Origin of the sequence: Methylomonas aurea, assembly GCF_024505045.1 — a bacterium.
GTDB lineage: Bacteria > Pseudomonadota > Gammaproteobacteria > Methylococcales > Methylomonadaceae > Methylomonas > Methylomonas aurea.
In genome coordinates, this window is sequence record NZ_JANIBM010000033.1 from 1 (window position 1) to 40,900 (window position 40,900).

The 40,900-nt window shown below is 53.9% G+C and carries 32 protein-coding genes and 3 tRNA genes; 15 read left to right on the plus strand and 20 right to left on the minus strand.

Annotation, left to right across the window (positions count from 1 at the left end; translation table 11 throughout):
- Nucleotides 1-1,054, plus strand: a 1,054-nt coding sequence (locus tag NP603_RS17875; protein WP_256612241.1) for a Y-family DNA polymerase, incomplete at its 5' end; no start/stop codon positions are given.
- A gap of 9 nt (nt 1,055-1,063) precedes the next feature.
- Here the strand turns inward: NP603_RS17875 and NP603_RS17880 are convergent.
- The 4 genes from NP603_RS17880 to mobH all read right to left on the minus strand — a co-directional run bounded on the left by NP603_RS17880 (nt 1,064) and on the right by mobH (nt 7,168).
- Nucleotides 1,064-2,200 carry a hypothetical protein gene (locus NP603_RS17880; RefSeq protein WP_033155927.1) on the minus strand — a complete coding sequence of 379 codons (1,137 nt, stop codon included), beginning with the start codon at nt 2,198-2,200 and terminating at the stop codon, nt 1,064-1,066.
- A 92-nt stretch (nt 2,201-2,292) separates the two neighbouring features.
- The gene (locus tag NP603_RS17885) at nt 2,293-2,925 is read right to left on the minus strand and encodes an IncC plasmid conjugative DNA transfer DtrJ family protein (RefSeq protein WP_033155926.1); all 633 of its coding nucleotides are present in this window, start codon (nt 2,923-2,925) and stop codon (nt 2,293-2,295) included.
- On the minus strand, nt 2,922-4,766 hold the full coding sequence (traD, locus tag NP603_RS17890; RefSeq protein ID WP_033155925.1) for a conjugative transfer system coupling protein TraD: 1,845 nt from the start codon (nt 4,764-4,766) through the stop codon (nt 2,922-2,924). Before traD ends, NP603_RS17885 begins: the two co-directional genes overlap by 4 nt.
- Nucleotides 4,763-7,168 carry a MobH family relaxase gene (gene mobH, locus NP603_RS17895; protein ID WP_051669792.1) on the minus strand — a complete coding sequence of 802 codons (2,406 nt, stop codon included), beginning with the start codon at nt 7,166-7,168 and terminating at the stop codon, nt 4,763-4,765. The genes traD and mobH overlap by 4 nt, the downstream gene beginning before the upstream one ends.
- Before the next feature lie 384 nt (nt 7,169-7,552).
- Here mobH and NP603_RS17900 point away from each other — a divergent pair, with 384 nt between their 5' ends.
- Nucleotides 7,553-7,738 carry a hypothetical protein gene (locus tag NP603_RS17900; protein WP_256612242.1) on the plus strand — a complete coding sequence of 62 codons (186 nt, stop codon included), beginning with the start codon at nt 7,553-7,555 and terminating at the stop codon, nt 7,736-7,738.
- Nucleotides 7,739-7,745: 7 nt separating this feature from the next.
- Entirely contained in the window at nt 7,746-8,612 is an 867-nt protein-coding gene (gene trfA / locus NP603_RS17905) for a plasmid replication initiator TrfA (RefSeq protein ID WP_033155923.1), read from the plus strand.
- Between the two features lie 347 nt (nt 8,613-8,959).
- On the opposite strand, the gene mobI is transcribed toward trfA, so the two are convergent.
- Nucleotides 8,960-9,430, minus strand: coding sequence for a conjugative transfer protein MobI(A/C) (mobI, locus tag NP603_RS17910; protein WP_033155904.1), 471 nt, complete (start codon nt 9,428-9,430; stop codon nt 8,960-8,962).
- A gap of 504 nt (nt 9,431-9,934) precedes the next feature.
- Between mobI and traF the strand changes: the two genes are divergently transcribed.
- The 3 genes from traF (at nt 9,935) to NP603_RS17925 (ending at nt 15,664) form a co-directional block, all read left to right on the plus strand.
- Nucleotides 9,935-10,951, plus strand: a complete 1,017-nt coding sequence (gene traF / locus NP603_RS17915; RefSeq protein WP_033155903.1) for a conjugal transfer protein TraF — start codon at nt 9,935-9,937, stop codon at nt 10,949-10,951.
- Nucleotides 10,948-12,405 carry a conjugal transfer protein TraH gene (locus NP603_RS17920; protein WP_051669783.1) on the plus strand — a complete coding sequence of 486 codons (1,458 nt, stop codon included), beginning with the start codon at nt 10,948-10,950 and terminating at the stop codon, nt 12,403-12,405. Before traF ends, NP603_RS17920 begins: the two co-directional genes overlap by 4 nt.
- Nucleotides 12,406-12,466: 61 nt before the next feature.
- Nucleotides 12,467-15,664 (plus strand): conjugal transfer protein TraG N-terminal domain-containing protein, encoded by a 3,198-nt coding sequence (locus NP603_RS17925; protein ID WP_033155902.1) that lies wholly within the window; start codon nt 12,467-12,469, stop codon nt 15,662-15,664.
- Nucleotides 15,665-15,667: 3 nt separating this feature from the next.
- On the opposite strand, the gene NP603_RS17930 is transcribed toward NP603_RS17925, so the two are convergent.
- The 9 genes from NP603_RS17930 to NP603_RS17970 all read right to left on the minus strand — a co-directional run bounded on the left by NP603_RS17930 (nt 15,668) and on the right by NP603_RS17970 (nt 25,808).
- The gene (locus NP603_RS17930; protein ID WP_129871334.1) at nt 15,668-16,387 is read right to left on the minus strand and encodes a hypothetical protein; all 720 of its coding nucleotides are present in this window, start codon (nt 16,385-16,387) and stop codon (nt 15,668-15,670) included.
- A 211-nt stretch (nt 16,388-16,598) separates the two neighbouring features.
- Nucleotides 16,599-19,670, minus strand: coding sequence for an efflux RND transporter permease subunit (locus NP603_RS17935; RefSeq protein WP_256612243.1), 3,072 nt, complete (start codon nt 19,668-19,670; stop codon nt 16,599-16,601).
- Nucleotides 19,667-20,644: an efflux RND transporter periplasmic adaptor subunit gene (locus tag NP603_RS17940; RefSeq protein WP_256612244.1), complete on the minus strand. Its 978-nt coding sequence runs from the start codon at nt 20,642-20,644 to the stop codon at nt 19,667-19,669. The genes NP603_RS17935 and NP603_RS17940 overlap by 4 nt, the downstream gene beginning before the upstream one ends.
- Nucleotides 20,645-20,729: 85 nt before the next feature.
- The gene (locus NP603_RS17945; RefSeq protein ID WP_033155900.1) at nt 20,730-22,052 is read right to left on the minus strand and encodes a TolC family protein; all 1,323 of its coding nucleotides are present in this window, start codon (nt 22,050-22,052) and stop codon (nt 20,730-20,732) included.
- A complete protein-coding gene (locus tag NP603_RS17950; protein ID WP_033155899.1) occupies nt 22,049-23,374 on the minus strand; it encodes an ATP-binding protein in 1,326 nt (441 codons plus the stop codon). Before NP603_RS17950 ends, NP603_RS17945 begins: the two co-directional genes overlap by 4 nt.
- Entirely contained in the window at nt 23,371-24,036 is a 666-nt protein-coding gene (locus NP603_RS17955; protein ID WP_033155898.1) for a response regulator, read from the minus strand. The genes NP603_RS17950 and NP603_RS17955 overlap by 4 nt, the downstream gene beginning before the upstream one ends.
- Before the next feature lie 269 nt (nt 24,037-24,305).
- Nucleotides 24,306-24,863: a FlhC family transcriptional regulator gene (locus tag NP603_RS17960; RefSeq protein ID WP_051669778.1), complete on the minus strand. Its 558-nt coding sequence runs from the start codon at nt 24,861-24,863 to the stop codon at nt 24,306-24,308.
- The gene (locus tag NP603_RS17965) at nt 24,860-25,174 is read right to left on the minus strand and encodes a flagellar transcriptional regulator FlhD (RefSeq protein ID WP_033155897.1); all 315 of its coding nucleotides are present in this window, start codon (nt 25,172-25,174) and stop codon (nt 24,860-24,862) included. Before NP603_RS17965 ends, NP603_RS17960 begins: the two co-directional genes overlap by 4 nt.
- A gap of 1 nt (nt 25,175) precedes the next feature.
- A complete protein-coding gene (locus NP603_RS17970) occupies nt 25,176-25,808 on the minus strand; it encodes a transglycosylase SLT domain-containing protein (protein ID WP_084153240.1) in 633 nt (210 codons plus the stop codon).
- A 309-nt stretch (nt 25,809-26,117) separates the two neighbouring features.
- Between NP603_RS17970 and NP603_RS17975 the strand changes: the two genes are divergently transcribed.
- The 6 genes from NP603_RS17975 (at nt 26,118) to NP603_RS18000 (ending at nt 29,560) form a co-directional block, all read left to right on the plus strand.
- Nucleotides 26,118-26,402, plus strand: a complete 285-nt coding sequence (locus NP603_RS17975; RefSeq protein WP_051669776.1) for a flagellar transcriptional regulator FlhD — start codon at nt 26,118-26,120, stop codon at nt 26,400-26,402.
- Complete coding sequence (locus NP603_RS17980; protein ID WP_256612245.1) at nt 26,368-27,021, plus strand: FlhC family transcriptional regulator; 654 nt, start codon at nt 26,368-26,370, stop codon at nt 27,019-27,021. Before NP603_RS17975 ends, NP603_RS17980 begins: the two co-directional genes overlap by 35 nt.
- Nucleotides 27,022-27,039: 18 nt before the next feature.
- A complete protein-coding gene (locus tag NP603_RS17985; protein ID WP_033155895.1) occupies nt 27,040-27,642 on the plus strand; it encodes a flagellar transcriptional regulator FlhD in 603 nt (200 codons plus the stop codon).
- Nucleotides 27,632-28,132, plus strand: coding sequence for a FlhC family transcriptional regulator (locus NP603_RS17990; RefSeq protein ID WP_051669773.1), 501 nt, complete (start codon nt 27,632-27,634; stop codon nt 28,130-28,132). Before NP603_RS17985 ends, NP603_RS17990 begins: the two co-directional genes overlap by 11 nt.
- Before the next feature lie 96 nt (nt 28,133-28,228).
- A complete protein-coding gene (locus NP603_RS17995; RefSeq protein ID WP_033155894.1) occupies nt 28,229-28,441 on the plus strand; it encodes a hypothetical protein in 213 nt (70 codons plus the stop codon).
- A 6-nt stretch (nt 28,442-28,447) separates the two neighbouring features.
- The gene (locus NP603_RS18000; protein WP_033155893.1) at nt 28,448-29,560 is read left to right on the plus strand and encodes a site-specific integrase; all 1,113 of its coding nucleotides are present in this window, start codon (nt 28,448-28,450) and stop codon (nt 29,558-29,560) included.
- A gap of 72 nt (nt 29,561-29,632) precedes the next feature.
- Here the strand turns inward: NP603_RS18000 and NP603_RS18005 are convergent.
- The 6 genes from NP603_RS18005 to NP603_RS18030 all read right to left on the minus strand — a co-directional run bounded on the left by NP603_RS18005 (nt 29,633) and on the right by NP603_RS18030 (nt 35,724).
- Nucleotides 29,633-29,708, minus strand: a tRNA-His gene (locus tag NP603_RS18005).
- 20 nt (nt 29,709-29,728) lie between these two features.
- Nucleotides 29,729-29,805, minus strand: a tRNA-Arg gene (locus NP603_RS18010).
- A 6-nt stretch (nt 29,806-29,811) separates the two neighbouring features.
- A tRNA-Pro gene (locus tag NP603_RS18015) sits at nt 29,812-29,888 on the minus strand.
- 188 nt (nt 29,889-30,076) lie between these two features.
- Nucleotides 30,077-32,314, minus strand: a complete 2,238-nt coding sequence (gene parC / locus NP603_RS18020) for a DNA topoisomerase IV subunit A (RefSeq protein WP_256612246.1) — start codon at nt 32,312-32,314, stop codon at nt 30,077-30,079.
- Between the two features lie 495 nt (nt 32,315-32,809).
- A complete protein-coding gene (locus NP603_RS18025) occupies nt 32,810-34,048 on the minus strand; it encodes a glycerophosphodiester phosphodiesterase (protein ID WP_256612247.1) in 1,239 nt (412 codons plus the stop codon).
- Between the two features lie 77 nt (nt 34,049-34,125).
- Nucleotides 34,126-35,724: an alkaline phosphatase D family protein gene (locus NP603_RS18030; protein ID WP_256612248.1), complete on the minus strand. Its 1,599-nt coding sequence runs from the start codon at nt 35,722-35,724 to the stop codon at nt 34,126-34,128.
- A 376-nt stretch (nt 35,725-36,100) separates the two neighbouring features.
- On the opposite strand from NP603_RS18030, the gene NP603_RS18035 reads away from it, so the two are divergent.
- Genes NP603_RS18035 through NP603_RS18045 form a run of 3 tightly spaced genes read left to right on the plus strand, consistent with a single transcriptional unit; the run spans nt 36,101 to nt 40,865 of the window.
- Nucleotides 36,101-38,134, plus strand: coding sequence for a cytochrome P450 (locus NP603_RS18035; RefSeq protein WP_256612249.1), 2,034 nt, complete (start codon nt 36,101-36,103; stop codon nt 38,132-38,134).
- A 53-nt stretch (nt 38,135-38,187) separates the two neighbouring features.
- Nucleotides 38,188-39,510: a hypothetical protein gene (locus NP603_RS18040; protein WP_256612250.1), complete on the plus strand. Its 1,323-nt coding sequence runs from the start codon at nt 38,188-38,190 to the stop codon at nt 39,508-39,510.
- An 11-nt stretch (nt 39,511-39,521) separates the two neighbouring features.
- Nucleotides 39,522-40,865, plus strand: coding sequence for a Dyp-type peroxidase (locus NP603_RS18045; RefSeq protein ID WP_256612251.1), 1,344 nt, complete (start codon nt 39,522-39,524; stop codon nt 40,863-40,865).
- Nucleotides 40,866-40,900: the final 35 nt, after the last annotated feature.

Here is a 40,900-nt window from a genome sequence, read left to right on the forward strand (position 1 = left end):
CCACATAAACGCGGACATGTCGGCACGGGTGATGAGCTTGCTGGAAGAATTTACGCCGCGCATGGAAGTGTACTCCATTGATGAAGCGTTTTTGGATTTAACCGGCGTGTACCCTTGTTATCAAGATCCGATTGCCTATGGCCAACGCATCCGAAAGGCGATTGCTCGGCAAACCGGCATTCCGGTGTGTGTCGGTATGGGACCCACCAAGACCCTGGCCAAGCTGGCTAACTTCGCCGCCAAGAAATGGAAGCAAACCGGCGGTGTCCTCGACCTTACCGACCCCGTCCGTCGGGAAAAGCTGATGAAAGTCGTTCCGGTCGAAGAAGTCTGGGGGATTGGCCGACAAACCACGAAACGCCTTAATCAATTAGGCATTCAAACCGTCTGGGACCTGGCCAACCAGTCGCCTAAAACCATCCAGGCGCAATTCAACGTCGTGGTCGCTCGTACGTTGATGGAGCTGAACGGTACCGCCTGTCTTGATCTGGAAGACGTGGCCGCGGATAAACAACAAATCGTCTGTTCACGGTCGTTCAGTCGAAAACTGACAGAGCTGGAGGAGTTAAATCGAGCCCTGTCGGCATACTGTACCCGAGCGGCGGAAAAACTACGCCGGCAACAGTCAGTGACCGGTTGCGTCAGTGTGTTTATTCGCACTAATCCGTTTGCCGTTCAAGATCCCCAGTACCAGCGATCGGCAACCGTTAAGTTGGATGCGGCCACCCAGGATACCCGCACAATTATTCGCGTCGCACTGTCGAGTTTAAAAGCCATCTACAAACCTGGCTTTGGCTATCAGAAGTGCGGTGTCCAGCTGAGCGCGATTCGACCAGCCGCATCGCCCTCACAGTTCGATCTCTTCGACTTGATCTGTGAGAGTATGCCGCCCGATAACGCCATCCTGATGCAAACCCTGGACACCATCAATCGACGATTCCCCAAAGCGGTTACGATCGCGTCATCGGGCTTCGATAACAGTTGGAAACCCAAAGCCGAACGCATTTCACAACGCTACACCACCGATTGGCGAGAATTGGTCGTCGTTCGCTAATCCCATAACTTAATGCAAGTTGAACGGTTGAGCTTCCTCAGGCTCCAGTTGTATACACATCAATTCAAAATAGCGATCGAAGTTACCTGTGAATTCGATGATGGGGAGAAGTGCGGCGAAAACCACGCGGGGAACATTGACTTTGTTCAGCAGTTCGTTGATGTCTTCAAATATTGACTTAGCGTCATGGCCTGCCAAGACCGGCCAAACGAATACGGTTGATAGCTCTTCAGCGCTATCGAAAAATGCCACCCGAATTTCACTGGGTACGCCATCGACACCGTGTGTACTGATCAGTGCTTTTGATGTTTGATGATCTTGGGTTTCCGACGATGCCGTGTAGAAAAAACCGACGGCATGCAGCAAATAGATGCCCGGTGAAACGGCCATGCTAAGCGCACTAGGTGTTGCAATATCCCAGATGACGTGCCCGGTTTGGCCGTTCATATCCTCTTTGAAGGCTTCGGACCATTGTTCAAGCCTGGCTTGATTCAATGCCTGATCCATGTCTGAACAAAACAATTGTCGTGTCGGATCATCCCAAACCACCACCCCAACCAAAAACCGCAAAACGATGCGCCCCTCCGAACTCGGCGTGAGATGCGTTCTGAACGAATGGTTCGATTCCGCGGATGAAATGCCGGACTGAGCTTGCTGCGTTAACTGACGGTTGATGTGACGAATTTGGCTGGGTAACCAGTTAATTTCTTCGGCTGCGAATAGTTCGTCATGGATGGCGATAGCGTGTTCATCATTGATCAGTCCGAAGGTTTGGAACAATTGTTGAATACGTTGAGGATTGGCGATGCGATTTGGCAACGCCTTATCAAGATCGGTGATGATGACCATCGGAATGGCAAATACGATCGCCGCCTCATTTGGGGCTGTTGCTGACCCTAAGTGCGTTAATTCGGCAGCCGAAATAATGCGTTCGGTTAACAGTAAACGCCCATCGATGTCAGTCGATCGTTGCATGGCAGACATCAAAATATCGTCTTGACCTTGCTCGACACAGTTCTCGATCATTTCCTGCAAATGCGATTGGGACACCGACGATTCTGGATTGATGGCAAGTTGGAATGAGGTTGTCATGAGTGCCTGAACGAGTTGCTGAGAGGTGGCATCAATAACGGAATGGCTTTGCATGGCATTTCTCCTGGGTTGAGGTTGATGGGTAAACTGGAAATGAATTTTTGTGGTGCGTCCGGTGTAGGTAGCTGGTGACATCCATAATTTGCCTACACCCGCTTTTGCGTATTGGCCAACAGCACGTTGACGGCGTAAGCCACGACAAAAACGCCTACCGGGACGGCTTGCGGCGGAATCGGAAACGGCAAGGTCAAACTGACCAGCAGCAGATACATAGCCCCAAGAATCAAATAAAGGCTGTAGCGATGCGCCATGGGGCTGGGGTAATCGAAATTGGTCTGGCTGATCTTGCGCCGTACCAGTCCGTCGACGACAAACGGCAGCAAGGCGGCTGCCAGGTACGGTAACCAGATACACGCCGTGGTCAGGCGTTTGATCATTTGAAAGATCGTGTCCCACAGTACGTTGAGTCGGCTTTCGATAAAGGGAAACAAATCGTTACGCCCCACATCCTCGAAGCCTTTGGACATCTGCCGCTCGCGCTCAGTGGGGATGAAATAGCGGAACACGCTGTCGCGGATGCCGGTGGTGACAAACAGACGATCGAACCAGTGCTGCGCGGTTTTGCTGATCTGCGATTCTTTGGCGGCGCCAAAGTAGCCGATCATCATCTGATCTTCGGCGCGCTGCAGTTCGCGGGTCCAGCGATCCGACACAAAACTGGCCACCAGGATCACTTCCAGTAGCCAAAGCATCAGGCTAAACAACAGATTGCGGGTCATGAGCCGGCACCTTGGCGATTCTGTTGTCGGTCCAGTTCCGACCGCAAAATCGGCAAGCGGCCTTTGACGATGCGACCACCGGATAACTTGGCGATGTAATGCAAGTCCGGCAGTTGTCCGAGTAACTGCGGGGCAAACAAATCACCTTCTTCTTCCATCAGGCGTTCACCGACATTGCCAGAGAACACCGTAGGATTGGTCGCGCTGGTGGCGACGCCTTGGGTGCGCATGATGTATTTCAAACGGGTTTTGGGCAGATTGTCGGTGATGTACTGCTGGGTCTCGCTGTCCATGATCCTGAGCGCGATCAGGTTGTTGACGTTGCCCAGCACTTGCCGGGCTTTGTCCTGAGAACCGGTGCGGGCGGCAAAGTCGGCAAAGGTCTGGGTGGCGATGAACAGTCGAATCTTGGCGCCGCGGCCTTTGTTCAGCACTTGAATGAAGGGATCGTTGATGACTTCCGCTGCCTCGTCGACGAACACATTCACCGGTCGGTCCGAGACACCATAGTTATAACGATCGCCGGCAACGGCGGCCAAATCCGCCAACAGAATCGAGCCAATCGCACTGCCCACCATGCCATCCGATAACGAGTCCAAGCCAATGTAAGCCACCTGGGCTTTTTCGATGATATGGCCGGTATTGGTGATGGGACGCAAGTCATCTACGTCGTGCGGATTCGGTGACAGCAAAGGCCCCAAGGAACCTGAGGTCAGCATGTTCATGATCGGAATCAAGGAAGCAACCATCTTGCTGAAATGTGCCCGGTCGTGTTCGAACAAGGACAACAGGCCTTCCAAATCCAGATTCGGTAATTGATACTGCACGACCTCCCGATAAAACCGCACCAATCCCACCGCTTTGGAATCGATGTCCTTGGCATTCTTCAGGTAAGGCCGCGCCTCTTGCCGCCAATGGCCCAGGTTGTTGTCGAAATAGCGTTCCAAAGCTTGAATCACCAACGTCGAAGGACCGCCTTCCAAGTAACGCCGTAATTTCACCAAAGTCGGACGTTCCTCGATCACCATCAAGCCCTGAATCACGTTATCCAGCGATTTTTGGCCAAAGGCCTTGAACGGATCGTTGCTGCTTTCGCTGGGCGAAATGGCACTGATGCGGCTGGCGATTTCCGAAGGTCGGTTGAAATTGTGCAAGGGATCGAGTCGTACACTGTCTTCCGGAAACGCGGGGTGGAAATACACGAATCGATCCGGGCGCTTGGCCAAGGCACAAGCCCGTTTGGCGCAGGTCATCAAATCCTTGTCGCCCTTGGGATCGATAATGATCACCGCTTCGCCGCGCAACACGGCTTGTGTCACCAACACGTCAAAGGCGCGCGTTTTACCGGCACCGGTGGTACCAACCAGCAGCGTATGGCCGGCGGTATGCTGCAAGGGCTGACGAATATCGCTTTCGGACACTTCCAAACCGTGAATCCACGCCGAGCCCATACGTTGATGATCGCTCGGAATCAGCGTCGATACATCCCGTTTCAAGATCTCATAGGCCAATTGCGCATGCTTTTGCACCCAATCGAATCCCCAGCCGAACCACAAGGCCTCGGGATGCTGTTTCACCATCGCTACCAGCTTTTCGGCATCCAGGTATTGAAAACGAAACTGCCGCAACCGGCGTTTGCGGTACCAAAGACTCAGCGCCGGCGACAACCGCCAACACGCCATCACGCCGCACGCCGTCATCAACCAGTCGAAGGGTTCGCGCGGCAATCCTGACCAGCGGCTGGTGAAATGCGCCAAACCAGCACCGCCCAACCAACCCGAGATGGCATACACCTCGAAGATCGGCCGCCAGGGAAACTGATAGTCGTAATCGGATTTCATGGCGTACGCCGCAGTTGTAAACAGGTACCGACACTTCGGAAATCACCATGACTGGCAAGTTCTCGCATTAACTGGGTGCGGGTCAAGCCAGGTGTGTTATTCAGAAAATTCGCTATGGCTTGTTCGTCCACTTCAAGCCATGTCGCGTCATCTCCAGCCACTGCCGTTCGCGCGGGTGCTTGTTGCAATTCGTCCATCCAGTGTCTGATGGCTTGCCGGTAGTGCTGCTTTTTGTGGGCGCCCGTGTCCGATTTCGCTTTGGAATACTTAGTTTTCACGTGCTCGGGGTTGTCGGGTACCAGTGAAGCAGACTTGGGTGTGGCGTTATCCGGCAAGGGTTTGGCATCGAGAGGCGTTTCCGGATTGGTTGCGGGTGTGCTGGACGATACCGTTGAGGGCTTTAGGGTATTTTCTGACGTGGGTTCGGACTTCTGTTCCCGTGTCTGACCTGACAATTCCGATTCAGTCAGTTGAGGCCGATGGGCATTGGGCATAGTCGTGTTGGCTAAAAGCTGTTTGAACATGCCGCTTGGTTCACTGGCGAGAAGTACGCCACGGACTTGCTGGATCTCTCTAACCTTACGCATAGGCGAAAGCACATCGGTCACCAACCAGCCTTTTTCCTCCAGGACGCGAATAAACTGATTGGCTTCCAGCTTGAGTGCATCCGGCGTCTTGGGAAAACTCAGCAAGCACTGTTGCTGCACCTCCAAAATATCCGTGCCCCAGCGCCAGTGTTCAGCCGTGACTATACTGGCCATTTGAATCAGCCAGCGTCCTGCTTGACCTTGCGATGCCAGCCAGTGTCGGGCCACGTCACTTTGATCTTGCTGAGTATTGTTCGGTGCAAGGGAGTCTGACTCGACTTCAATCACGCCTGTCGAGTCGCTGCTTGGCGATTTTGGCGTGGTGTCGTTTTGATGAGGATCGACCATTTCTCCCACCTCGAGACCCGCATGATCGCTTAACCCACTGCCACTGTCTGCTAGCGCATCCATAGCCAAAATTGCCGCTAAATCGGCGGGTAAGATCGGTTCAGCGACGTGTTCACTTTTGGGCTCGTCCGCGGTGATTTTGACCGGGTTATCATGCGCCTTCACTTTTCGCCGCTTGCCAACATTGGTTTTAGGTTCGCTCGTAGACTGGGAAATTGACGGGGTTTGATCAGCAACAGGTGACTCGGTCTCGTCCTTCACTTCGGCACCAATCACAGCGACCGGCGGTTCACCGCTATACACCAGCTCGATCGAGGCCAAGCGCAACATGAACAAGCTGCCATTCAGACTCTCGGTTTGCATGTGCCAATAACGAAACCGTCCGCCGTTGGCTAGAGATTTTGGAATCGCGAGCCCGCGTTCGATCAAAATATCCGCCAGGGTATCTTCATCGCGCGGGATGCCGGGGATATGATCCTTATCCAACAGGCTCAGGATTTCTTTAACGGCGGTACGCCAGACGATATACAGACCGTCTTCGAATCGCCAAATCCTGGCACCCTTTTCGTTGGCTAGCCATTGACCGGATTTAATCAAACGGCGCATGGCATCGCACAGGTAGCGTTCAACCGGCATGCCCATCGCGGATTCCAAACCGTGGTAGTGGGCCTTCAAATCCCGTTCCACACTCATGCAATCGGCGGCCATCACCAGCGCATAGCATTTGGAGCCCCGATCCAGACCATGGATGGTTTCCAACAAAGCTTGCATGATCTCAGGGCCTGGCTCCAGAATGAAGGCACGCGATTCGCGGGTCAAAACCCGCTCGATGACCAGGGCAGAAAACTGTTCATGGCGTTTATGCCGATTCTCACGCCAGCGTAAAAAATAGCGCTCGATGTGATGCTGGTTAGCCCAATCCGTCAGGTTTTCATCGCAAGGATTCCAAGTGTGTTCACCCTGTTGGTCGATCACGGCCATGTCGGATACCGGTTTGCCGATGTCATGCAGCAACCCGGCAAAACACACAGCCAGTCGCCAGCGCAGTTCCAGGGATTTTCGGACTTTAGGGGTGGCATCGGTGGCAAACAGACAGTCTTTGGAAGCCAACGTGGCCCAGTGCGCGACCTCCAACCCATGTCGAAACAAGCCGCCAGCCCCTCGATGATGATGCGACTCCGATGCCGGCAGCAGATGACTGAAGGCGGCATAACGCGCGATCACCGGCAATACGATGCTTTGAAACAGTGCCTCCGGTAGCGCTAAGGTCTGTTCGATGGTCTGAATCAGTTCGGCTTGGGTACCGAGAACGCGTGCCACCGGCGCGGCCGGCAGCCCCTTCATGAAGGGCGGGTAACGGGGAATCTCGTCTTCCTGGATGGCCGGGCAAGGCACAGGTACGGGTTGACTCGCGCCAAACCAACGTTGCAGCCAAGGAATCCGAAATGAAGATTGATGGGTTTTCATGGCGACCCATCATGCCTAACTTTTTTTCGAGATCATCTTCGAAATCGCAATAATTATCGCGATTTCGAAGATGAGCCCTAAAAAATAATGCTTACTGTGTTGAGTCTTCAAAAATCGACTGGAGACGACATGAGTATCCGAAACACCCCCGTTAGCACACTAATTCCCATCCTGATCTGTATGGGCTGTAGTACCTTACCCGCGCCGTCTGACCTGGTCAGCGAAACCGTCATTGAATCGCTGGTTCCACCGGCCGAGTTAGCCTGGCGCCTCGACCACGCTAGACAGCCCACTCGTTTGGGCGGTTCGGTATGGTGTACCTCATCCATCGAACATGTGGTCAGACGCGATGATCCGGTAGGGTCAACCATAACGGATTCCTCCTTGGATGAACCCGTCAGAAATGAAAGCGCCGAAGTTCCCGATCCCATGACCCTGGAACGGGCTTGGCGCAAATACTGTCATCATCAACTGGACCTGACCGACGTAGAGCGCGAGATGCTCCAGCAAAACCCACCTCCGGTGACTTCGTCATCCACGCACTGCGATCCCCGCAGTTTGAAAAAGTGAGGTGGGTATGACTCAAAATACCGTCACGTCACTGACCAATTTGACCGAACGCTTCCAGTCATTGACTGAACGCAAGAAAGCCCAGCCCCGACGCGTGGAGTCGCTAGCGACACTTCCCAGTTGGCCAGCCGGTATGCGCGGCACCCCGAATGCCTGTTTGCGCAGTGCGTTGTTTGCTGGTGTGCAGGGCAATGAGCGGATAGCGTACAAAAAGCGCACCTTACTGGCAGCTGTCGAGGGCATCGAAGTCCGTTATCTGGGCGTTCAGCTCAATCAGTCCGATCTGGACGTCTGGATGCAGATCGTGCACCTGTCCAGAATGCAATTGCCGGGCTTTAGCGTCACCTTCAGTGCGCACGCGCTGCTGATGGCGTTAGGCCGATCGACCGGCAAAAGTCAGCACGAATGGTTGAAGGAATCCATGGCGCGTTTAGGCGGCGCCTTCGTCGAAATCACCTACCACGGTCGGCAGACGTTTGGTGAAAAAGGGTTTCTGCGCTACCACCGCGACGAAATCACTCAGCGCTATGTGGTGGAACTGACCGAGTCGATGTTACGACTGTTCGAAGACGGTTACACCCATATCGAATTCGAACAGCGACAGCAATTGCGTAAACATCCCCTGGCGTTATGGCTGCATGGCTTCCTGTCGTCGCATGCCGCACCGTATCCGTTGAAACTGCAAACGCTTTACCAACTCAGTGGCAGTAGCACCCAAAATCCCCGCGACTTCAAACTGCGGATGCGTAAAGCCTTGCAGGCCTTGGTCACTATCGGCGCTATTGAGCACTTTGAAATCGATGAGGATGTCGTCAAGGTCCAAAAACAACCCACACCCACGCAAAAACGGCATCTCGAACTCAGGCAACATTAACCAAAATGGCACGGCATTCGACTGACGCACTTTTAGCCCGGTCGATGCCGCCCCGACACGGCATTCGGCTGACGGGCACACGGCATTCGACTGACAGAGGCACGGCATTCGGCTAACAAGGTAACGGCATTCGACTGACACCCCACGGCATTCGGCTAACGCAAAGCACGGCATTCGGCTGACAAAACACACGGCATTCGACTAACGCTTGGTCAATTTTTTGAAATCGCTGTAAGCCATGTTAGGCGTGGCCTACAGCGATTTTCAACGACTCGAAAAATCGGGTGCTAATCTATTTATAATCTTTTTTTAATCTTAATAAGGGGCTACGCCCCTGTGGATAACTTTCAGTCCAGAGCGTCGCGTAAACTTTGCCGACAGCGATGAAATGCATCGCGGAACTTGCCCAATAAATCGATTTGTTTGCGCAGATCGACAAACTCGTTTTCAAATTCCTCCACTAGCGAGACTTCCCAATCCGGTTCTTTTTTCAGAATGTGCTGCAAGGGATAGCGATAGCCTTTGCCTTTTTTGATGTGCTGGGTGACCGGTTTGGTTTTGCCGTCGATCGATAGCGAGGCGATCAGAAACCACTCGATGGTGAACGAATAAGCGCTTTCCCGCCGACGAATGCGCACCCCCATTCTGCCGCGTAGCGATGCAGGATGCTTTTTGCGTTCCAGATTAACGCGTCGCCAATAATCATCGACCAGCATGCGGGCTTGGCTATGCAAACTCTCAACTTGGGCTTCCAGCCACTCAATCACGCGTTCATCGGCTAATGCCGATTCATCGTGCTCTGCATTTAACGAATTCATGTAAAAAACCTATCCTTAACCACAGGTTTTTCGCGGCAAAAAACCTAGTGAGCTTGATGATGACTATTCAATGCCTCCGGCACCGTCAAAAATCGAGGGTACGACCTAATACCAACACGCCGCGCCTTAACCCATGAAGGCCATGGGCTTGCCGGTTCGTGATTACACGACATTTTCGGTGGTGTTTACCTATACAGGCTTTTGGACAACAATCCTGAATAGGATTTTCCGTGTTTAGTCATGGCCAGGGCCTAACCCTTAAAGCCCGATTGCGCATGGCGTTCAGCCTTCCAGGCGTTGTTAGGTTTTTGCGGCACATTTCGGAACTCCGAGCCGGATTTTAGGGATTCGGGCCCGAGGCATGGTTGCGAAAGGAGGATAATTTCGGCGGTTTCGTCGATACCGACCACACAGGGGTACTTTTTTCGACCGCTTTGTCGAAATCGCCAAAATTATCGCGATTTCGATGACGACCAGGTCTTGGGTGTCGTAGACAATTGAGCTATGAACCCAAATCATGCGCTGCATCCCTTTTTGCTCGTACTGCTACTGCCGACATCGGCGGTTTGTGGGGATGCGTCTGTCGACAGGCCGGCTGCATCGTATTTCGAAGACAAACAGCGCGGCTGGTTTTGGTATGAGGTGTTGCCGGAGCCGGTCAAAAACATCCAAGCCGATAGTCAAGCCGATCAGGAAAAACCCAAGCCTGACAGTAAACAGCCCAGCGTCGTTCAGGCTGAAATTGAACCAAAAACCCAAGCCCAGCCCTCTGCAGAACCCCAACCCCTGTCCTCGGCCTGGTTGAAGCAAAACCTGGAGCATTTCCTAAATCAGGCCATCGACGATCCCAGTCCCGAGAATGTGGCCGCGTTTTATTACCTGCAACGGGTGATGATGGATAAAGCCGAGCGCTTTACCAACGCCGCCCGTTACGTGGTGATGTCGGATCCGCAACTCGATGAGACGGTGCGCCGACCAGTGGCGACCTATGCGGCCAATGAAGCCAATCATCAGGCCGGTGTGGTAGCTGAACAAGCCTTGAAGGCGATTGCCGCCCAAGCCGGCATTTTGTTTTTCTTCCGGTCTGATTGTCCTTATTGCCATGTGCAGGCGCCGATTCTGGCAATGTTGGAAAATGCCTACGGCTTCAAAATCTATCCCGTGTCGTTGGATGGTTTACCGATGCCGAACGGCTTTTTCAGTCAGTTCAAACGTGATAACGGTCAGGCTGCAATGTTGGGCGTTGAACAAACCCCGGCACTGTTTCTGATGAAACCGCCCAAGCAAATCGTACCGTTGGCGCAAGGCGCGTTGTCGTTAGAAGAAGTTACCGGTCGGATTCTGCTGGCGGCCAAGGAAGCCGGTTGGATCGATGCCTCCCAATACCAAACCACTCAGGGCATCCGTAACACGCCGATGTTGTTACCGGCCGCCGGTAGCATCAGCCCTGCGGTCACTCAAGATCCACTATCGCTGATCCAGGCATTGCAACGCAGTGCGCATCTCGGGAGTACGCCATGATGTCGTTTTCATTTCGCTATCGTTACCCATATCGCCAGGTATTAGTATTGATTCTGTTGGTTGAGAGTGCCGTTCCTGCTTATGCCGACCTGCAACAGGAAATGGATAGCATGTTCGGCACCATGACCAATGTCACAGCCCCAACCGCGCATTTGGGGCAGCGCCGCGGCGTGATTACCGGCGGCAGCCTGGTGGCGCGCAACGGCATCACCAATACCAACCTGGTTTCCTTCGTGCCGCCGTCGTTCAGCGCCGGCTGCGGCGGTATCGACTTGTTTGCCGGTAGCTTCAGTTTCATCAACTTCAACCAGTTTGTGCAATTGATGCGTAATGTGGCTGGCAATGCCGCAGGGTATGCGTTTCAGTTGGCCGTGGGTGCCATGTGTCCCTGGTGTGCGTCGGTGATGACCGACCTGCAAAAGAAAATCCAGGAAATGAACCAGATGTTCAGCAACTCCTGCCGGTTAGCGCAAGGCTTGGTCAACGATACGGTCAAAGCCTTCGATCTGCAAAGCAAAACCAATCTGTCCAATGCCTCGTTTACCCAAGGCATATCGGATGTGTTTTCCAGCTGGACCAATACCAGTACCCTGGGCGATCCGGTACAGCAAATCAAGCAGAACGACCCGGCCGACATGACCAAGATCATTCAAGGCAATTTAGTCTGGCGGGCCTTGGTCAATCAAAATGCTGGTGGTTGGTTTCGGTTTGGCGGCAACAGTTTGCTGGAAGCGGCGATGAGTATTTCCGGTACAGTGATTGTCGATGCCCCGCAAGCCGCGCCCGACGGCAAAGGCGAAAACAATGCCATCAGCGCCCCACCGCCGGTGTTGCGGATCAAGGATTTGATGTACGGCAACGATGCCGGTAACAGTTATCAGACCGTCAGGATGTACACCTGTTCGGATGGTCACGAAGCCGATCAGTGTCTAAAACCCATTGTCCAAAATGTCAATCTGGTCGGCTTGAAGCAGCGGGTGATGGAGATCCTGTTGGGTTCGGCGAATTCCGGCAACGGCTTGATTTACAAATTCTCAACCAACAGCGGCCAGATCACCGACAGCGAAAAAGCCTTCATGCAAACCGTGCCGGATGCCATCGGCGGCATGATCCATAACTTGGCACGGGAAGATGCTGGCATTGCCAAACTGTGGGCCGAAGAAGCGGCACCGGTGATTGCCTTGGAATTGGCACAACTGATCGTCAACGATTTACTCAATGCCGTGCAGACCGCGGCGCACATGAACGACCATGCCTACGCCAAATTGCTGATGGATGCCTTGAAGGATGCCAGGGAGCAAATCCAGGACGAATACGTCACCATTGCCGGCCGCTACGGTAACCCACAAACCTTGATGGCGTTTTACCAGCAATTGATGACCACCGTGAAGCCGAAACACTATGGCACCGTGGCGCAATTGCCGGCGTCTGGGGTGGCTTGGCCAAGCCCTTAAACGCTCATTCCCTGTTCCCCAAGATGATTTTCTCCCTCGTTGTTTAAAAGGCAGGTCGCCCATGTTTGAAATCTTTTCCGTGGGCGACTCCGCCTATCTGCAAGCCGTCCTCAATGCCATCGCGATGATTTCCGGAACCGGCGATTACCGTACCGCGGCAGCCGTGGGTGGTTTGATCGGTGTCATCATCGTCATGCTTAGAGCCTTGTTGCAATGGGATGGTCGCGGCATTCGTTATCAGGATTTATTGTTGGCGTATGTGTTGTGGCTAATGCTGTATGCGCCGTCAGTGCGGGTGTCGATTGAGGATGCCTATACCGGCAGCGTGGTGGTGGTAGACAACGTACCATTGGGTCCGGCGGTGGTCGGTAGCGTGATGTCGAACATGGGCTATCGCACTACACGTCTGTTCGAACAGGGCTTTGGCACGCCATCCATGACCGGCAATGGCTTTGCCGACAGTTTGCAGACCTTGACGGCGGTACGGAAGAATTTGTTGTCGCGGGTTAATCTGGGCGCGGCCAACGTGCCGAATGCCGGCAGCGACATGGAGACCTCGTTTGCCAATTACGTGCGGGAATGCACCTTGACCGGTGTCGATCTAAACCAGAAATCGGTAGATGCCATCTTGCGCGATGTCGATCCGTTGAATGCGATCAGGTTTGATTCCGATATCTACATGACCCAAATCTTTGTCGGCGGTCAACCGCAAACCAAAACCTGTACCGATGCTTGGGCCGATTTGAGCGTGGTGGCCAATGGCAATTTTGCGACGGCGCTGGAAGGGTTGTTGCAACCCACTCTGGGCGTGCCGGCGGCAGCCGACACGGTGCCGAAAATCCAGGATGCCTTTGATGCGCTGGCAGGGCCCGGTGTGGTCGATGCCGCCGATTACATGCTGATGTCGGCCATCATGCCGATGTTCGAGAAAGGCGTCATTGGCCGGCATGAAGACGGCTTACATTGGAATAAGGCAGCGATGGTTGAACAAGCCATACAGCAACGCAATACCCAATGGGCAGCCGAGCAAACCCTGTTTGCCAAGATCGTCCGGCCGATGATGGCGTTTATCGAAGGTTTGAGTTATGCCATAGCACCGATTATGGCCTTCGTGGTGATGCTGGGTAATGTCGGCATCCGGATGAATATCGGCTACTTCTCAATGTTGCTGTGGATCCAATTGTGGATGCCGATTCTCGCAGTCATCAACCTATTCATCCAGATGTCGGCCGCCGGCAAAATGGCGGCATTGACCACGGCCACTTATAATCTGCCGTCGATGATGGGTATTTACCAGCTGGATATGGAATTGCAGCAATGGTTGTCGATCGGCGGCATGCTGGCGGCATCGACGCCGGCCATTACCTTGATGCTGATCTACCGTGGCGCGGTGACGGCCACCCATTTCCTGGGGCGGATGGATGGCGGCGATTACGTGAACGAAAAAATCGCCACGCCGGATGTGATCAGCCCGGCGCCGGTTTTGAATGCCCAGGCGCAACATCAATACAGTCCACTTTCAGCAGTTACCCAAACCGGTGTCGACAAAGTGCTGCCGACCTTTACCGCCGGCAAGGACATGAGTGCGGCGGTATCGTCGGCTTACAGCGCTTCGGAACAGGCGACCAGCAGCTTCATGCACAGTGTGTCGTCTACGGCATCGAAATCGGCCAGCATCACCAGCGATGCCTTTGACAGCCGGTCGCTGGGCAATCAAATCGCCAGCAGTTCCAGTTATACCGATGCCTATAACCGTCAGTTCGGTGAAGCCTTTGCCAAGAAACACGCTGATACCGGTATCTCCGCCGATCAGTTCTCGGCGTTGGTGGCCGGCAGTGCCAACGCTGGGGCCAAGCTCGGTAACGACCAACTCAGCGGCGCGATCTCCGGACGGTTACAAAACGACTTCAAAGTCAGTCAGGACAAGTCCGATGCCATTGCCGCCGACATCAGTCAAACCGTCAACGACAGTCAGGGCTATCAAGCCGGCTTGGCAAAAAGCCTGGCACTGGATGCGCAAACCGGCACCCGAAATGTGGCGTCGATGGGCTTGCAACATCAATCGTTGTCCTCGTTGCAACACAGCGCATCCGACGCAGTATCTGCTAGCGAATCCTATCAGCAAACCCTATCGGCTCAACAACGCTTTGGAACGCAAGCCAGTTTCGGCGCGACGGAAACGGGTTACAAAATCGCAAATGACAACACATTGATGGAGCGCCTGGATCAAACCCTGGATCGATATGGTCTGCGTGGCGATACGCAACGGCTGGCCTCGCAATGGAAAGCCGCCGGTTGGATTAGCGATGCCGATCAAGCCTATGCCGCCGCCGGCATGTCGTTATTGACCGGTTTTTCGTCACCCAGTTACCGCACGCTGGATGATCAACAATCGCACCAGGCGCACATCTCGGGTTACCAATTGTTGGGCGATGCTTTTAATGCGCCGCAGGCCGGTCAAACCTGGAATGCCAGCCGGAATGAATCGCTGAAAGCCAATGCGCCGGAAACTGGTAAGGTTCAAGCCTCCGTCGAACAGGCTCATCTCAAAGACCCACGCGCTGAAACCGAATCGCTAAATCAGCGCGCTCAGGCAAAGCTTGGTTCAGCGACGGGAAAAATTGCCGGCGGCGAAGCCCGTGTCGTAGCACAGCACGATCGTAACTTAGCTGAGCGTGAACAAAATTCAAGAGAAGGCTTTGGGCAATTGGCGAATGTCAAAGCGGAGCATTTTAGGCAATCGATTGCGGCGGCTGCCAATGAAACTCCTTCGGCCGCAGAGGCTTCTTACAATTATCTAGGGGGCAGTCTTTATAACTCCGCGAAAAATTTGGAAGCATTAGGATCGGTTAGTAACCGACATATCAAGGAGTTTGCAGAATTTGTTCAACAATCTCAAGCGCAAGGAATGGGAATTTGGGATTCAATAAAATACGCTTCAAACCAATCGTATTCTGGATTTAAGGAGGCTTCTCAAGTATGGGCAGATCAAAGAGTAATTGAAGTTGCAGATAAATTAACTCCGACTCAGCAAACTTATTATCGTGCCGCGATGTTTGAAGCCTTTGCGGGGATTGCTGTTGCCGGAGAGTATGGCGGCACACTTGGTATTGCTAAAAGCCAGTTGATAGATGAGGAAGGCAGTATCGATGGTAATGATATCGCCAAGCTACTTAAAAGCGCGGCTGGTCAAGGTCGTATGGACTTAATCGATCAAATTGGAAATTACAATCGGGCGCGTGGCCGCATAAACTATTAACTTTCAATGAGAGTGACTTCTCGCGACTGCAAAACCAGCCAGTATCCATCTTACTATCATAAGAAAAGAAGCCATTACAACGTAACGGGTTAAATCATCTCTAACATACAGAATCAGAATTGCGATCAAAGCTGTAGCCGACCAGTAATAGCGACTGTTGTGTGAAAACTGTTTCGCAATGAATTCGATCGTTTGATAAAAAAGTTCAGCAAGGCCGAATGCGCTGAAAATAATGCTACCAAATATCCCAAGGGCTTCCATCTCGCGAGGGATTATTTCCATCTTTGCAAGAAGCCAAATCAAACCAAAGCCAGCAGCAACCAAGGCTATTCGTTTAAAAGCATCGAACGAAACAATTTTCTTGGAAAACCGTTGAAAAAATTGCTGAAATCCGCCCGGAAACTTCGCAAAAGTTGCACCGCAAAACGGGCAGATTGATCGCAGTGGCTGACCATAATACGTCACGACCCTGGGTACCATGGATCGATTACATTCGAGACAATTGACCGTGGCATGATGACCAGAAAATAACGAATTTACGGAATCAGTTTGGTTCGGCTTAGTTGAAAGTCTTAAGCGACGTGAGTGTGATGAAAACGAGGGCATTGGTGATCTCCAACCTTGCTTAACGAGCTTATCGTACTGCGAATAGGCTGGAGCTGCCAAGTTAGCTTTAATCCAATTGAATTGATAGCCATTGACGTTGAAGTTCTGTGACTTCAAGAGGTCACCCACCATAACGCAGCCAAATAAAAACGAAACGGGATATTTTTAAACTGAATTGAACCCGAAACCGGTCGTTCGAATTTTCTAGTTTTTTAGGAACTGGCAGGCAAGACCCGGCCAAAAAGAGCCACTCGCAACTCTCTAAACTCGCCACTTTAAAGGTCCGCACTTCACACGTTAACTGCCGCTCAATATTGGGTAACGTCCTTTAACTTTTGACGGTGGCATTGCCATACCGGCAATACAGGGAAGGCATCAAAAACAGATTTAGCAACGTCGACGTCATCAAGCCACCGAGTATCACCACCGCCATCGGGTATTCGATTTCGTGGCCGGGCACATTGCCTTTCAGGATCAGCGGCAACAAGGCCAATCCCGCGCAAGCGGCTGTCATCAGGATTGGTGCCAGACGTTCTTCGGCGCCACGCTGCGCTAAGTCAGGTCCGAATATGACACCTTCTTCCTGTTCCAAATGTCGGTAATGGCTCAACAACATAATGCCGTTCCGCGCGGCGATACCCAGCACGGTGATAAAGCCGACCAGCGAGCCGAGCGACAACACGCCGCCACTTAAAAACGCCCCTATAACGCCGCCGACCAACGCAAACGGCAAGGTCAATGCCACCAGACAGACCAATCGCAGCGAGCGAAAATCGACATGCAGTAACACCAGGATGCCCAGCAATGAAGCCAAGCTCAGCCAGGTCAACCGTTCGCTAGATGCTTGTCGTGCGGCATATTCGCCCAAAAACTCCGGGTGATAGCCTTGCGCAAACGTTAGGCTCTTCACGCGGCTTTCAATTTCCCGCGCTACGCCGCCTAAATCGTTACCACTGACGTTACAGGTGACGTCGATTCGGCGCGAGGCGTTTTCCCGCTTGATTTCGTTTGGTGTCGGTGCAATATCGATGTCGGCCACCTCGCTTAATGGCACGCGCGCCCCGGATGGCGTATCGATAGTGAGTTGCCTGAGCGCGGCAAGATCGTGGCGTACCCGCTCGGCGCCCCAAACCGTGACATCGATGATTTTTTGTTCACGGTAAATTTCGCCGACCTTGCTGCCTTTGATTAAGGTAGCGGCGGCACGGCGCACGTGCCCGGCTGTCAAGCCAAAGTTGGCCGCCACGTCCGGTTTGAGCCGTATCTGTATCTGCGGCACCACTATTTGCGGTTCCACCTTCAGGTTGGCGATGCCGGGTACATCAGCGATGGATTGACTGACTTCTGCGGCCTTATCTCGCAGGATTCCCAAATCTGGGCCATACAGCCTCACCACCACGGTCGCACTGGCACCGGTCAGCACTTCTTTGATCCGTTCGCGCAGGTACGTCAGCACATCCCGGTAAAGCCCCGGATAACCGTCGACGACGGCTTGGATTTTTGCCACGGTACTGTCGTAATCAACCACCGTGTCTAAACTAATCCATAACTCGGTAAAGTTCGGGCCTACCACTTCGTCGGCCACTTCGGCCCGGCCAATGTGGGAACCGAAATTGCGCACACCGGGAATCGCCCGCAGTTCCTTGCTGACTTGCATCGTAATGCGGCGCATGGCTTCCAGCGAGGTGCCAGGCTTTTCGACCCAATGCATCAAAAAATCGGTTTCCTTGAAGTTGGGTAGAAACGATTCGCCGAGTTGCGGTAACGCGATGGCCGTCGATATAAACGCCGCTAGCAGAAAACCTGTCGCCCAGTGCGGACGGTTGACGATGACGGGCAACAGCTTGCGGTAATGCTGTTTCAACACGCGCGTCAGAGGAGTGTCATCCTTGCGATGCTTGGCATTGGGTAATAGCATCAGGCACAAGGCCGGCGTCACCGTCAGCGCAACCAGCAGCGAGGCTAAAATTGCCAACAGGTAGGAAAATGCCAGCGGCCTGAAAAAAGTACCAGCTAATCCGTCCAGGAAGAATACCGGCACGAACACCAATGCCACGATCAGGCTGGCGAATACCACCGCGCTACGTACTTCCAACGACGCCTTCAACACGACGCGGAAAGGCGACAGCGGACTGCCTGCCGCGCGATTCAAGCGCAGTCGGCGCATGATATTCTCGACGTCGATAATCGCGTCATCCACCACTTCACCGACCGCAATCACCAGACCGGCTAGCACCATGGTGTTGAGCGTGCCACCACGCAGGTAAAGCACCGCGGCTGCCGCCAACAGCGACAGCGGAATCGCTGATAGACTGATCACGGCAGTACGCCACTCGAACAAAAAGGCGATCAGAATCACGGCGACCAGCAGGCAGCCCAATATCAGCGCATCACTTAAATTATGCAGCGAGCGTTCGATGAAGGTTGCCGGACGAAAGATGGTCGGATCGATGTCAACCTCATTTAGACCGGGTTGCAAGGCCGCCAAAGTCGCTTCAACCTTGCGCGTGACATCCAAGGTGTTACCCCAGGGTTGTTTTTCGACAATTAGCAGTAGCCCCGGACCGTCGTTGATCACCGAATCGCCAATCGGCGGAGGGTGGCTTTCGACAATGTCCGCCACATCGCCCAAACGAAGTGGAGCACCGCCGGTGAATTGCACCACGGTGCGCGCCAGATCATCCGGTGTTTGCAGCGGCGACACATGCGTCACTGGCAAACGCTGATTAGGCAAATCCACAAAGCCTCCGGCTGAAATGGTGGCTGCATCGCCAGTCGCACGCACCACCGCATCCAGCGTCACGCCGTTGGCGGCCAGCCGGTCCGGATCGACCAAAACCTGTAACTGCCGATCTCGCTGGCCCCAAATAGCCACGTTGGCCACACCCGGCACCGCCATCAAGCGTGGGCGAATGGTCCATAACGCCAATTCGGACAATTCCATCTGCGACAGTTTTTTCGATGAAATACCAATCTTCAGCGCCCGACTGGTGGACGATAACGGCGACAGCATCACCGGTGCGCGGGCCACAACCGGTAGGCGCGGCGCGATGGTGGCAACCCGTTCCTGCACCAGTTGCCTGGCTTGCATCAAATCCGTGCCGTCCTGGAAAATACAGACCACTGAAGACAAACCCAGCACCGACTTGGATCGTAAGGTTTTCAACCAGGCCGTGCCGTTGACTGCATTTTCCAGTGGCACGGTGATCAGATTCTCCACTTCCTCGGTCGACAATCCGGGGGCTTCGGTCTGGATTTCCACCAGCGGCGGCGCAAATTCCGGGAACACATCCAGCGGCATTTGCCGGGCGGCCTGCACGCCGAAAATCACCAGGACAATCGCCAAAGCCAGCACCAATATGCGTTGGTGTAAGGCGACGGAAATCAGCCAGCGCATCATTTGCCGACACCAAATTCAGTACCGAACAATTCGGCCACGCCCATACTGACCACCTCGATACCGGCCACAATATCGCCCGTCACGGCGGCTTGATCGTCAACCACCCGCAGCACTTGCACCCGCCGGCGCTGATAGACATTGGCTTGCAGAGCTTGATAAATCCAGCTTCCACCATTTACGTCATACACAAGCGCCGACCACGGTAGGACTAGATTCTCGTCTTCGCTACGCTGCGGGATGGACACGCCAACGCGCTGACCGGGACGTAGTGATGCATCCGAATTCTTGACTTCGTAGAATAAGTCGACCGTGGCGGCAGCCGGATTGGCGGAAGGCGGTGCCGCCACCGGTACGGCAGGACGAGTGGCATTCTCGGACGAATTTGTCAGCCCACCGACACGCGCCTGGGCGGCGGTATTCAATGTGGTTATATCATCGACATAGACCGGCACCCGCACCCAAAACGTGCTGCGGTTGTTGACGTCTAACAGCGCAGGACCGAGCAAATCGCGGCGTTCGTGCGCGGTTTTCAGATTGGCTTCGGCCAGGCCTAGCTGGATTCGGGCATCATCGACCGAGCGTTCGGTGCCCACCTTGTCGCGGCGCATCTGTTCAGTGCGACTCAAGGCTATTTGCGCGGCTTGCACTTGCACTTTGGCTTGCTCCACCTGACCATCGGCGTCGATTTGCGATTGCGCCAACCGCACCAGTTCGGCCGGTGCCAGTGATGGCAGGATGGTATAAACCGATTGCTTGTTACCTTTCCCTGAACCATTCAAGGCTGGCAGTGTGATCTCGCCGCCGAACAAGCGCGTGCGCGTTAGCCGCCGTTTTTCAAGCTTCGTGGTGACAATGCCCAGCCGCTGCGCGGCTTCGGGTGCCAAGACGACTTGGGTCAGATTACTTTCCTTGACCGGGTTTTCTATTTTGGCGGGCGGCGCAGTGGCTTCGCCGGCCATTAACTTACAGGTCACAAATACTAAAGCCGACAACAGGCGCTTGTGGTTTGGAGACACGTGGTTCATATAGGTCCAGTGTTGAATTCCGGGAAATAATCAGTCAAGCAGGCTTTAGACGCTGGCCAACACTGCGTTCCAGTTCCGTGCGGGCGCGGTGGAAGTCGGCGGCGGCTTGCGCGGTTTTCAATTGCGCGTCCAGCCAACGGCGTTGGGTTTCGAGTACGAACAGGTAAGTGACATTTCCGGCTGCGTAGGCGTTTCTAGCATCCTTTATGGCGGCTTGCAGTGGTGGCAGAATAGTCTCTTGCCATTGCTTCAGGCTAACACTAGCCTGTCTTAGCCGGGCATGGGCTTCGCGGACATCCAAGGCGATCCGTTGTCGGGTGGTAACATATTGCCTGGCGGCTTTATCAAAGCGAGCCTGGGCTTGCGCGACGCCACCTTGATTCTGGTTGAGGATGGGCAATGTCACGTCTAAGCCTGGCCCTGCCAGCAAAGGCCCATTGATTTGTTTGGCATTGAGGCTGGTGGTGATATTAAAGATTTCGGCGCGCGCCAGGCCAATGCGTTCGCCCGCAGCTTCGACATTGATTTGCGCAGCACGTAGATCGGGACGTGCCATTAGCGCCTGTTCGACCAGCTTTTCGGTATCGAACCGGTCATCATGGGCTAACAGTTCCGTATTAACGTTTCCCGGCCACTGCTCCAAACTCAAACCCGCCAGATGTCGTAAACGCTCGTTGGCTATTGTCAAATCCTGTTGCAAACGGCTTTGTTGTTCCTGAGCTTGCAGGGCATCGACTCTCGCAATGGTTACTTCCAATTCGCTGGCATCGCCGTCGTTCAACCGGGCTTGCGTGAGTTCGGCGATAGCCTGGCTCAGTGTGACAGCAGATTCAGCCAATTCCACGCGTCGCTTGGCTAAGCTCAATTCGGCATAAGCGAAGCGAACATCGCGAATCAAGTCCAATCCGGTTTGCACCAGGCGTTGAGCGGTTTGTTCAACATCCAATTGGGCCAACTCGACCCGTTGTGGACGTAGCCAGAAAATTTCCAACGGATAGCGCACCGTGAGTTCCAAGGGTTTTGCGCCCCATGGCACCAGCATCGAGAAGGTGGGGTTGGGCAGCATACCCGCTTGCACGAGATCGGCCCGGAACAAGCCTAAATCGGCCAAGGTCGCGTGAAAGGCCGCATTGTTCCAAAGCGCCAAGCTGACTAATTCGTCTTCGGACAAACCGTCATCCAACGTTACATTGGCGGGCCATGCGGTTTCGTCGGCACGGGTTTCGGCAAAATGCTGACCGCTGCGTTGCTCCAGCTCGTTGGCCACATCGTTAAGTTTCATGCCTTGTGGAGTGCAAGCCGACAATGTCACGGCGAAAACCACTGACGGCAAACGCCTGAATAGGCAAGACATCATTCACGGTTCTCCGGAAATGTGACGATCACCTTCAAGCCCACGCCGCCATCCCCATCGCTCAATGTAATGTTAGCCTGGTGCTGATCGGCAATCCTCTTGGCGATAGCCAAGCCCAAGCCACTGCCGGATTCGGCGCTATTTAAAACCCGGTAAAACCGGTCGAACACGCGACCGCGCTCATCCAAAGCGATGCCGGTGCCGGTATCATTGACTTCCAGGCGAACTGTCTTGGCATCGTTAACGACACTGACGTCAATATGTGTATTGGTTGGTGAATAACGGATGGCGTTATCGATCAGATTGCCAAGCAGAATCCGTAGCGCCTCTTCGGCACCGGCAACCGAGACATGGTCTGCCCGTGTCAAACCGAGATCGATATGGCGATTGGCGGCTAGCGGGGCAAAATCGGCTACCACGTTCCGCGCTAGATCATCCAGGAACAAAGGTTTAAGCGGAGAATCGCCAACTTCCGGATCGAGACGAGCCAAGGTCAGTAATTGCTGAACAAGATGACTGGCTCGGTCGATGCCTTGTCGTAAGTTTTGCAAGGCTTGGGCACGCAGCTCTGGTTCAATGGCGCGCTCGGCCAGTTGTGCCTGCAAGGACAGTGCGGTGAGCGGACTACGCAGTTCATGGGCGGCATCGGCTGTGAATTGACGTTGGGCTGATAGGGCCTGATTCAATTGGTTCAGTAACCCGTTCAATGCGCCGACTAGAATGTTGACTTCTGCCGGCAAATCCTTGTCTGGAATTGGGTCTAACGAATGAGGATTGCGATGCGCCACGGCATCGGCGACTTGAGCCAGCGGCGCCAAACCACGACCAATCGCCCAACCCAGCCATAAGGTCAGTGCTGGCAATAAAATCAACAGCGGCGTCAATAAATGCAGGGTAATTTCGTTGGCGGTTTCACGGCGCTCTTGCTGAGCTTGAGCGACCTGAATCAAACCTTTATCGGTTTTTAAATTAACGACGCGCCACGCTTGGTTTTGCCAGTTAACGGTGTCATAGCCCGATTTTCTGCCTAGTGGAATGGGCGAGAACGGATGGGATTGAAATAGGATTTGCCCCTCTGAATCGCGAATCTGACTGACCCAATCAATACCATCGCCGCGCAATGCGAGGTCTTTAGAATCGGGTTTTACGCCTTGCGCGTAGTTTGCACGAGACAGAGAATAAGCTGCATCCAACAACACCTTGTCGAACAGTTCATCAATTTCTTCATGCACGTTCAGCCAAGTCGGTACTGCAAACGCCGCGCCGGTCAGCAGTAAAACGGGCATTAACCAAAAAATTAACCGTTTGCGGATAGAGGTGCTCATGGCTTCACCACTTTAAAGCCAACGCCACGCACATTAAAAATGATGTCCGCACCGAGTTTGCGGCGCAGGTTGTGTAGGTGGACATCGATCGCATTGCTGGCCACTTCCTGCCCCCATCCATAGAGGCGCTCTTCCAATTGCGGACGAGACAGTACAGCGCCAGGCTGTTCCATCAAAGCATGTAGCAATGCGAACTCGCGGGCGGATAAATCAATCAGGGCATCGCGCAACCAAACTTCGTGGCTCAACGGATTGATGCGCAACGCACCGTATTCAATGTCGGATGATCCGCGTCCGGCACTCCGGCGTATCAGCGCGTGAATACGGGCGACGAGTTCTTCCAAGGCAAAGGGCTTAACCAAATAGTCGTCGGCACCGCTGTTGAGTCCAGCAATTCGTTCACTCAGTGCATCGCGCGCCGTTAAAATCAATACCGGAATGGTGTTGCCGGATTTGCGCAGCAGGGTCAACAATTCCAAACCTGCTAAACGCGGCAGCCCTAAGTCGAGTAACAATAGAGCGTACTCTCCCGACATATTGAATAGAGCTTGTTTGGCTTGTTCGCCGTCCTGCACCCAATCGACCACAAAGCCATCCAACTGCAATCCGTCCCGGATGGACTGGCCGATCATCGGATCGTCTTCCGCTAATAACAAACGCATGTTGACCTTATAAATTCTTTAGATGGTCAACAGTGTAAATGAACAAGATTTAAGTAATAGTTAAGGCCGTTCGAATGTGTTCGGAAAGGTATCGATAACGGTCGTTAATTAATGGAGTTGGTGAAGGGCGGCTTGGGGTCGTCAACGACAATTGTTTCATGGTGAATTTAAATATCTTGGATGTCCGCTTTCAAGATAGCCATGGATATGAAACCGAACTTAGTGAAAAGGCTAAATCGTTAACCGTTCAATTCAATTGCTGACCAGACTTAAGACGAGTTTGGGCGAAATGAGTTAACGTTTGCATCTGCCAATTCACAAAACTGGCAAACCGGCCGGAATTTGCTCTCGTAGAATACCGCAAAATTATGTCGACAGCGGGGGCAATATTTCAAGGCAACCTGTCCTTCGCGCATACCTTGCGCTAAAACCCAGGCTTCGTTGAAGTTGGCGGGTCGAACTTTGCCGTAAGGTCGCTCTTCGGGGATAAGGTGTTCATAGGATCGATGGAAATAATCCCATGTAAACAAAATGGCCGGCACGTCCATGCGCGACTGAGGATTAACCTTGCAGGTGATTTGATAGATGGACAGAAATAACGTCAGATATAGAAACGACTCGCGTGATGCCGGAATGGTTTTAGCCAGCGGGAGTTGTCCGTTGGAGGGGCCGTGAAAGTGAATGGCATAGTACATGGCCTTAAGCTCATGTTGGCTGATCGTTTTAATATGCGCTTTAACGAACGTCGGCCGCAATTTTCGCTTCAGCAATTGATAGGCAAGATAATGATCTCTGAGTCGGTCTTCGTAGGTGTACCAAGCACTCATGCGATATCGCCTGATCCTGTGAGCAGCATGAGCAAATCACGCGCCTGGCTATCACACGCATCTCCCTCGTGCGCTGACTGATCGACCTGAAGATAACGCCCCCAAAAGCTGGCATTGAATCTAGGGGTAAAGGCCAGGCATTCGCGCCGAGCTATCTCCCTAATTTGCTGCACCTGCAATTTTTTCAGGATACCCAGGGCTTCTGGCGTTAATCCCAAGCTAAACATCGCCTGTTCTTCTTGTCCGGACAGCACCATTTCCCGTGCTAACAGCAGATAATCCAATTGCAGATGATAGAGGCTATCCTCCATCTCAAATCACCTGCTTCACTCGGTCGGCTATGGCCATCACACTTTGTCCGTAGGCGATGGCGGCCTTCTCATCCTTCCAGCTATAGTAGCGACCAATCCCTAACGCCAAGTCATGCGGGGCTGAACCAATGGCGGTTGCTAAGAGTTCGGCACCTATTTGTACATTGGTAATCGGATCCAGTAATTGCGCCGGCGCGCTCACTCTGTGGCCATGCCAGCGGACATTGATTTGCATTAACCCCACATCTACCAACCGATTGCCTTCGTCTATCGATTGCTTGAGCAAGGCATGGGCCTCCCGCTGCGAGGCTGGCATCAAGGATTGTCCGGATTTATTAAGTGCCCATGGCCAGGGTTTTACTGCGGTCGGATCGGCATCGTTCGCGGATTCTTTTAAGGCAACCGCATACAGTATGTAAGGATCCAAATGGTGCTGCTTTGCAATCTGCCACCAAAGCGTATTTTGTAGCGTGCTTGCGGCGCTAGTCGCTCGTGTCTGTTGGCTGACATTGCCATGGGCTAAACACGATGCACTGCAGACCATAAAGCTCAGCAAAATCGGCAGTGGATTGAGATGATGCTGTTTAGCGGCGCATAGCCATCGGAAACCGGATTTCAAATCGACAATGTTCATAGTAGAGGTGACAGGTAAGGTTGCCCGAGTCTACTGAAAAACTCACTATTTCGAGCGATCAAAAAAGGCCTTCTTTCGACCTAATTACGCCTCCTATAGATCTCCATAAAAACAATTCCTTGAAAATACAATTAGTTACGCACTGTCAAGCACTTTTTATAGCTGAAACAATGCCTAACACCTTGCCAAGCCATATTCTGCAAGGCTTTGCGCGGAAAGTACCCCAAAATCACCCACTTTCCGCACGTGACGATTACAAAACCAGTCTTTTAGTATTGCCCCATGTCGTAATTCATTAGAGAGAAGAGCATGGCCACCCTAGAAGACGATCTGACGCAACTGAATTTTCAGTATCTGATGCTATTGAGAGAATGTGCTCGCAGCAATCCCATGGAAGCCGCCTGGCGGTTTGGTGTCATTCCGGAGACGGTCGATCATGTAGCCGATTTGTCGCTGGAACAAATTAAAGAACAGGCGGCGATTAACCGCGCCGTGATCAGTTTGCTGCCACTGGGTAACCACCCGGTTTCAGCCGCCGCTCATGCGGCCTTGCTGGTTCATGATGCTCATGATCAGGGTGATCATCATGGATAACGGTGGCTTCGTTGACTTGTCGCATTTTGGCGCTGAACTGATGTTGGCAAAGACATTGTTCGAGTACGGCGCCCGAACACCAGTGGTTTGTGCTCTTTGCGGTATCAAACGAAAAACAGCCACCCGCATTTACTGGCTTGCGCAACACCAAGCACCGATTAAAGGCATGCTGCCTTGGGATCCACACTGGATAGGCCGTTCAACCATTAACAATCTGCACGCCTCGATATTTTTGGGATTGATTCAGGATTATGCGTCCGTTCGTGCCAATGGTACTGAGTTTGGGTTGCAATTTTGCAATGCATACGCATTGTACTGCCGCATCGTTGCTCACAATCCCAAGCCGTGCAGCCGGGAGGCAGGATTCGAACACCACAGAGTGTTGGATATCAATCGAGCATGGCAACTGACAAGACAATTTCATGCCTCTGCATTGCATTTTGCGACGTGCCTTTGCTGTCAAGCGCGATTCCTGATCTCCCGCCAAGAAGATCAACACGCTGCCCGCTGTCCCGTATGCGAAAACAAGACAGGCAGCGTAGCGAGTAAACATCGAATTTCGCGGCCATTTTCACAAAATGCCGGCAAAACTTTGGCGATACGTCTTGACCGTTACTAACGGCCAAGGAGAGTCATAATGTATTTATTAGTTCAGTCAATTCAATCTCGGACCCAGCTGGATGCGGCGGAAGGAAAAAATTTAGCCCGTCTGGCACGAGAATGCTTTTTCAACCATCAACCTTTAATCCTTGACTTTGTCAACGTCGAGCAGGTTACCGCGCATTTTTGCCAGGCGTTATTGTGCCCGTTGACGAACGAATTTGGCGCGGATTATTTAAATCAATGGTTGCAGATAAAAAACCTGTCCTCCCACGTCAGGCAAATCATACAGTCTGCCATGGGTGAATTGGACGATTATTTTGATTGTTTGGAGCGCGCACAAGCTCAGAGTGCTGACCAAGAAATAACGACGTTGAATTGTTTATGGCTTATCAAAGCCCGTGATCTCTGTCGAGATAACCCTCTGTTCGCTGGTTTTATGTTGGGCATTTCGGATAAGGCGTTAATTGAGGCCATTGGTCGCTTGTCAATTGAGGACATTGAGCATATCGCTCAATCGGGCTGGCTGTGTTTTGCGCCAAGGATTTCAAATCATTTTTTTGAGTACATGAATCGCAAGCAACATACCGCCGTTGATGTGTTGCTGACGTTAAGGGAGGGCTTGAATCATGGAGGCTAAAAAGATGATCAAAACGCTAAAACAGTATCAGTTGGCCATTACCCTGATTCAACGCCAAGCCAGAATTGCGGTAATTGTCCGCGAAACTACCATCCCCAGAGAACTGATAAAGGCCACTTACAAGGAGATTCTAGGGCGATCCGGTAGTTCGGGCCCCATCAAAGAGTCAATTCGTGGCTTGACGCACAACGTAAAACGCTACAAGGAAGCCACGCTCTTCGCCAAGATATTTCGTGCAATTGAAGCCGAAAACAGTCACGGCGAAATTGATAACGTTATCCAGGCATTCGATTTTTTTAAAATTTCCTTGCCCAGTGGCAACCTCGATTTCACCACGGCATGGTTGGTGGCACGAGACTTGAGAAATAAAAAATTGCTGATGACGGAATGTGGTCATTGTTATTCAGCGGTATTGATCATTTTGGGCAGCGAAAAGTCGCTGGAGCGGTGTTGTGTTTGTAAAACCGCTTTAAAACAGTCAATAAGTTGAATATTTTCCATATTCTAAAACTATCAAAAAATCCGGGCTACCGTGCTTGCGCTATTAAAATTGAATGAAGAGTTATAACCTATCTAACCAATCGATATGACAACTCTTGTTTCTATTGATCAACTGAAAATAGCCACTGGTTACGATAGACCCGGTGATATTGAGCGATGCCTAAGAAAAAATGGTGTCCGTTACTTATACGGGCAAGGGGGTAAAATTTTCACTACGATAGATGCAATTAATGCCGCCATGGGATTAAAATTTGATCCCCCAGACGCCAATCAAGAGGTAATCGATTTTATCGATTAAACGTCTATGCCTAAAGGTCCCGCTCGAACGGCTGTAGTACCAACCAACATTGATGCCAGAAAACTGCCGACCGGTGTCTGGTGGGATAAGTCAGGTAGTGGTAAATGGATGTATAAATACAAAGATCCAGACCTTGGGAAATGGCGTTCAAAGCGATTGATCGGTCCAAAATCATCTTTGGCAGAAATTTGGCAAGCATACGAAAGCCTGAATGCTCCCATGGCGGCTACATTCGCATCAATCAGTCTCGATTTCCAGCTAACACCCATCTGGCGCAAATTGGCTACATCAACGCAAAAAGATTATCTAGATTGTCATCAGCATATCTGTGGTCGCAAAATTTCAACGAATGACACTCTTGGTGAGCTTCCAGTCACTAAATGGACAGTGGGTCTCGTTAGAAAATACCGAGACACCCGCGGTGAATCTTCGGAAAGCAGAGCAAATAAAGAGCTTGCATACATAAAACGAGTTTTTTCATGGGCATACGAATATGAAAAAATTAAATTCAATCCTACGTTAGGTGTGAAAAAGCTATCAATCAAACCACGCCAACATTACGCCGAAGATCGTGATTACGAATTTATGCTCAAGATCGCTCAAGAGTCAAATTATTGGTATCTCTGGCCAGCAATGGAAATTGCCTATCTTTGCCGTATGCGTTTGTCGGAAGTACTGGATCTTACCGATGCCAATGAATTGCCGGAAGGCCTATTAATTAAGCGTCGCAAAGGATCTCGTGACAATATTACAGAATGGAATCCGCGACTACGTAATGCGTGGGATTTTGCAGTTGCAACAAGAAACCGGATATTGTCAGATCGAAAACAGCCTCATCCGATTCGTGCCGAGGATAGGCATATCATTATTAGTGAACGTACCGGCGACAAAATCGTAGTTGATAGTCTTAAAACGGCTATGGGACGAATAACGGTTGCCACCAAATTAGCAGCTGAAGAAAGAGGCATTAATTGGGTGCCTTTCACTTTTCATGACCTTAAACGTAAAGGTGTTAGCGATACAACAGGCAATAAACTAGATGCGAGTGGACACCGAACGGCTTCGATGATGAATGTTTATGATGTCAAATTGAAAACGGTCAAACCGTCGAACGAATGACCATTTGTCAGTAGCTTTGTCAGTAGATGCTGGTCTTGCATGATACAAACAATGTCAAGCTATTGATTTTATTGGGGTGAACGATGGGGCTCGAACCCACGACAACCGGAATCACAATCCGGGGCTCTACCAACTGAGCTACGCTCACCATTACGATGATTTCTGCGATGGCACGCTTGGCAGGACTCGAACCTGCGACCCTCGGCTTAGAAGGCCGATGCTCTATCCGGCTGAGCTACAAGCGCAAATCTTGGTCGGGGTAGAGAGATTCGAACTCCCGACATTCTGCTCCCAAAGCAGACGCGCTACCAGACTGCGCTATACCCCGAATTGACCTTCTTTTTTATCCCCGAAGAGCCGTAGCGCTTCAGAAAGATCGCCATGATAGGCTGTTATTCGAAACTCGTCAACCATTTTTTTGCTTGCGCCGGTTTTAACTGTCTCCGATTCACGGGGATATTATAAAAAATCATGGCGATAAATTTTTTAACTTATTGAAAAAAATAATTTTGTCGCTTAGCCAACTACGAATTCCAGAGCATCGACTTTTTGGAATCCTCTCGGCAACGCGGTGCCGCGATTCGCTCGGCTACCGGCGTATTGCTCGATATCGATCTTCTTCAACGTGACGAAACGTTTGCCGGAGACCACCTTCAGTTCGCCAGCCGCCGAAATGGCAGTGACCGCAACTACCGCATCCTTACCGCTCGCCAAATCCGAGCTCGGGATCTGAATCAGCTTGTTGCCTTTGCCTTTGACCAGTTCCGGTAAATCCTGGACCGGGAAGATCAGCAATCGGCCCTGTAACGTCGCTACTGCCAACATGTCCCGCTCAGGCGGAATCGGGGCCGGGGTTAACACTTTGGATTTGTCCGGGACGGTCAGCACCGCCTTGCCGGCCTTGTTTTTACTGAACAACTCTTTCAACTGCACCCGAAAGCCGTAACCGGCGCTGCTGCACATCAAGACCCAGTCGTCGGCTTGCCCGGTGAACACGGCGGTAAACAGGCTGCCCGGCGGCGGATTCAGACGGCCGGTCAATGGTTCGCCCTGGCTGCGCGCCGACGGTAAATCGTGCGTCGTGATGGTGTAGACCCGGCCGGTCGAATCCATCACGTAAGCCGGTTGTGTGGTGCGGCCTTTGGCCGAGGACAAGTAGCCGTCGCCGGCGCGGTAACTCAAACCTTCGGCTTCGATGTCGTAGCCTTTGGCTGCTCTGATCCAGCCCTTTTGCGACAGGATGACGGTGACTGGTTCGTTGGCGATCAGTTCGGTGGTGTCCAGCGCTTGCGCCGCTTCGCGCTCGATGATCGGCGAGCGGCGGGCGTCGCCGTATTTTTCGGCATCGCGTTCGATTTCCTTTCGAATCAACCGATTCAACAAATGCGCAGAGCTCAGGGTTTTCTCCAGCGCCTGGCGTTCCTGTTCCAGTTCGTCCTGCTCGCCGCGAATCTTCATTTCCTCCAGTTTTGCCAGATGCCGCAACTTCAATTCCAAAATGGCTTCGGCTTGCACATCGGTCAATCCGAATCGCGCCATCAATACCGGTTTGGGATGGTCTTCATGGCGGATGATGGCGATGACTTCGTCGATGTTCAGGTAGGCGATCAACAAGCCTTCCAGGATATGCAAGCGCGCCAACACCTTGTCCAAGCGGTATTGCAAACGCCGGCGCACGGTTTCGGTCCGGAATGTAATCCACTCGGTCAGAATCTGTCGCAAGTTTTTGACCTGCGGTTTGCCGTTCAGACCGATCATGTTCAAATTGACCCGGTAGTTTTTCTCCAGATCGGTAGTGGCGAACAAATGCGACATCACCGCGTCGACGTCGGTGCGCTTGGTTTTGGGGATGATCAGCAGCCGGGTCGGATTCTCGTGGTCGGACTCGTCGCGCAAGTCCTCGATCATAGGCAGCTTTTTCGCCAACATTTGCGCGGCAATCTGCTCCAGCAGCTTGGCGCCGGAGACTTGGTGCGGCAGCGCGGTGATGACGATGTTGCCGTCTTCGACTTCGTATTTGGCGCGCATCTTCACCGAACCGTTGCCGGTCAGATACAGCTTTTGCAGATCGGCGGCCGGCGTGACGATTTCGGCATCGGTCGGGAAATCCGGGCCTTTGATGTGTGCCAACAAACCTTCCAGCGGGGTTTCAGGCTCGTCCAGCAATTGCAGCACGGCGGCGGCGACCTCGCGTAGGTTATGCGGCGGAATGTCGGTGGCCATGCCGACGGCGATGCCGGTGGTGCCGTTCAGCAGCACATTGGGCAGGCGCGCCGGCAGTAATGCCGGTTCCTGCAAGGTACCGTCGAAATTATCTACCCAATCCACAGTGCCCTGGCCCAGTTCGCTGAGCAGGGTTTGGGCGTAGGCGGTCAGCCGCGATTCGGTGTAACGCATCGCCGCGAACGATTTCGGGTCGTCCGGCGAACCCCAGTTGCCCTGGCCGTCGATCAGCGGGTAGCGGTAGGAAAAATCCTGCGCCATCAACACCATCGCTTCGTAACAGGCCGAATCGCCGTGCGGATGGTATTTGCCCAGCACGTCGCCGACGGTGCGGGCCGACTTTTTGTATTTGGCCAGCGCGGTCAGTCCCAATTCGGACATCGCGTAGACGATGCGGCGTTGTACCGGTTTCAGGCCGTCGCCGATATGCGGCAGGGCCCGGTCCAGAATCACGTACATCGAGTAATCGAGGTAAGCTTTTTCGGTGAAATCTTTTAGCGGGAGTTGTTCGAAGTTTTCTTGTGCACCCATGAATTGCTGGCTTTCCTTGGAATGAGGCTTTGGGACGGCGGATTTGCGGGCGCTACGATACCACACCGGTGCTAATTTAAACCGGTAATCGAATCCCCGCAGCATGATTGCGCGGGATGGCAATTGCCGCCGAGTTCGGCGATCCGGCGTTGCCGAATGCGCCGCGCAGGCTCCTGTTGGTTAAAGCCAGTGGTTTTGGGTAGGCGCTGAGCGCCGAATCGGCACGGCCCAGGCGGCGCAAGAAATCGTTACGGACGCTGTGGGGCAGATGGTAAGTGGCGAGATTATCGGCAGCTGGGTTTTCGCGCGTCACAATGGCAATTGCGCCGATTGGTGCGACGAGCAAAGTGGCGTCGGCTTTAGAACAGCCGATAACACCGCGATTCCCGGCCACATCCAGCGGCCGCTTAGGTGACGCTGACGTTCGCTGTAGCGAGATGACGCGGAAGGGGGTAGGAAACACCTCCGGGCACTGGTCGGAGGTGTTTGGCGGAATCAGCGGCGGTAGCCGTGGTGGCCTGGACGGCCGCAATGTTCTGCGCTCGCGCCGATGTTTAACGAAGCGTCCCGCGCGGCGACGCCGGTGTCTGGAAAGTCGGTAAACAAGCCGTCCACGCCCAAGTCGTAGTAATAGCTCATTTCCGCTTGCGGATCGGCGAAGCCGTAACCGCTGGCGTCGTTGCGGAAAGTCCAGGTATGGACTTTCAGGCCTTTGTCGTGCGCCATTTCCAACACGCCGGTGCTACCGTCGACGCGGCGGTCGTTGAGGTTGACCACGCCGTCGCCGTTGCGGTCGATGCCGTCGGCCGCGGTTTTAACCAGATAAGGCTTCCACGGTCCGATCGCATCGGCGTAGGTTCTGACGAAATCCAAGCCTTGTTCGGTCAACAAGTCGGCAAAGGTACGGGAGTCGCCGGCCTTGACGAAGTCGTAGGGTTGTTTGTAGGGCGGTACCAGCGAGATCGAGCCGTCGGGGTTGACATCGTCGGCATCGATCAATTGCACCAGATTGATGTCGGTTTTCTTGCTCAGGTATTGCAGATTGCCGACTTCGAACGATTGGATGAAGACCGGTGCGCAGGCACTGTTGCCGTATTCCGCGTGCAATTTGGCTAACAGCCGGTTTTCGAAATAATGACGGCCGAATTGGCGACGGCCGCTGGCGTTGCGTAAATCGGCGTGGTAGGTGGAATGTTTGATTTCCGGATAAATGCCGATGGTGCGGCCGCTCAGGCGCGACTGGCGTTTGGCCATGGCGATGACTTCGTCCAGGGTCGGGATTTGATACAGGCCGTTGAATTCCTGTGGGCGGTTGGCGCGGGGCTGCACGGCGCGCAGGGTTTTGATCTCGGCCAGGGTAAAGTCGCTGGCGAACCAGTCTTCCACTTCGACGCCGTCCAACATACGTTTGGTTTTGCGGTCGGCGAATTCGGGGTGGCTGGCGACATCGGTGGTGGCGCCTATCATCGGTTCGTGGCGAGCGATCATTTTGCCGTCCTTGGTCAAGACCAAGTCCGGTTCGATGAAATCGGCGCCCAACTCGATGGCTTTGGCGTAACCTTCCAGGGTGTGTTCCGGCAAATAACCGGACGCGCCGCGATGGCCGATCACTAGCGGCGCATGATTGCCCGGTTGGTGGCGGTGATGATTGAAATCGGCATCGGCAAATGCTGGCATGGCAAAACTGGCGGCTAACGCCAACGGTAATAGACGGAATACGTAAGATTTTGGCATGGTTGGTTCCTTAAATTTAGTCCGGTAACAGAGTTAAAACCGAAGCGGGCCGGACTACGAAGCGTCCGGCCCCAGTATTAGTCGCGGTCCCAGGCGTATTTGAGGTCGCGGCCGGTTTGCGCCGGCAAGGTTTTGCTGAACACGACCGCGCCGTTCAGGTCTTTCAGTTGCACGGTCATGGCGCGGCTGCGTTGGTCGATATCGACTTGGCCGAAGAATTGCAGCCCTGCATACGGCGACAGGTTGACTTGGCCGGCGGGCGGCGCTTTGCTGAACACCACTTGCGGTCCGAAAGTGCCGTCGGTGCTATTCGGGCCGAACGAGCCGGCGTTCAACGGGCCGGAAACGAATTCCCAGAACGGCAGGAAGTCTTTGCTGGCGGCTTTGGCCGGATCGTAGAAATGGGCGGCGGCGTAATGCACGTCGGCGGTCAGCCAGACGATGTTTTTGATCCGCGCGTCCTTAATGAATTTCAACAAACGGGCGATTTCCAGCTCGCGGCCGGCGGCCGGGCCGTGGTTGCCGTTGGCGATTGCTTCCCAGCGCGGGGTGCCGTCCGGCAACTGGCCGTCGCCAATGTTCAAGCCGATCGGCATGTCGGCGGAAATCACTTTCCAGGTGGCATCGGAGTGTTCCAGTTCCTGTTGCAGCCAGGCCAATTGCTCTTCGCCCAGAAATGCGGTGTCCAAGCTTTCGCTGGTTTGCAGATTGGCGGTGTTAGGGCCGCGGTAGCTGCGCATGTCTAACACGAACACGTCCAACAATTTGCCGTAAGACAGTTTGCGGTAAACCCGCTCGGATTCCTCGGCGCCATGCGGACGCAGCGGCGCAAATTCGTGGAAGGCTTGAGTGGCCCGAGCGATTAAAGTCGGGATGTTTTTCTCGGTGTAACGGGCGTCGGCGCTTAAGTCCTTCGCGTCCGACCAGTTGTTGACCACCTCGTGGTCGTCCCATTGCCAGATTTGCGGTACTTCGGCATTGAAGCGGCGCACATTCGCGTCCAGCAGATTGTATTTGTAACGGCCGCGAAATTCGTTCAAGGTCTCAGCCACTTTACTGACTTCCGGCGTAACCAAATTGGTCCAGACTTGGCCGTTTTCGGCGATCATGCTGTCTTTGATCGGGCCGTCGGAATAAACGCTGTCGCCACTTTCGATGAAGAAATGCGGCCGCACCTGGCGCATCGCTTCGTAAATTTTCATGCCGCCGAAGCTTTCGTTGATGCCCCAGCCTTGGCCGGCGATATCGCCGCCCCAGACGAAACGGATGTTGTCGCGCTTGCCCAAGGTATGAAATCGGCCGTTGACCGCTGCGCTTTTATTGCGGGCGTTGGTCAGATCTTCGAACCAGACTCTGACGTAGACATTCTTGCCGTCTTCCAGACCGGCCAAATCCTGGCGCGCGGTGAAATCGGACTCGGCCGAGGCATGTGGGCCGCGGATCAGCACCGAGTCGGTAAATTGCGGATTGTAGGCGTATTCGATGAACATCCGTGCCGGGCGGTCGGTGCGGCTCCAAATGATGGCGCGGCCCGGCGCCAGGTCGCCGATCTGAATACCTTGCTCGACCTTTGGTGCGTCGGCGGTTTCGGCGTGGGCCGGCATTAAAGCCGGCAAACCGGCCAGGCTCAAGGCCAGCGCCAGCGGTTTACTGCAAAATTTACGGAAATGTTGCATGCGAAAGGCTCCCAAGCGGTTTGATAAGCCGCGGATTATAGGAAGCTCGGGATGACAGGACGGTTAAGGTCCGGTTACAGGAAGATTGCAATGTGGTGAGCGTGGAGCAAGCGTCTGCGCGTTAGGCACGTTCTTGCCGGAAGGCGGCGTTTTTTGTGATCCGGATCTCCTTGCGGCATGGTTGTTGCATGTGGTAATTTTTCACTTTCACTTTTTATTTCAATTATTTACGATTGGTCTATTATGTTGCGGTCATAAATCGGCGGGCGATGGCGGGAGACGGTAATGCCGCCGAATCGGCCATCGCCGGCAGTGGCGGAGATACGCCGCCAAGCAGGGAAGGCACACAATAACTATAAACAACGAGGTAGGAAGCATGATCAGACCCGGAGACACGCGGCGCGGAGCCCGTTCCAAAAAATTGAATCGCCTGCTGACGATTCCGACATCCCATATTTGCGAATTGGTGCGCTGGGTCTTGGAAACCGGCGGCGTACCTTACCGCGAACAAGGCAGCGCGCCGGTATTGCATTTGCTGCCGTTTCGTCTTGCCGGTGGCGGCGGCCAGGCCATGCCGGTATTCGTCAGCAGCGAGGCGACGCTGGATAACTGGCGCGACATTGTCGGATACGTTGACGCCCGCTTGCCGGCCGAGCGCCGATTGTTCCCGGCCGGTAACGCGGAGCGGCAAGCCACCGATGAATTACTGAGCAAACTGGATGCCTTGGGTCTGGCGACTCGCGATTACGCCTATTCGATGTTGCTGCCGCATCCGGAGATTTTGCTGCCAGCCTGGCGGCGTGGCATTGCGAGTTGGCAGCAGGCCATTCTGGAAAAGGCCTATCCGTATATTCGCGCGGCGATGCAGAAAAATCTGCCGGTCGGCAGCGAGCACATTCAACCTAACCGGGCAAAAATCGAAACGCTATTCGGCGAATTCGACGCGTTGTTGAACGACGGCCGGGCCTATCTTGCCGGGGGGCAACCGGGAATTGCCGATTACGCGTTGGCGGCGCTGTCGGCGCCGGTGATTTTTCCGGACCAATACGGCGGCGAATTTCCGGTCTTCGCCAGTTTGCCTGAAGAATATCAGGCGTTTTGCCGGCAGTTGCGCGCTACCCGCAGCGGCGAACTGGCTTTGAAGATGTACCGCGAACACCGGCCGCCGCGCCAGGCCGAGCTGGACCACCACCCAACCTCGACCACGCCGCAGAATCCGGCGCCTTACTACTTGGCGCGTGGCATCGCCCAATTGACCGGGGCTAGGGTACAGCGGCCGCTGTTCGGTTTGCTGCGCAAGCACAAGCCGGTATTGGTGCTCGGCAAATACGGCATCGTCAGCCGCGACGCCGACGTGCGCGAGACGCTGGCGCGCGATACCGAATTCACCATCGCCGAAATCAACGCGCCGAACATGCAACGCCTTAACGGGCCGTTTTTCCTGGGTATGGACCGGTCCGAACAATACAGCCGCGAGCAGGGCGCATTGCGGCGGGTGATCCAGCCTAACGAAGCCGAGTTGATCCGCCGTATCGTCCGTAAACACTGCGACGAGCTGGTGCAAGCTGCGCTGCCGGTGGGCCGGATCGATATGGTGTCGCAACTGGCGCGGCCGGCGGCACGGCGCTTCATCAACGATTACCTGGGCGTGCCGGGGCCGGACGAAGTGACGATGATGCGCTGGATGCGCTCGCTGTTTCACGACCTGTTCTTGAACTTGAGCAACAACCGCGCGATTCAGCAAACCGCCGAGCAATCCTTCCGGGAAATGGGGCCCTATCTGCTGAATCTGATTGCCGAGCGCCGGCACCGTTTGCAAAACGGCGAGGTCTTCGAAGACTTTTTGTCCCGTCTGATCAAAATGGGCCTGGACGGCCAGCATGATCTGGACGACGACGGTATCCGCCGCAATATTTCCGGCCTGATCGTCGGCGCTTTGGACACCACGTCAATGGCCAGTAGCTTGATCGTCGAACAATTGTTGGCCAAGCCGGATGTATTGGCCCGGGCCAAGCAAATGGTCGACGACGAGGACAAATTGCTGCATCTGTGCTTTGACGTGTTCCGCTTCAACACGATGGCTGCGGCGATGCGCCGCCACTGTAAAAACGGTGCGGAAATCGGCGGTGTCAAGATTCCGCAAGGAACCGAAGTGTTTGCCTTCACTGCCTCGGCGATGTTCGATGAAAGCGTCTGGCCGGAACCGTTCAGCGTCCGCGACGACCGGCCGCTGGATAAATACCTGCATTTCGGCGACGGCATGCACCGCTGCTTCGGCGAGTACGTCAACCGCATCCAGATTCCGTTGATAGTGGGTAGTTTGCTGAGGCTGAACAATCTCAGGAAATGCGGTTGCCTGTTGTACGACGGTCCGTTCCCCGATCAGTTCGTGCTGGCGTTCGATCGGTAATTTCGACCAGACCATAATAATTTCAAGAGGACTTTGCTATGCAACAGAATCCGATGACCGTTATCACGGAAATTTTGCCGGACAAGCTGGAGGAGCTGAAAAGCTATCTGGAGCCGATCGGGCTGGATATCAAAAACAAGAAAAGCCAGGAGATATCCTTCGCCGCCTACGAGCATCTGCATTACTGCACCTTTTTCGTCATACCCGGCGACCATCCGTCGCCAGGCAGTTCGCCGACACCGGCCTTGCTGGCGTTCGAGGCCAATATCGACGGCGAGGTCAAGGCTTTCGTCAACGAACTGATTGCAAAGAATCCGCAGTTCGTCAACAAGGTGTATAGCTGTTGTGCCGGTTATCCTGGCAGCGATGCCGGCCAGTTAGCGGCTTATTTGCTGGCCAACGACCAGGGCGCCAACGCGTTTTACGTTGCCCATCCGGGGCAGAATCGCAATACGATTTACCGGCAGCGCGAAATCCGCGGCCATATCGAAAAATTCATCGACGCCAAACGTAGCGAGCTAGTCGGCCAAAGCGAAGCGCAAATCCACGCCGCGGTGGTGCAGCATTTGAATACGGTGTATCCGGGCGGTATTCCCAAGATCGAGGCTCAGCCGTTCTTTACGCTCTATGGCGATAAAGTCTTCAATGCGCTGTTGGCGGTGGTCGGCATCGTCCTGGTCGGCGGCTTTTTCGGCTGGTTCGGGCCGTTTACCGAATTTTTGGCGACCGTGGCCGTGTTGGGCGCAATCGCGTTCGGCGTCGTGCTGCGCTGGCATGAAATGCGCGACAAACAGGACGACAAACCTTGGGTAGTCTCCGAGCAAATGCAGGCGATCCAGCGTGTCGAAGACCGCCAGTTGCAAAACCATCTGACCAGCGTGATCGAAATCAAGCCCGGCAATTTCCGGTTTTACACGTTGAAAGTGGTGCTGGCCGGCATCAATCTGGTCGCCAAATTGGTGGCGACCAAAGGCAATTTGAGCGGCATCGTCACGATCCATTTTGCCCGTTGGGTGATTCTGCCCGGCAATGCCGGCGGCCGCCGGCGCCTGCTGTTCATGAGCAATTACGACGGTAGCTGGGAAAACTACCTGGGCGAATTCATCGACCATGCCAGCGTCGGTTTGACCGCGGTCTGGAGCAACACCCAGCAAGCCAAGGATAGAGGTTTTCCGGATACGCAATGGTTGGCGTTGCGCGGCGGTTCCCGCGACGAACAGCGTTTCAAAAACTTCGCCCGTAACAGCCAGTTGCCGGAATTGGTCTGGTACAGCGCCTATACCGATTTGTCGGTGAAAAACATTGATAACAACCGCCGCATCCATGGCGGTTTGTTCTCCACCGCCGACCTGGCCGCCTGGCTGAAATGCTTATAAGGAACTGAACCATGACAACGATAAAACTAGACGAAGTACAAGGCATCGTATTCAGCGGCTACAACAAATACATGGCCAATGCCAGCTATTATCTGCTCCGGATCGAAGATGCCGGCAAAACCAAAGCCTGGTTGAAAAACCTTGTCGCCAGCGGCCAGATCAGCCACGGCGCCGAAAAACCGGACGACACCACCGAAAACCGTCTGAACTTGGCGATCAGCTATCCCGGCTACTGCAAACTGGAGGCCGACGAGGCCAAACGCTATAGTTTCGAACTGTCGTTCCGGGAAGGGATGAATTCCGAACACCGTTCGGCCTTGCTCGGCGACCGCGGCCCCAACGACCCAGGCAAATGGAGCTGGGGCAACGGCAATAAGGAAGTCGACATTCTGCTGATTCTGTTTTCCAAGGATGATGCGATTCACGCCGCCAGCTGCAGCAGTTTCGAAAAAGGCTTCAAAGCGGCCGGCTTGAGTAAAATCGACCGTCTGGATGCCGGCGCCAAGGTGCAAAACCAGCACGGTTTCGTGCGGGAGCATTTCGGCTTTGCCGACGGTATTTCCGATCCGCTGGTCGACGGCTTTCCGACCGTGACCGGCGCCGGCGAAATTGCGACCGGGGAGTTTTTATTGGGCTACCCGAACCAGTACGACGGCAAGAAGACCCAGATGCCGGTCAGCGAACAATTCGGCGCCAACGGTACCTACCTGGTGTTCCGCCAATTGAAACAAAACGTCGGCGAATTCTGGCAGTTTATCAACGACGAGGCGGCACGGCAGGGCATCGATCCGGAATATCTGGCCGCCAAGTTCGTCGGCCGCTGGAAGAGCGGCGCGGTAATCGAGCCGGGGGAAAAGACCGATTCCAATAAAATCGACAACAGCTTTACCTTCGCTAACGACAAGGACGGCACCGGCTGCCCGTTCGGCTCGCACATTCGCCGCGCCAATCCGCGCGGAGTGGGGCTGGGCGAAAACGAGGCCGAATCTCTGAAAGTCGCCAACCGGCACCGCATCTTGCGCCGCGGCCGCAGTTACGGCAGCTTTCTGGAAGATCCGAGCCAGGACACCGGCAAGGACGAGCGCGGTCTGCTGTTCATCTGCCTGAACGCCAATATCGAACGCCAGTTCGAATTCGTGCAACATACCTGGATCAACAACGTCAAATTCGCCGGTTTGTACGACGAAGACGATCCGCTGATCGGCAGCGCAGTGGAAACCGACCGCAAATTCACCATTCAGGACGCACCGTTACGGCGCCGGATCTGCGGCTTCCAGCAGTTCGTCACGACCCGCGGCGGGGCCTATTTCTTCCTGCCCAGCTTGACGGCGTTGGGGATGCTGGCCGATTCCTGATCGTTGCCGCGGGCGGAATCGGCGGCCGATTCCGC

Bases quoted from the DNA above. Each gene is read 5' to 3' on its own strand.
- traF (WP_033155903.1), top strand. From the start codon at position 9,935: ATGAACCCAAATCATGCGCTGCATCCCTTTTTGCTCGTACTGCTACTG.
- NP603_RS17950 (WP_033155899.1), bottom strand. From the start codon at position 23,374: ATGAGCACCTCTATCCGCAAACGGTTAATTTTTTGGTTAATGCCCGTT.
- traD (WP_033155925.1), bottom strand. From the start codon at position 4,766: ATGAAATCCGATTACGACTATCAGTTTCCCTGGCGGCCGATCTTCGAG.
- NP603_RS18000 (WP_033155893.1), top strand. From the start codon at position 28,448: ATGCCTAAAGGTCCCGCTCGAACGGCTGTAGTACCAACCAACATTGAT.
- NP603_RS18045 (WP_256612251.1), top strand. From the start codon at position 39,522: ATGACAACGATAAAACTAGACGAAGTACAAGGCATCGTATTCAGCGGC.
- NP603_RS17970 (WP_084153240.1), bottom strand. From the start codon at position 25,808: ATGAACATTGTCGATTTGAAATCCGGTTTCCGATGGCTATGCGCCGCT.
- NP603_RS17925 (WP_033155902.1), top strand. From the start codon at position 12,467: ATGTTTGAAATCTTTTCCGTGGGCGACTCCGCCTATCTGCAAGCCGTC.
- NP603_RS18035 (WP_256612249.1), top strand. From the start codon at position 36,101: ATGATCAGACCCGGAGACACGCGGCGCGGAGCCCGTTCCAAAAAATTG.
- NP603_RS17960 (WP_051669778.1), bottom strand. From the start codon at position 24,863: ATGAGTGCTTGGTACACCTACGAAGACCGACTCAGAGATCATTATCTT.
- mobI (WP_033155904.1), bottom strand. From the start codon at position 9,430: ATGAATTCGTTAAATGCAGAGCACGATGAATCGGCATTAGCCGATGAA.
- NP603_RS17945 (WP_033155900.1), bottom strand. From the start codon at position 22,052: ATGATGTCTTGCCTATTCAGGCGTTTGCCGTCAGTGGTTTTCGCCGTG.
- NP603_RS17935 (WP_256612243.1), bottom strand. From the start codon at position 19,670: ATGATGCGCTGGCTGATTTCCGTCGCCTTACACCAACGCATATTGGTG.
- NP603_RS17985 (WP_033155895.1), top strand. From the start codon at position 27,040: ATGTATTTATTAGTTCAGTCAATTCAATCTCGGACCCAGCTGGATGCG.
- NP603_RS17995 (WP_033155894.1), top strand. From the start codon at position 28,229: ATGACAACTCTTGTTTCTATTGATCAACTGAAAATAGCCACTGGTTAC.
- NP603_RS17965 (WP_033155897.1), bottom strand. From the start codon at position 25,174: ATGGAGGATAGCCTCTATCATCTGCAATTGGATTATCTGCTGTTAGCA.
- NP603_RS18025 (WP_256612247.1), bottom strand. From the start codon at position 34,048: ATGCCAAAATCTTACGTATTCCGTCTATTACCGTTGGCGTTAGCCGCC.
- NP603_RS17990 (WP_051669773.1), top strand. From the start codon at position 27,632: ATGGAGGCTAAAAAGATGATCAAAACGCTAAAACAGTATCAGTTGGCC.
- NP603_RS18030 (WP_256612248.1), bottom strand. From the start codon at position 35,724: ATGCAACATTTCCGTAAATTTTGCAGTAAACCGCTGGCGCTGGCCTTG.
- parC (WP_256612246.1), bottom strand. From the start codon at position 32,314: ATGGGTGCACAAGAAAACTTCGAACAACTCCCGCTAAAAGATTTCACC.
- NP603_RS17885 (WP_033155926.1), bottom strand. From the start codon at position 2,925: ATGACCCGCAATCTGTTGTTTAGCCTGATGCTTTGGCTACTGGAAGTG.
- NP603_RS17975 (WP_051669776.1), top strand. From the start codon at position 26,118: ATGGCCACCCTAGAAGACGATCTGACGCAACTGAATTTTCAGTATCTG.
- NP603_RS18040 (WP_256612250.1), top strand. From the start codon at position 38,188: ATGACCGTTATCACGGAAATTTTGCCGGACAAGCTGGAGGAGCTGAAA.
- NP603_RS17955 (WP_033155898.1), bottom strand. From the start codon at position 24,036: ATGCGTTTGTTATTAGCGGAAGACGATCCGATGATCGGCCAGTCCATC.
- trfA (WP_033155923.1), top strand. From the start codon at position 7,746: ATGACTCAAAATACCGTCACGTCACTGACCAATTTGACCGAACGCTTC.
- mobH (WP_051669792.1), bottom strand. From the start codon at position 7,168: ATGAAAACCCATCAATCTTCATTTCGGATTCCTTGGCTGCAACGTTGG.
- NP603_RS17880 (WP_033155927.1), bottom strand. From the start codon at position 2,200: ATGCAAAGCCATTCCGTTATTGATGCCACCTCTCAGCAACTCGTTCAG.
- NP603_RS17920 (WP_051669783.1), top strand. From the start codon at position 10,948: ATGATGTCGTTTTCATTTCGCTATCGTTACCCATATCGCCAGGTATTA.
- NP603_RS17980 (WP_256612245.1), top strand. From the start codon at position 26,368: ATGATGCTCATGATCAGGGTGATCATCATGGATAACGGTGGCTTCGTT.